45 protein-coding genes (2 of these 45 only partly in view) are annotated in these 57,671 nt (G+C 72.3%); 11 read left to right on the forward strand and 34 right to left on the reverse strand.

Annotated features, from left to right (window positions below; genetic code table 11):
• On the reverse strand, positions 1-838 hold the 5' portion of the coding sequence (locus tag BGP73_RS04950) for a transketolase (RefSeq protein ID WP_069812244.1). 998 nt of this gene lie to the left of the window's left edge; only the first 838 of its 1,836 coding nucleotides appear in the window; its start codon is at positions 836-838; the stop codon falls past the left edge of the window.
• A 369-nt stretch (positions 839-1,207) separates the two neighbouring features.
• On the opposite strand from BGP73_RS04950, the gene BGP73_RS04955 reads away from it, so the two are divergent.
• Complete coding sequence (locus BGP73_RS04955) at positions 1,208-2,431, forward strand: sensor histidine kinase (protein WP_069812245.1); 1,224 nt, start codon at positions 1,208-1,210, stop codon at positions 2,429-2,431.
• Between the two features lie 262 nt (positions 2,432-2,693).
• Here the strand turns inward: BGP73_RS04955 and secD are convergent, their stop codons facing one another.
• The 4 genes from secD to BGP73_RS04975 form a co-directional block, all read right to left on the reverse strand.
• Entirely contained in the window at positions 2,694-5,192 is a 2,499-nt protein-coding gene (gene secD, locus BGP73_RS04960; protein WP_079127209.1) for a protein translocase subunit SecD, read from the reverse strand.
• A gap of 63 nt (positions 5,193-5,255) precedes the next feature.
• The gene (locus tag BGP73_RS04965; protein WP_069812246.1) at positions 5,256-5,657 is read right to left on the reverse strand and encodes a hypothetical protein; all 402 of its coding nucleotides are present in this window, start codon (positions 5,655-5,657) and stop codon (positions 5,256-5,258) included.
• Between the two features lie 61 nt (positions 5,658-5,718).
• A complete protein-coding gene (locus BGP73_RS04970) occupies positions 5,719-6,369 on the reverse strand; it encodes a response regulator (RefSeq protein ID WP_069812247.1) in 651 nt (216 codons plus the stop codon).
• A gap of 40 nt (positions 6,370-6,409) precedes the next feature.
• Complete coding sequence (locus BGP73_RS04975; protein ID WP_069812248.1) at positions 6,410-7,441, reverse strand: HAMP domain-containing sensor histidine kinase; 1,032 nt, start codon at positions 7,439-7,441, stop codon at positions 6,410-6,412.
• Positions 7,442-7,644: 203 nt separating this feature from the next.
• Between BGP73_RS04975 and BGP73_RS04980 the strand changes: the two genes are divergently transcribed.
• Positions 7,645-7,935 carry a TraR/DksA family transcriptional regulator gene (locus BGP73_RS04980; protein ID WP_244501091.1) on the forward strand — a complete coding sequence of 97 codons (291 nt, stop codon included), beginning with the start codon at positions 7,645-7,647 and terminating at the stop codon, positions 7,933-7,935.
• Complete coding sequence (locus tag BGP73_RS04985) at positions 7,935-8,690, forward strand: rod shape-determining protein (RefSeq protein WP_069812249.1); 756 nt, start codon at positions 7,935-7,937, stop codon at positions 8,688-8,690. The genes BGP73_RS04980 and BGP73_RS04985 overlap by 1 nt, the downstream gene beginning before the upstream one ends.
• Before the next feature lie 32 nt (positions 8,691-8,722).
• Here the strand turns inward: BGP73_RS04985 and BGP73_RS04990 are convergent, their stop codons facing one another.
• The 6 genes from BGP73_RS04990 to BGP73_RS05010 form a co-directional block, all read right to left on the reverse strand.
• Positions 8,723-9,907, reverse strand: a complete 1,185-nt coding sequence (locus tag BGP73_RS04990; protein ID WP_069812250.1) for a zinc-dependent alcohol dehydrogenase — start codon at positions 9,905-9,907, stop codon at positions 8,723-8,725.
• Complete coding sequence (gene nrfD / locus BGP73_RS04995) at positions 9,882-10,916, reverse strand: NrfD/PsrC family molybdoenzyme membrane anchor subunit (RefSeq protein WP_107473955.1); 1,035 nt, start codon at positions 10,914-10,916, stop codon at positions 9,882-9,884. The genes BGP73_RS04990 and nrfD overlap by 26 nt, the downstream gene beginning before the upstream one ends.
• Positions 10,913-11,875, reverse strand: coding sequence for a 4Fe-4S dicluster domain-containing protein (locus BGP73_RS05000; protein ID WP_069812251.1), 963 nt, complete (start codon positions 11,873-11,875; stop codon positions 10,913-10,915). Before BGP73_RS05000 ends, nrfD begins: the two co-directional genes overlap by 4 nt.
• Complete coding sequence (fdh, locus tag BGP73_RS05005) at positions 11,872-15,150, reverse strand: formate dehydrogenase (RefSeq protein ID WP_069812252.1); 3,279 nt, start codon at positions 15,148-15,150, stop codon at positions 11,872-11,874. The genes BGP73_RS05000 and fdh overlap by 4 nt, the downstream gene beginning before the upstream one ends.
• Before the next feature lie 225 nt (positions 15,151-15,375).
• Entirely contained in the window at positions 15,376-15,549 is a 174-nt protein-coding gene (locus BGP73_RS22975) for a hypothetical protein (RefSeq protein ID WP_170837752.1), read from the reverse strand.
• A 301-nt stretch (positions 15,550-15,850) separates the two neighbouring features.
• Entirely contained in the window at positions 15,851-17,311 is a 1,461-nt protein-coding gene (locus BGP73_RS05010) for an SDR family NAD(P)-dependent oxidoreductase (protein ID WP_069812253.1), read from the reverse strand.
• 297 nt (positions 17,312-17,608) lie between these two features.
• Here BGP73_RS05010 and BGP73_RS05015 point away from each other — a divergent pair, with 297 nt between their 5' ends.
• Both BGP73_RS05015 and BGP73_RS05020 read left to right on the forward strand, forming a co-directional pair.
• Positions 17,609-18,955 carry a cytochrome P450 gene (locus BGP73_RS05015; RefSeq protein ID WP_069812254.1) on the forward strand — a complete coding sequence of 449 codons (1,347 nt, stop codon included), beginning with the start codon at positions 17,609-17,611 and terminating at the stop codon, positions 18,953-18,955.
• 92 nt (positions 18,956-19,047) lie between these two features.
• Complete coding sequence (locus BGP73_RS05020) at positions 19,048-20,085, forward strand: terpene synthase family protein (RefSeq protein ID WP_139134525.1); 1,038 nt, start codon at positions 19,048-19,050, stop codon at positions 20,083-20,085.
• An 87-nt stretch (positions 20,086-20,172) separates the two neighbouring features.
• Here BGP73_RS05020 and BGP73_RS05025 read toward each other — a convergent pair whose 3' ends face one another.
• Together BGP73_RS05025 and BGP73_RS05030 are read right to left on the reverse strand one after the other, a co-directional pair.
• The gene (locus BGP73_RS05025) at positions 20,173-21,012 is read right to left on the reverse strand and encodes an endonuclease I family protein (protein ID WP_079127211.1); all 840 of its coding nucleotides are present in this window, start codon (positions 21,010-21,012) and stop codon (positions 20,173-20,175) included.
• A 210-nt stretch (positions 21,013-21,222) separates the two neighbouring features.
• On the reverse strand, positions 21,223-21,642 hold the full coding sequence (locus tag BGP73_RS05030) for an HIT family protein (protein ID WP_069812256.1): 420 nt from the start codon (positions 21,640-21,642) through the stop codon (positions 21,223-21,225).
• A gap of 531 nt (positions 21,643-22,173) precedes the next feature.
• Here BGP73_RS05030 and gdhA point away from each other — a divergent pair.
• Entirely contained in the window at positions 22,174-23,553 is a 1,380-nt protein-coding gene (gene gdhA, locus BGP73_RS05035; protein WP_069812257.1) for an NADP-specific glutamate dehydrogenase, read from the forward strand.
• Between the two features lie 286 nt (positions 23,554-23,839).
• Here gdhA and BGP73_RS05040 read toward each other — a convergent pair whose 3' ends face one another.
• Positions 23,840-26,419 (reverse strand): SpoIIE family protein phosphatase, encoded by a 2,580-nt coding sequence (locus tag BGP73_RS05040; RefSeq protein WP_306303447.1) that lies wholly within the window; start codon positions 26,417-26,419, stop codon positions 23,840-23,842.
• A 316-nt stretch (positions 26,420-26,735) separates the two neighbouring features.
• Between BGP73_RS05040 and BGP73_RS05045 the strand changes: the two genes are divergently transcribed.
• From BGP73_RS05045 to BGP73_RS05055, 3 genes are all read left to right on the forward strand, one after another.
• Positions 26,736-27,554, forward strand: coding sequence for an SAM-dependent methyltransferase (locus BGP73_RS05045; protein WP_069812259.1), 819 nt, complete (start codon positions 26,736-26,738; stop codon positions 27,552-27,554).
• Between the two features lie 142 nt (positions 27,555-27,696).
• Positions 27,697-28,731 carry a LacI family DNA-binding transcriptional regulator gene (locus tag BGP73_RS05050; protein WP_069812260.1) on the forward strand — a complete coding sequence of 345 codons (1,035 nt, stop codon included), beginning with the start codon at positions 27,697-27,699 and terminating at the stop codon, positions 28,729-28,731.
• An 82-nt stretch (positions 28,732-28,813) separates the two neighbouring features.
• Positions 28,814-29,110, forward strand: coding sequence for a YrhK family protein (locus tag BGP73_RS05055; protein WP_069812261.1), 297 nt, complete (start codon positions 28,814-28,816; stop codon positions 29,108-29,110).
• Here the strand turns inward: BGP73_RS05055 and BGP73_RS05060 are convergent.
• Positions 29,104-30,459, reverse strand: coding sequence for an amidohydrolase (locus BGP73_RS05060; RefSeq protein WP_374701119.1), 1,356 nt, complete (start codon positions 30,457-30,459; stop codon positions 29,104-29,106). The two genes, BGP73_RS05055 and BGP73_RS05060, sit on opposite strands and share 7 nt — an antisense overlap.
• A 184-nt stretch (positions 30,460-30,643) precedes the next feature.
• Here BGP73_RS05060 and BGP73_RS05065 point away from each other — a divergent pair, with 184 nt between their 5' ends.
• Positions 30,644-30,820, forward strand: coding sequence for a thiazolylpeptide-type bacteriocin (locus BGP73_RS05065; RefSeq protein WP_069812262.1), 177 nt, complete (start codon positions 30,644-30,646; stop codon positions 30,818-30,820).
• 109 nt (positions 30,821-30,929) lie between these two features.
• Here the strand turns inward: BGP73_RS05065 and BGP73_RS05070 are convergent, their stop codons facing one another.
• The 10 genes from BGP73_RS05070 to BGP73_RS05115 form a co-directional block, all read right to left on the reverse strand.
• Positions 30,930-32,900: a TOMM precursor leader peptide-binding protein gene (locus tag BGP73_RS05070; RefSeq protein ID WP_069812263.1), complete on the reverse strand. Its 1,971-nt coding sequence runs from the start codon at positions 32,898-32,900 to the stop codon at positions 30,930-30,932.
• Positions 32,897-33,646 (reverse strand): ABC transporter permease, encoded by a 750-nt coding sequence (locus tag BGP73_RS05075; RefSeq protein WP_069812264.1) that lies wholly within the window; start codon positions 33,644-33,646, stop codon positions 32,897-32,899. Before BGP73_RS05075 ends, BGP73_RS05070 begins: the two co-directional genes overlap by 4 nt.
• Entirely contained in the window at positions 33,643-34,662 is a 1,020-nt protein-coding gene (locus BGP73_RS05080) for an ABC transporter ATP-binding protein (protein WP_079127212.1), read from the reverse strand. Before BGP73_RS05080 ends, BGP73_RS05075 begins: the two co-directional genes overlap by 4 nt.
• Positions 34,663-34,772: 110 nt before the next feature.
• Complete coding sequence (locus tag BGP73_RS05085; protein ID WP_069812265.1) at positions 34,773-35,891, reverse strand: M50 family metallopeptidase; 1,119 nt, start codon at positions 35,889-35,891, stop codon at positions 34,773-34,775.
• Positions 35,888-37,075: a lantibiotic dehydratase C-terminal domain-containing protein gene (locus tag BGP73_RS05090; protein WP_079127213.1), complete on the reverse strand. Its 1,188-nt coding sequence runs from the start codon at positions 37,073-37,075 to the stop codon at positions 35,888-35,890. Before BGP73_RS05090 ends, BGP73_RS05085 begins: the two co-directional genes overlap by 4 nt.
• A gap of 1 nt (position 37,076) precedes the next feature.
• Positions 37,077-39,782, reverse strand: coding sequence for a lantibiotic dehydratase (locus BGP73_RS05095; protein ID WP_079127214.1), 2,706 nt, complete (start codon positions 39,780-39,782; stop codon positions 37,077-37,079).
• 24 nt (positions 39,783-39,806) lie between these two features.
• Positions 39,807-41,417: a nitroreductase family protein gene (locus tag BGP73_RS05100; protein ID WP_069812267.1), complete on the reverse strand. Its 1,611-nt coding sequence runs from the start codon at positions 41,415-41,417 to the stop codon at positions 39,807-39,809.
• A gap of 52 nt (positions 41,418-41,469) precedes the next feature.
• Entirely contained in the window at positions 41,470-43,440 is a 1,971-nt protein-coding gene (locus BGP73_RS05105) for a TOMM precursor leader peptide-binding protein (RefSeq protein ID WP_374701120.1), read from the reverse strand.
• The gene (locus tag BGP73_RS05110; RefSeq protein WP_069812268.1) at positions 43,430-45,661 is read right to left on the reverse strand and encodes a TOMM precursor leader peptide-binding protein; all 2,232 of its coding nucleotides are present in this window, start codon (positions 45,659-45,661) and stop codon (positions 43,430-43,432) included. Before BGP73_RS05110 ends, BGP73_RS05105 begins: the two co-directional genes overlap by 11 nt.
• Before the next feature lie 141 nt (positions 45,662-45,802).
• Entirely contained in the window at positions 45,803-47,629 is a 1,827-nt protein-coding gene (locus tag BGP73_RS05115; RefSeq protein ID WP_069812269.1) for an AfsR/SARP family transcriptional regulator, read from the reverse strand.
• Between the two features lie 552 nt (positions 47,630-48,181).
• Between BGP73_RS05115 and BGP73_RS05120 the strand changes: the two genes are divergently transcribed.
• Positions 48,182-48,994 carry an Fpg/Nei family DNA glycosylase gene (locus BGP73_RS05120; protein WP_069812892.1) on the forward strand — a complete coding sequence of 271 codons (813 nt, stop codon included), beginning with the start codon at positions 48,182-48,184 and terminating at the stop codon, positions 48,992-48,994.
• Between the two features lie 43 nt (positions 48,995-49,037).
• Here BGP73_RS05120 and BGP73_RS05125 read toward each other — a convergent pair whose 3' ends face one another.
• From BGP73_RS05125 to scpA, 9 genes are all read right to left on the reverse strand, one after another.
• On the reverse strand, positions 49,038-50,258 hold the full coding sequence (locus tag BGP73_RS05125; RefSeq protein WP_244501093.1) for a CehA/McbA family metallohydrolase: 1,221 nt from the start codon (positions 50,256-50,258) through the stop codon (positions 49,038-49,040).
• Complete coding sequence (locus BGP73_RS05130; protein ID WP_069812270.1) at positions 50,255-51,355, reverse strand: ABC transporter ATP-binding protein; 1,101 nt, start codon at positions 51,353-51,355, stop codon at positions 50,255-50,257. Before BGP73_RS05130 ends, BGP73_RS05125 begins: the two co-directional genes overlap by 4 nt.
• Positions 51,355-52,200, reverse strand: coding sequence for a carbohydrate ABC transporter permease (locus BGP73_RS05135; protein WP_069812271.1), 846 nt, complete (start codon positions 52,198-52,200; stop codon positions 51,355-51,357). The genes BGP73_RS05130 and BGP73_RS05135 overlap by 1 nt, the downstream gene beginning before the upstream one ends.
• Positions 52,197-53,162 (reverse strand): carbohydrate ABC transporter permease, encoded by a 966-nt coding sequence (locus BGP73_RS05140; RefSeq protein WP_069812272.1) that lies wholly within the window; start codon positions 53,160-53,162, stop codon positions 52,197-52,199. Before BGP73_RS05140 ends, BGP73_RS05135 begins: the two co-directional genes overlap by 4 nt.
• Positions 53,137-54,531, reverse strand: coding sequence for an extracellular solute-binding protein (locus BGP73_RS05145; RefSeq protein WP_069812273.1), 1,395 nt, complete (start codon positions 54,529-54,531; stop codon positions 53,137-53,139). Before BGP73_RS05145 ends, BGP73_RS05140 begins: the two co-directional genes overlap by 26 nt.
• 164 nt (positions 54,532-54,695) lie before the next feature.
• Positions 54,696-54,908 (reverse strand): ferredoxin, encoded by a 213-nt coding sequence (locus tag BGP73_RS05150; RefSeq protein ID WP_069812274.1) that lies wholly within the window; start codon positions 54,906-54,908, stop codon positions 54,696-54,698.
• Between the two features lie 320 nt (positions 54,909-55,228).
• Positions 55,229-55,897 carry a class I SAM-dependent methyltransferase gene (locus tag BGP73_RS05155; RefSeq protein ID WP_069812275.1) on the reverse strand — a complete coding sequence of 223 codons (669 nt, stop codon included), beginning with the start codon at positions 55,895-55,897 and terminating at the stop codon, positions 55,229-55,231.
• Between the two features lie 107 nt (positions 55,898-56,004).
• Entirely contained in the window at positions 56,005-57,033 is a 1,029-nt protein-coding gene (gene meaB / locus BGP73_RS05160) for a methylmalonyl Co-A mutase-associated GTPase MeaB (protein WP_069812276.1), read from the reverse strand.
• Between the two features lie 4 nt (positions 57,034-57,037).
• Positions 57,038-57,671 carry the end of a methylmalonyl-CoA mutase gene (gene scpA / locus BGP73_RS05165; RefSeq protein WP_069812277.1) on the reverse strand. 1,598 nt of this gene lie beyond the right edge of the window, so the window shows 634 of its 2,232 coding nt (coding positions 1,599-2,232); its start codon lies beyond the right edge, outside the window; the stop codon is at positions 57,038-57,040.

Consider the following 57,671-nt stretch of genomic DNA (forward strand, 5'->3'; position numbering starts at 1 on the left):
GCGGCGACTGGGGCCGCACCAGCGCGTCGCGCACGCCTCCGAGTTCGGCGACCGCCTCGTCGGCGTCCGGGACCGGCTTGCCGTGCGCCCCCTCCCTGTCCTCCACGGAGGCGACCCCCCGGCCCTTCAGGGTGCGGGCGATGATCGCGGTCGGCCGCAGCGCGGTGATCCGGGCCTCGGCGTAGGCCTCGTCCACGGCCGCCACGTCGTGGCCGTCGACCTCGACGGTGTGCCAGCCGAACGCGCGGATGCGCCGGGCGTAGGCGTCCAGGTCCCACTCGTGTCGGGTCGGGCCCCGCTGCCCCAGTCGGTTGACGTCGATCACGGCGGTGAGGTTGTCCAGGCGTTCGTGTCCGGCGTGCTCGAACGCCTCCCACATCGAGCCCTCCGCCATCTCGCTGTCCCCGCACAGCACCCAGACGTGGTACGGCAGCCGGTCCAGGCGCTTGCCGGTGAGGGCCAGCCCGACACCGACAGGCAGCCCCTGCCCCAACGACCCGGTGGCCGTGTCGACCCAGGGCAGACGGGGTGTGGGATGCCCTTCCAGCCGGCCGCCCCGCTTGCGGAAGGTGAGGAGTTCCTCGTCACTGATCGCACCGGCCGCCTTGTATACCGAGTAGAGCAGCGGGGACGCGTGGCCCTTGGAGAAGACCAGGTGGTCGTTGCCCGGGGCGTCCGGCTGTTCGAAGTCGTAGAACAGGTGGTTGGCCAGCAGAACGGCCATCAGGTCGGCAGCCGACATCGAGGACGTCGGATGGCCGGACCCGGCCGCGGCCGCCGCCCGTACGGAATCCACTCGGAGCTGCTGTCCCAGCTCACTCAGGCTGTCGTGGTCCATTGGCGCTTCCCTCATCCGGGGCTGTGTGCGGTCACGCCCGCCGCTCCGCGACCGGGGAGCACGGTACGGGCCGCCTCAGGGGCGGCTCCGGGGCCCGAGGCCCCCTTGCGGCGCCCCGGTGGCAGCCCGGTGGCAGGCTTCCCGCCCGGGGTACCCAGGAAGCGGCCGGCCAAGCGGCCGGACCGCGTTCGTCAGCGGCGCCTCCGGCCCGAACAGCCGTCCCACCGTGGCTCGTGGACCTTTGCGATCTCTCCACGAGCCGGTGATCGCCTTGGCGTAAGGTGACGAGACCGAACAGTCGTCCGGTATCGGCAGTGCCGGGGACGGCTGGAACACGGTGTCCGCGTACGGCTGATCGAGAGGACTCCGATGCCCAGACTCCAGCCCTCGGCCGCGCATGCGGAGCCCGCACCCGCCCCGGAACGCACCGTCAAGCGCGAGGCCGCCCTGCCCGTCCGGGAGGCCGCCGCGGAGGCCGTCAGCCGGAGCGGTGCGACCCGTCTGGCCGCCCTGCCTCCGCTGGTGGTGACGGCGCTGGCGGCCGGCGCCCTCGGCTATCTCCTCGGTTACCGGGAGGGCGGCGCGGACAGGGTCTCCTGGTCGGTGGCCGCCGCAGTGGTGGTGTCGGGCTGCCTGACCGCCCTCGCCGCCGCCCTCGCCGGCCGTGCCCAGGCCCGGCGGACCTCCCGGCGCTACGCGGAGCTCCGGGCGGCGGCCGCCCGGGGGCAGGCCGATCTCCAGGAGCTGGTGCGGCGCATCAGCCAGGGCGAGCGGATCCCGCCCCGCCCGTCCGTTCCGGCCGCAGACCCCGGCGGCGACGCGCTCGATCTGCTCGCCCACGAACTCGGCCTGCTGCAGTGGACGGCCGAGTCCGCGATCGCGCGGGCGGCGGAGCTGGCCCAGGAGAAGTCACCGGGCAGCGACGACCGGGTCGAGGTCTTCGTCAACCTCTCACTCCGCCTGCAGTCCCTGGTCCACCGGGAGATCGAGGTACTGAGCGGTATGCAGAGCGCGGTCACCGACCCCGAGTTGCTGAACGGCCTGTTCCACCTGGACCACCTGGCGACCCGGATCCGGAGGCACGCCGAGAACCTGGCGGTCCTCGGCGGAGGTGTCTCACACCGGCAGTGGAACCGGCCCATGCCGCTGATGGAGGTGCTCCAGTCCGCGATCGCGGAGGTCGAGCAGTTCCCCCGGGTGAAGCTGATGCCGCCGGTGGACGGCGCGCTGCGCGGCCACGCGGTCGCCGACGTCACCCACCTCCTTGCCGAACTGCTCGAGAACGCCACGGACTTCTCCGCGCCGGAGAGTGAGGTGCTGTTGCACGCGCAGCGGCTGACCACGGGGATCACCCTGGAGGTGGAGGACCGCGGTGTCGGCGTTCCGCAGGACGACCTGGTCCGGCTGAACGCACTGCTGGCCGACCCGGACGGCGCCGACACCGGGGAACTGCTGCGGGAGGGCCGGATCGGTCTCTTCGTGGTCTCGGTCCTGGCCCGTCGGCACGGCATCGCGGTGCAGCTCCGGAGCAGCGAACAGGGTGGTGTCCAGGCGATGCTGTCGATCCCTCAGATGTTGCTCGGTGAAGGCTGAGGCAACCGCTCCCGTGGGCGCCGTCCGGCGCCCGTCGTAACACCGGCCCCGTGATCGCAAGGGGTGCCCCGAGGCGATCGGCGGCTCTTCTCCAGATCCGGGCACCGGCCCGCCCGGATCCAGGCACCGGCCCCGGACCCAGGCACAGCTCCGCCGTAGACGGCGAGGAGCCGCGGCCCCTGAGGTCCGCGGCTCCCGGCCGCTGTCCGGTCAGGCGACGGTCACCGTCGCCTGACCTCCTGTGTCCCGCAGACTGGCCGGCTCAGACCCGCCCGGCCTCCGGCACCTTGGACCGCTTCCCGGACGGCTGGCGCTCCTGGGCCGAGGAACCCGACCGGCGGGCGTCGGTGCCCCGCCGGTGTTCCAGCTCCACCGCGATCGGGGACGCGGTGAAGACCGAGGAGTAGGTACCCACGGTCAGACCGATGAGCAGCGCGATGGCGAAGTCGGTGAGCGAGTCCCCGCCCAGCACGGCCAGCGCCGCCAGGATGAAGGTCGCACCCATACCCGTGTTCACGGTGCGCGGCATGGTCTGGAGCAGTGCGTCGTTGATCACTTGCTCGAACGGAGTTCCCCGGTGCTTGGCCCACAACTCCCGTACCCGGTCGAACACCACTACCGAGTCGTTGATGGAGTAACCCACCACCGTCAGCAGCGCGGCGAGGAAGACACCGTCGATCGGTTTGCCCAGCCAGGCGAAGACACCTACGAGAATCACCACATCGTGGGCCATGGCGAGCACGGAGGCGGTACCGAAGGTCCAGCGGAACCGGACCGCCAGGTAGATGAGCTGGGCCAGCAGCGCCACTCCGAGCGCGATCAGGGCGTTCTGGCGCAGTTCGTTTCCAAGGCTGGGACCGATCAGCTCGTCGCGCACCTTCTCCGTCTCGCCGCCCACCTTGGAGAGCGCCTCGCCGACCTTGACCTCTTCGGCGTTGCTCAGCTTCTCGGTCCGGACGCTGATCTCCTTGTCACCGGTGGCCTGGACGACCGCTCGGGGGAAACCGGCGTCGGCGACGGCCTCACGCGCCACGTCCGCGTCGACGGTGGTGGAGGTCGAGTACTCCACCACCCGGCCACCGGTGAATTCGACGCCGTAGTCGAGGCCGCGCACGAAAATTCCACTGCCGACGAGGAGCATCGAGGCGAGCGAGAACGCGATCCACTTCTGCCGACGGCTGGCGTTGCGCACCAGGTTGAAGTTCCGACGCGTCACCCAGGTGCGGATACGGCCTTCCGAGGCGATGCCGGTGATCTTGGGCCTACGTCGCACCGAGCGGCGGTTGGAGGCGATTTCCGTAAGCACCCGGGTGATGAGCAGGGCGCTGATCATCGAAGCGATCACGCCGATGGAGAGAGTGACACCGAAACCGCGGACCGGCCCCGACGCCAAGAAGAAGAGCAGGACGGCGGCGAGCAGGGTGGTGATGTTGGAGTCCACAATCGCGCTGAGGGCGTTCCGGTAGCCCGCGTCCAGGGGCGACCGCAGGGTCTTCTTGCGTCGGGACGCGTACTCCTCCCGTGCGCGTTCGAACACCAGGACGTTGGCATCCACCGCCATCCCGATGGCTAGCACGAAGCCGGCCAGACCCGGCAAGGTCAGCGTCGCGTCGAGGGCGAGCAGGGCCGCGTAGGAGATCAGCCCGTAGCAGGCGAGGGCGATCGCGGCCAGTCCGCCGAAGAGCCGGTAGACGAAGATGATGAACAGGGAGGTGAGGATCACACCGATGATGGCGGCCTCGGCGCTGGCCTCGATGGCGGCGGCACCGAGCGTCGGGCCGACGGTCCGCTGCTCGACGGCGTCCACCGGCACGGGGAGCGCGCCACCGCTGATCAGCAGGGCGAGGTCGTCGGCCTCCTGCTGGCTGAAGCTACCGGTGATCTGGGTGGATCCGCCGGCGATGCCGGCGCCGCAGCCGACCGAGGGGTCCACCTGGGGCGAGGAGATCACCTTGCCGTCGAGGACGATCGCCACCCGGCGCTGCGGGTCACCGGCCGGGGAGCAGGCGGCCTCGCCGGTCAGCTTCTGCCAGTCCTTCTTCCCCTGTCCGCGCAGGTCGAGGCTGACGAACCAGCCGCCACCGCTCTCCGTGTCGAGCTGTGCCTCGGCCTTCTCGACCCCACCACCGGTCAGCTTGGCCGGGCCGAGGCGGAGGTACTGGCCGCTCTCGTCGGGAAGGACCTGGACATCCTTCGCCTCACCCTTCTTGTCGTCCTCGGCGGCCTTGTCGTTCCGGGCCGACTTCTCACCCGCCTTGTCCTGGCCCCCCTTGGCGGCGTCGTCCTGCTTCGCGCTCTCGCCGTCCTTGCTCTGGCCGTCCGTGTCCTGGCCGTCCTTGCTCTGGCCGTTCTTCCCGTCGGCCTTGGACTTCTCGGCCTTGCGGGCCTCCTCGGCCTCTTCGGGGGTGGCGTTCCCCTCGACCTGGTGGAAGCTCAGCTGGGCGGTGCGCCCGAGCACCTTCATGGCCTCTCGGGGGTCCTGCACGCCGGGCAGCTCGACGATGATGCGGCGGTCACCGGAGCGGGCGAGTTCCGGCTCGGAGACGCCGAGGGCGTCGACGCGCTTGCGGAGGACCTCCAGCGTCCGGTCGGTGGCGTTCTGGTCGGCTTTGATGCCGGGAGCGTCCTGGGTCTCCAGGACGATCTGGGTGCCGCCGCGCAGATCGAGTCCGAGCTTGGCGGGTTTGGTCAGTGTGAGCGCGAGCGAGGCGGCGAGGACGGCCAGTGCGATGACCGCCCGCACCCAGGTGGCGCGGGTCAAGGGATGCCTCCATCAGGCACGCCGCGGCCCGGGCCGGGACACGGCGGATAAGGACAGGTGTCGTCAGGTGCCTGACACCGGCGGCGGTGCCCGCCCGGGTCGGGAGGCGAGATGGGGCAGCGAGGGGGTCTGCTCCGGCTCCGACGTGATCGCGCGGCCCGGATGCTGGTGCCGCGACAACCACGCGGGGGTCGGCAGCGAGGAGGCGCCGCCGTGCGAGGTGTGCTGCTCGCCCCCGGCGGCCACCCAGCCGTGGTGGACGAGCACCCCGGCGGTGACCGGGTGCTCACCGGCGCCGGAGAGGCCGTGCGCGGCGTTCGCCGACCACCCCGCGGAGCCGTCGGCCGGACCGCTCCCCAGAAGGACGACCGCGCCACCGAGCAGTACCGCGAGCACCGCGAGGAGTACGGCGGGGCCGGAACGGCGGCAGCCGGAGGTCATGGCGGCGTGCGTGCCCCGCACCATGCCTTTCCCTCCTCTGCTTCTCGCCCCACGGCCATCTCAGCGGCTCGCGGGGCGTCCACGGCTACGGTTCGACCAGACCTGCCCGGATGGCGTACCGGGTGAGTTCCAGCCGATCCCGCAGGCCCAGCTTCTGAAGGATATTGGCCCGATGCCGTTCCACGGTCTTGACGCTGATGAACAGCGTACTGGCGATCTCCTTGGAGGAGTGCCCTTCGGCGACGAGTTTGAGGATCTCCTCCTCACGGGCGGTGAGCAGTCGCTCCGGCACAGCGTCCCCATGCCGCACCCGGTCGAGGTAGCCGCGGATGAGCGCGGTCACCGCGCCCGGGTAGAGGAAGGGCTCCCCGCGCCGCGCCGCCCGACAGGCCTCCAGCAGGTCCCGGTCGGCCACGGACTTGAGGACGTATCCGGACGCACCAGCCTTGAGCGCCTCGAAGAGGTACTGCTCGTTGTCGTACATGGACAGCATGACGATCCGGAGCTCCGGCTGCTGGCGGGAGAGTTCGCGGGCCGCCTGGAGCCCGGTCATCCGGGGCATCGCCACATCCAGGACCGCCAGGTCGGGGCGGTGCCGCCGGGCCTGTTCGACCGCCTCGGCACCGTCCCCCGCCTCGGCCACCACCTCGAGGTCCGGTTCGCCGTCGAGGATGAGGCGCAGTCCGCGGCGGACCAGTGCGTGGTCGTCGGCGAGCAGGATCCGGGTCTTGGTCACCCGTGTCTCACCCGCCCGCCCCGCGTTCCGGGCGCAGCCGTCATCCTTCTCCCTCTTCCTTCCGCTCGTCACCGACCGTGTCGACCGGCACCGCCAAGCGCACCGTCGTGCCGGCCGAGGACTGCCCGGCGGCGCCCGCCTCCGACCAGATCCGGAGATCTCCGCCGACCAGCAGGGCGCGCTCCCGAATGCCCCGGATTCCGGCCCCCTCGTGCGAGCGCCCGAGGCCGCTGCCGTCGTCCCGGACGGTCAGCACCACGTGCTCTCGGCCGCGGCCCGCCCGGTCGGCGGAGGTCCCGGTGGTTCCGTGCTCCAGCGTCAACCACACCTGAGAGGCTCCCGAGTGCCGGGCCACATTGGTCAGGCTCTCCTGCGCCACGCGATAGAGCACCAGTTCGGTGTCCTGCCCCAGCGGGGGGAGGTCCGAGGCGAGGGAGCGCCGCACGGTGAGGCCGGTGTGCGTAGCGTAGTCGGTGGTCAGCGCGGTGAGCGCACTGACCAGCCCGAGGTCCTCCAGTACCCCGGGGCGGAGCCGGCGGGCGATGCGCCGCACCTCGTCCAGGCTCTCCCGAGTCGCCTCCTGCACGTGCCGGAGCTCCGAGCGAAGGTGCTCCGGCGCCCGGTCCGCGACGCGTTTCAGCTCCAGCAGCACCGCCGTCATGCTCTGCCCGACCTCGTCGTGGAGCTCCTGGGCGATCCGGCGGCGCTCCGCCTCTTGCGCGGAGAGGGCCCGGGCGTTGCTGTCCCCGCGCTCGGCCTCCAGCCGGTCGAGCATCTCGTTGAACGTGCGGATCAGCTCCGGCACGTCCCCCTGGCCGGTGACCGGCAGCCGCTGCCCGGGCCGCAGCAGGTCGACCGTGGCCATCAGCCCGGTCAGCCGGCCGAGCGGGGCGAGCCCGACGTGGAGCAGGGCGGCGTCGGCGACGAGCATCACCAGCAGCCCCCCGACGAGCACCGAGGCCTCGGTGAGCAGCACCGGGACCGAGACGGTCACCGGCGCCAGCAGCAGCGAGGCCAGGGCGGCGCCGAAGACCAGCGCGTTGAGCAGGAAGATCCGCCAGAACAGGGACACGGGGGGTGGGGCCTCCTCGGTCGTCGGTAGTACCGTGAGCCCAGCCTGCCCCCCCGGAGCGCCGCGGGTCGACCGCCCGGTGTATCCGCCGGGGATTCATGGCCCGCGGAGCCGTCGGCCCCGGAAAGATGGGGGTCGGCACCGACTGGAAATGGGTGCCCGCCCCCATGGCCGCGCGCACGCCGGCTTCCCATGGTGGGGGCATGAGGCTCAAACCACACGACGCGCGGCAGCGGCTGGAGCACGAACGGGAGACCCGGACGGCGCAGCTCGCGGCCATCGAGGGGCAGCCGGATCTGGTCGGGGACGGACCGACCGCCGTGCAGGTGAACACCATGCGGGGGGTGCTGGCGGAGATCGATCGGGCCATGCGCCGCCTTGAGGAGGGAACCTACGGGGACTGCGAGGACTGCTCCCGGGCGATTCCGCGGGAGCGCCTGGAGATCCTGCCCTACGCCAGCCGGTGCGTGGGCTGCCAGAGTCGGGCGGTCTGATGTCCGCTCTCGCGCGACGGTTCCGGCCCGGCGTGGCGATCGACATGGGCAGTGCCCGCACCCGGGCCTGGCTGGCCGGCCGGGGAATGGTCCTCAACGTTCCCACCGTGTCGTTCTCCGGCTCGGGGCCCCGCTACCCGGTCCGCCGGGGGGCCATCAACGACGCGGACGAGTGCGCCCGGCTGCTGGAGCGGCTGCTCGCCGGGCGGCTGCCCCGCTGGGGTCGCGGCCCCCTGGTGGTCTGCACCCTGCCGGTGCTCTGCGGCCCGCGGCACCGGCAGGACGCACTCACCGCCCTTGAGGTGCTCGGGCCTCGGACGGTGCTGACCGTGGACGGGGTCCGGGCGGCGGCGCTGGGCGCCGGGGCGGACGTCTCCCAGGGGCTTCTCGTGGTGGACGCCGGGGCGGAGGTCACGGAGGTGGCGCTGGTCACCGAAGGCTCGGTGGTCGGGGCCCGGCGGGCGGAGGTGGGCATCGCCGACGGGAAGGGCACGCAGGCCGGGGTCGCGCTGGTGCCGTCGGTGGCCCGCATGGTGGAGGAACTGCTGGGGGCCGACGACAGCGGCGCGACCTCCGAGGCGCTGAGCCGCGGAATCCTGCTGGTGGGTGGCGGTGCGCTCTGGCCTGAGCTGGCCGACGGCATATCGCGGACCCTGTCCGCGCCGGTGCGCCGGGCACCCGTTCCGCACGTGACCGCGCTACGCGGCGCCGCTCTGCTCGCCGCGGCCCCGCCCGACCGGGGCCGGGCGGGCTGACCGAGACGTGTCCCGCGGCCGAGGCCGCCCGTTCAGGGCTTGAAGAGCGTCTTCACCATGCCGTCGTCCTTCGACTGGAACATCTGGTAGGCACGGGGCGCCTCCCGCAGGGGCATGCTGTGCGTGGCGAAACCGTCCACGCCGAGCGGATCCTCGTCGGTGAGCAGGGGCAGCAGGTCGTCCACCCAGTGCCGGACGTTGGCCTGCCCCATGCGCAACTGGATCTGCTTGTCGAACATGGTGAGCAGCGGCAGCGGGTCGACCGCCCCGCCGTAGACCCCGCTGATCGAGACGGTGCCCCCGCGCCGCACGATGTCCACCGCGGTGAGCAGCGCGGCCATCCGGTCCACACCGGCCCGGCCCATGACCTTCTCGGCGATGTTGTCCGGCAGCAGACCGGCGATCTGCTGGGCCAGTTTGGCACCCGGCGCGCCGTGGGCCTCCATGCCGACCGCGTCGAGCACGGAGTCGGCGCCGCGGCCTCCGGTGAGTTCCCGGACGGCGTCCCCGAGGTTCTTGCCGTGCTCGCGGAGGTCCAGCACCTCGACCCCGCGGGCCCGGGCCCGCTCCAGCCGTTCCGGTACCAGGTCGATGCCGATGACCTTGCCGGCCCCCCGGTGCAGGGCTATTCGGGCCGCCATGTCACCGATCGGGCCGAGGCCGAGGACGGCCAGTGTGCCGTCGGGTGGCACGGCGGCGTACTCGACGCCCTGCCAGGCGGTGGGCAGTACGTCGGAGAGGTAGACGTAGCGCTCGTCCGGGGGGCCGTGCGCCACCTTGACCGGCAGGTCGTTGCCGAACGGCACCCGGAGGAACTCGGCCTGCGCGCCGGGGACCTGGCCGTACAGCTTGGTGTAGCCGAACAGCGCGGCGCCCATTCCGCGCTCCCGAACCTGCGAGGTCTCGCACTGCGAGTGGAGCCCGCGGGAGCACATCCAGCAGGTGCCGCAGGAGACGTTGAAGGGGACGACCACACGGTCCCCCGGCCGGAGCGCGGTGACTTGGGAGCCGGTCTCCTCCACCACGCCCATGGGTTCGTGGCCGAGGATATCGCCCGGCTCGAGGAACGGTCCGAGGACCTCGTAGAGGTGCAGGTCGGAGCCGCACAGACCGGCGGAGGTGATCCGCACGATCACGTCGGTGGGCTCCTGGATCTTGGGGTCGGGGACGTCCTCCACCCGGACGTCGCGCTTACCTTGCCAGGTCAGGGCTTTCACGGCGGCTCCTCTCGGTGCTCCGCTGCCGCTGGGGCAGGACGGTGTACTTGGGGTCTTCGGCGGAGGCGATGCCCGCGTGGAACACCCCGAGGCGGAGGCAGGCCGACCCGGCCAGGAGGGACAGCCCGCTGATCGCGGCCGCGGAACGGTGGCGGTGGCCCAGGAGCGCCGCTCCCAGCGCCCCGCCCGCGCTGAGCAGTTCGGCGACGCGGGAGAACCGGCCGCCCAAGCCCCGTTCGTAGGTCTCGGCGACGATGCCCATCCGGCGCTTGCCGATCCGCAGTGCCAGCGCCTCACCGGCGGCACCCAGCAGGGCCGCCCGGCGGGCCGGGGCGTTCTCCGAGAGCGGTGCCACGACCAGCGCCATGCCCGCCGCCGCGGCGGTGGCGGAGGAGACGAAGGCGTACGGCAGCTCCCGGTGGGCCTCGTGCCAGGCGGGCACCGCGGTGTTCGCGGCGAGCACCGCGGTGTACGCCGCTACGGCCGGGCCGAGCACCGCCGCGGTGGCGGTGGCGGCCGCGTCCGCCCGGGGCAGCCGTCCGGTGGCGGCGCAGAGCGCCGCGGCGCCCGCGGCCGGCCCGTAGCCGGCGAGCAGCCAGGAGCCCACGCTCATCGGTGAGGTGGGTTTGCAGACCCGCAGCATGTTCGCGAACCTGCTCGGCATCCCGAGGTCGTGGACGAGCGCCGCCGTGGAGAGCGAGATCGCCCCCAGCGAAGAGACCTTCATCGCCTTGGCGGTTCGCCGGCGCCCGGTCAGGTGTGCGCCGGCCGCCAGTACGGAGCCGGCTCCCGCCAGGCCGCCGAGGAAGAAGTAGCCGGCGATGTCCCGGGCGGACCAGGAGGGGGCCTTGATGATCGGCCTGCCGTAGTAGGAGTCGAAGTCCGCCTTGGGCACCATGGGTTCCTCGGCGCGGCGGCGCTTGCTGGGCGCCCGGAGCGAGTCGGGCGTGGCCTCGCTGCCCGGTCGCTGCCCGCGGACGCCTGCCTTGGTCACGTCGGAGCCGGTCATCGGCGCCCCTTTCGCCGTACGGTCGTTGGGATGCGGGTGGATCGGTCGGTGGGCGCCGCCCGCGTGGTCGCGAACGCCAGCGCGAAACCGCTCAGCAGGGAGAGCGCCGCCACACCTGCGTGTTTCCACATGGCCGGCAGGTCTCGGGTGGTGACGATCGGGTCGGGCGGCAGGCCGTAGACCTCGGGTTCGTCGAGCAGCAGGAAGAACGCCCCGTCGCCGCCGACCCCGTCGTCCGGGTCCGCGCCGTAGAGGCGGGCTTCGGTCAGGCCGGCCTGGTGGAGTTGGTCGACGCGTTCGGCGGCCCGGTCCCGGAGCTCCGCCAGGGGCCCGAACTGGATGGATTCGGTGGGGCACGCCTTGGCGCAGGCCGGTTCCTGACCGGCGCCGAGGCGGTCGTAGCAGAGCGTGCACTTGAAGGCGCGGCCGTCTCCGGGGCGCTGCTCGATGACCCCGTAGGGGCAGGCCGGCACGCAGTACCCGCAGCCGTTGCAGATGTCCTCCTGGACGACGACCGTGCCGAACTCGGTGCGGAACAGCGAACCGGTGGGGCACACGTCCAGGCATCCGGCGTGAGTGCAGTGCTTGCAGACGTCGGAGGACATCAGCCACCGCAGTTCGGTACGGCCGTCGGGCTCGGGCACGGCGGGGGCCGCCCCCGCGGAGGAGGGCTCCGGTGAGGGGGCGCGGACCGGGGCGCTCTGCTCGATGAAGGCGACATGGCGCCAGGTGGAGGCGCCCAGCCCTTCGCTGTTGTCGTACGACATCCCGGTCAGGGTCAGCCCGTCCTCGGGGATGGCGTTCCACTCCTTGCAGGCGACCTCGCAGGCCTTGCAGCCGATGCAGACCGAGGTGTCGGTGAAGAAACCGACCCGCTCGGGGTGGTCCTGGTATCCGGAGTCGCCCGTCGGGTCCGCTTCGGGGCCGGACAGCAGGGTGCGGATGTCGAAGTCGGTCATGCCCGGACCTCCGTGCCGGTGCGTTCGGTGATGCCGGCCCTCCTCCGGTACTCGGCCACCAGCAGGGGCAGTTCCGGGCCGCGGGGGCGCCGGCCGGGCCGGATGTCGGCGGTGAGCGCCTTGTCCTCCTGGATGTGCGCGTTCGGGTCCTGGACGATGGCGACCAGTTCGTTGGCCGCGTCCCCGGTCGAGTAGCCGTTCGGTCCCCAGTGGAACGGGAGGCCGATCTGGTGGACCGTGCGACCGTGCACCGTCAGCGGTCTGATCCGCTCGGTGACCAGCACGCGCGCCTCAATGGCGTTGCGGGCGGTGATGATGGTGGCCCAGCCCATGTGCTCCAGTCCCCGCTCGGCGGCGAGCGCCGGGGAGAGTTCGCAGAAGAACTCCGGCTGGAGTTCCGACAGGTAGGGCGACCAGCGGCTCATCCCGCCCGCGGTGAAGTGCTCGGTGAGCCGGTGGGTGGTGATGACGTACGGGTACACCTCGGCGCCGGGCTCCGTGCCACTGGGGTGGTACCGGTTGCCGCTGCGCGAGTGCAGGAGCCGGATGGGCGAGCGGTTCTGCCGGTACAGGGCGTTGGGGAACGGCGAGTCCGGCGGTTCGTAGTGCGTCGGCATCGGACCGTCCACCAGCCCTGCCGGGGTGAACAGCCACCCCTTGCCGTCGGCCTGCATGATGAAGGGGTCGTCCCCGCGGAGCGCGTCGGGCCCGGTGGCGCCGTCCGGGGGCACGTAGTCGGGTGCCCGGTCGGGGATGAAGTCCGGCACGTCGTGGCCGGTCCAGCGTCCGGCGTCGGGCTCCCACCAGACGTAGGCCTTGCGCTCGCTCCACGGGCTGCCGTCGGGGGCGGCCGAGGCGCGGTTGTAGAGCACCCGCCGGTTCGCCGGCCAGGCCCAGGCCCACTCGGCGGCCACCCAGTCCTGTTCGGACTGCGGTTTGCGGCGGGCCGCCTGGTTGACGCCGTCCGCGTACACCCCACAGTAGATCCAGCAGCCGCAGCGGGTGGAGCCGTCGTCCTTGAGCTGGGTGTAGGCGTCGAGCGGCCGGCCGTCCGGGCCCGCCCCGTTGATCTCGGCGAGCACCGCCTCGGCCCGCGGCTCCTGGAGCGGTCCCTCGACCGGGTAGTCCCAGGCGAGGTCGAGCACCGGGCGGTCCATGGGATCGGTCGATCCGGCGAGCTTCTCCTTGATCCGTCGGCCGAGGTGGTACATGAACCACAGGTCGCTGCGGGCGTCTCCGGCCGGTTCCACGGCGGCGTCGTGCCACTGCAGCCAGCGGTTGGTGTTGGTGAACGAACCCGACTTCTCGGTGTGCGAGGCCGCGGGGAAGAAGAACACCTCGGTGCCGATGTCCTCGGTGCGCAGCTCACCGTTCTCGATCTCGGGGCCGTCCTTCCACCAGGTGGCGGACTCGATCAGGGAGAAGTCACGGACCACCAGCCAGTCGAGGTTGGCCATGCCCAGCCGCTGGAGGCGGGTGTTGGCCGAACCGACGGCGGGGTTCTCCCCCATCAGGAAGTACCCCTTGCAGACCCCGTCGAGCTGGGCCAGGACCGTGTCGTAGGTACTGTGCGAGCCGGTCAACCGCGGCAGGTGGTCGAAGCAGTAGTCGTTGCCGGCTTGTGCCGCGTCCCCGTAGTACGCCTTGAGCAGGCTCACCGTGTAGGACCGCATGTTCCCCCAGAACCCCTTGTCGGCCTGGCTGGAGCGGACGAAGGTGTCGAGGTTCTCGTGTACGTGCGCGTGCGGCATCGGGATGTAGCCGGGCAGCAGGTTGAACAGGGTGGGGATGTCGCTCGAGCCCTGGATGCTGGCGTGACCGCGGAGCGCCTGGATACCGCCGCCGGGCCGGCCGATGTTGCCCAGGAGGAGTTGGAGGATGCTCGCCGCCCGGATGTACTGCGCGCCGACGGAGTGCTGCGTCCAGCCGACCGCGTAGACGAAGGCGCTCGTCCGGTCCCGGCCGGAGTTCTCCGTCAGCGCCTCGCACACCCGCAGGAAGTCCTCGCGTGGCACCCCGCAGATCCGCTCCACCATTTCGGGTGTGTAGCGGGCGTAGTGCCGTTTGAGCACCTGGTAAACGCACCGCGGGTGCTGAAGGGTTTCGTCCCGCTCCGGCTCCGCGGCGGCGCGGGCCCCTCCGGAGCCGTGCGACTCCGATCCTCCGGCGGCCTGGACGCTGGTCCGCTCGGCGATGCCGTCCTCGGCACCGGACCGGTCCTCGTACTGCTCGGCGCGTTTTCCCGAGGCGGCCTGCACCTCCCCGGTCCGGTACTGCCAACTGCGCAGATCGTAGCTCCCGTGCTCTTCGTCGAGACCGGAGAAGACGCCGTCCAGGTCCTCGGTGTCCTGGAAGTCCTCCCGGAGCAGGGTGGCCGCGTTGGTGTACGCCAGCACGTACTCCCGGAAGTCCTTGCCGGTGCTGAGGACGTGGTTGATGATCCCGCCGAGGAAGGCGATGTCGCTGCCTGCCCGGATCGGCACGTGCTGGTCGGCCAGGGCGCTGGTGCGGGTGAAGCGGGGGTCCACATGGATGATCCTGGCGCCGCGGGCCTTGGCCTCCATGACCCACTGGAAGCCGACGGGGTGCGCCTCGGCGAAGTTCGAGCCCTGGATGACGATGCAGTCGGAGTGCTGGAGGTCCTGCATGAAGGTGGTCGCGCCGCCACGCCCGAACGACGTGCCGAGCCCGGAAACGGTGGAGCTGTGGCAGACCCGGGCCTGGTTCTCCACCTGCACCACGCCGAGGCCGGTGAGGAGCTTCTTGATGAGGTAGTTCTCCTCGTTGTCCAACGTGGCCCCGCCGAGGCTGGCGATTCCCATGGTGCGGGCGGTACGTCGGCCCCGCTGCTCCCACTCCCAGGTCTCCCGCCGGGTCCGCACCACCCGGTCGGCGACCATCTCCATGGCGGTGTCCAGGTCCAGCCGCTGCCACTCCCGGCCGTGTGGCGGCCGGTAGAGCACCTGGTGGAGCCGGGCCGGCCCGGTGGTGAGCTGGAGGGTGGCGGATCCCTTCGGACAGAGCCGGCCGCGGCTGACCGGGGAGTCCGGGTCCCCCTCGATCTGCACCACCCGCTCGTCCTTGACGTAGACGTTCTGTCCACAGCCGACCGCGCAGTACGGGCAGACCGAGCGGACCACTCGGTCGGCGGTCGCGGTACGCGCCTCTATCGTCTCGCTGCCCTCCGACTTCGCGGCCGCTCCCCGGCCGAGCGGGTCACCGCCCGTCAACTGGCGGTAGACCGGCCACTGAAGCATCCGGCTGCGCACGCCCATGCTCTCCTCCGCTGCGTTCGTCCGTCACCCGACCGAGACCGCGTCGTCGAGTGCCCCGCCAGCGGGTTCTTACTCATTATTTTGTCTCCGGGACGGTGGGGTCACGGAGGAGGCGGTTCGAACGCGGGGGTTCCAACGGGACGGGCCGGCCCTTGGCGGTCGTCCCGCCAAGGGCCGGCCCGTTGTGCCGCAGGAGGAGCCGGGGCCGTCCGCCGGGGACGGACCTCAGTCGATTCCGCGCAGGATGTGCGGCTCGGCGGGGTCGTCCTCGTATCCGGCGAGCTGGATCGGAGCCAGCCCGCCCCAGTTGTCCGGACCGCGGAGCTCGGTCCGCTGAGGATGCCCGTCCTCGCCCTCCGCCGGGCAGGCGCTCTGCGCCGTCTTCTCGAATGTCGTCACCGCGCACTCCTTCGTGTCGCGAGTCCGTGCGCCACGGGGCGTCCCGAACCAGACGCCGGGCGCCCGGTGGGGCTGCAAAAGGGACAGTTCAGACGCGGTGGCGCCGGGTGTGGTTCCGGGAGACGACCAAGGTCTCTGGCGACTCCCGAGACGGGTCCGGGCCTCCCTGAACCGTGCGTGTCTTTCCGCGAACGCGTCAGCGAGGCTGTCCGTCGATTCCCAGCGTACATATCCGAATCGCTCGCCGCTCGTCACATACCCCGGTTCACCCCTCCGGCCGGCCGGAGGGGTGGATGCGCCGCTACCAGTCGGCGGGCGCGTAGTCCTTGAGGAAGCAGCCGTAGAGGTCCTCGCCGCGCTCACCCCGGACGATCGGGTCGTAGACCCGCGCCGCGCCGTCGACCAGGTCCAGTGGGGCGTGGAAGCCCTCCGCGGCCAGTCGCATCTTGTCCGGGTGCGGGCGTTCGTCGGTGATCCAGCCGGTGTCCACGCTGGTCACCAGGATGCCGTCGGTCTCCAGGAGTTCCTGGGCGCTGGTGCGGGTGAGCATGTTCAGGGCCGCCTTGGCCATGTTCGTGTGGGGATGGCCGGGGCCCTTGTAGCCGCGGCTGAAGACGCCCTCCATGGCCGAGACGTTCACCACGTACTTTCGGCGCGCCGGGGAGGCGGCCATAGCCGGGCGCAACCTGCTGAGCAGGATGAAGGGCGCGGTGACGTTGCACAGCTGGACTTCGAGCAGTTCCACCGGGAGGACCTCCTCGACCTTCTGCACCCAGCTGTTGCTGGGTGCCAGGTCGGGGACGAGGCCGCCCGCGTCGATGGCGGTGCCGGACTCGATCCGGGCTGGTGAGGCGGAACCGGTGGTGAGCGCCAGCGCGGCGACCGACTCGGCGGTCAGCGCTCCGGGGGCGGCGGCCGTACCGGTGAGCGTCGGCTGGGCGCCGCTGCCGAACCGGCCCAGCACCACCGACTCGGGCAGCTCTCCGGCGGGGAGGGGCGCGGACTCCCCGGCTATCAGCTCGGCGTAGGCCTCGGGGGAACGGCGGACGGTCTGCGCCGCGTTGTTGATCAGGATGTCCAGCGGGCCGTCGGCGGCCACCGAGTCGGCGAGCGCCAGTGTCTGGCCCGGGTCCCGGAGGTCGATACCGACGACCTTGAGGCGGTGGAGCCAGTCGGCGCTGTCATGCATCGCGGTGAAGCGTCGGATCGCGTCGCTCGGGAAGCGGGTGGTGATCGTGGTGTGGGCGCCGTCACGGAGCAGCCGGAGCGCTATGTACATCCCGATCTTGGCCCTGCCCCCGGTGAGCAGCGCCCGCCGCCCGATCAGGTCGGTGCGGGCCTCCCGCCGACTGCGGTTCTCCGCGGCACACGGCTGGCAGAGCTGGTGGTAGAAGGCGTCCACCTCGCGGTAGCGGGCCTTGCAGATGTAGCAGGAGCGCGGACGCTCCAGGATCCCGGCGATCTCCGAGGTGGCGGAGGCGGTGAGCGGGATGCCGAGGGTCTCGTCGTCGATCCGGTCGGCCGCGCCGGTCGCGGTCGCCTCGGTCACCGCCTTGTCGTGGGCGGTCTTGGCCGCCCGCCGCTCCTGCCGGCGGCGCTGCTTGACCGTCCGGTAGATGCCGGCGGTGGCGCGCCGGACCGCTATCGCGTCGGGGTGGTCCAGCGGGAGCTCGTCGAGTTCCCGGAGCACGCTCAGGCAGGTGGCCAACCGCTGGGGGTCGATGCCGGGCCCGTCGACCGGGCCCTCTTCAGTCACCGTCATCGACGCCGCCGCTCTCCTGGATCGCCTGTTCCATGACTCGGCCCCTCGTTCAGGGTCCGGCGGAACTGTACGTACTCAGCTCGGACTCCACCAAACCGGAAAGCCGCTGCCAGCCGCCCCGCCCGTCCGGCCCCGCTACAGCCGACCCTCCAGGTGCCGGGAACATCTACATATTTTCGCTTTAGCTGTCTTACAGGTGGCTGTGAATGCCTCTCACGGCTGATGGGCAGATATGGGGCGCCCGCCGCCCAGCGGACGCGGGCACGCGACTGTGCGTCATCGGCGAGGGGACTGCGGATGCCACCACCCACGACCATCCCGTACGCCTCCGGGGCGCTTCCCGGTATCGGACACATCGGCAGCCTGGCGAAGGACCCGGTCGGCTTCTTCGAGGCCCAGCGGGCCCGCGGCCCCATCGTGCGGGCCCGTCTGGGGCCGCGCCCCGCCTACATCGTCAACGACCCGGAGCTGGTCCGTCACATGCTCGTCGCCGGCCACCGGGACTTCGACAAGGGCGGCGCCTTCTACGAACCGTTCATCGGGCTGGTGGGAGAGAGCCTGGGCACCTGCCGGGCCGAGCGCCACCGGGTGCGCCGGCCGCTGCTCCAGCCGGCCTTCCACCACTCAAGGATGCCGGGCTACGCCGACCGGATGCGCGAGTGCGTCCACCACCACATCGCCGCCTGGTCCGAACGGGAGGTGATCGATCCTGACGAGGAGATGGCCCGGCTGGCCACCGGGGCGCTGTCCGCCACCATGCTGCGCGGTACCGAGGGCCGGCGGATCGCGGAGACCTTCCAGCGGAACTTCCCGGTGATCCTCTCCGGACTCCTCAGCCATGTGCTCCTGCCGCCGCTGTCCCGGGTGCCGCTCCCGGCCAACCGGCGCTGGCAGGAGGCCGTGGCGAGCACCTACCAGGCGATATCCGAGCTGGTCGAGTACCGCCGCTCCACCGCGGAGGACGAGTCCGACCTGATGACGATGCTCCTGGCGAACTCACCACCGCCCGGTGATCCGGCTGAGGACCGGGCCCTCCACGAGGAGGTCTTCGGCTTCCTGATCGGCGGAATCGAGACCACCGGCTCCATGATGGCCTGGGCCCTGCACGTGTTGGCCACCCATCCGGAGGAGTACCGCCGGATCCAGGAAGAGCTCGAGGAGTGCCTGGCCGGCCGGGATCCGCGCCACGAGGACATTCCGCGGCTGCGGCGGATGCAGCGGCTGCTCACCGAGGTGCTGCGCCTCTATCCACCGATCTGGCTGCTCAGCCGGACCACCGTCGCCCCCACCGTCCTCGGCGGGCATCGGCTCCCCGCCGGTGTCGACGTCTTCTACAGCCCCGAGGCCCTCCACCGCGACCCCGCCGTCTTCGACGCTCCCGAGCGCTTCGACCCCGACCGCTGGACCGGCGAACGGGCGGGACGCCGACAGCGGGAGGCTCTCATCCCGTTCGGAGCCGGTGCCCGCAAGTGCATCGGGGACAACTTCGCGATGACGGAGGGCAGCATCGCCCTGGCGATGGTGCTCCAGCGCTGGCGAGTCCGCACCGTGCCCGGCACGAAGGTGCGGCCCCGCATCCGGCTGACCCAACGCCCCGCGGGCCTGCGCCTCCGCCTGGAGGCCCGGAGCCCCGACGGGCGCTGAACAACCCCGCGCCCGCCCGGGCGCAAGCCGCTCCGGCCGCTTCACACGGAAGCGGCCGGAGCGGCCACCCCGCCGCCGAGACGGTATGGCTCGTGGAGGAAACTTTGCCGCAGGGAACCCCCCTCTACATCCCGTTCACCGCCGCCAGCAGTCCGGACCGGGCCCGCGCGGAGACCCACAACCTGGCCTGGGCCCGGCGGTACGGCCTGCTCGGCACCGAGGAGGCCGAGAGCCGGTACCGCTCCTGGCGGCTCGCCGACCTGGCCGCGCGGACCAACCCGCACGCCCTGGGCGCCGACCTCGACGTGGTCTTCGACGTCCTCGGCTTCATGTTCCTCTTCGACGACCAGTTCGACGGGAGGCTCGGCCGAGAACACGGCCGTACCCAGGCGCTCTGCGAACGGCTCGCCGCGTTGACCTGGCCGGCCGGCCGCCCCCGGCCCCGGAGCGGGGTGCCGGTCGTCGACGCCTGGATGAACCTGTGGCCCCGCTGCGCCGAGGGCATGTCGGCGGTCTGGCAGCAGCGGACGGCGCTGCACTTCCGGGAGTACTTCCAGGCCCACGTCCGGGAGGCGTCCAACCGCGCGCGGCGGCGGCCGCCGGGGGTGGAGGAGTACCTGAGCCTGCGCCGGAACACCGTCGCCATGCGCCCGCTCCAGGACCTCATCGAACGGGTCGGGCACTTCGAGGTCCCCCAGCACGCCTACGAGAGCCGCCAGCTGCGCGAGATGCGGGAGATCACGACCCTGGTCATCGCGCTGAACAACGACATCTCCTCCCTGGAGAAGGAGGCCTCGCGCGGCGACAGCCACAATCTGGTGCTCGTCCTGCAACGGGAGCAGGGCAGCACCGAGTCGGAGGCGATCGACCTCATCAGCACCATGGTGCGGACCCACATGGAGCGCTTCCTGGCGCTGGAGCAGGAGGTCCCCGAGGTGAGCACCGCCCTGGGGCTCGACTCGGGGCAACAGGCCGCGGTCCAGCGTCTGGTGCAGGGAATGCGGGCCTGGATGCGCGGCTGCTACGACTGGGAGGCACGCACCGCGCGCTATGCCACCGACTCCCTGCTGCCCGCCGACGGCCCCGGCCACCTGGAGGATCTCGTCTCCCCCCGGACCGAGCCGCGTTGAGGCGGCGCCGGTCGACAGGAGCCTCCCGGCGCCCGGTGGTCGCGCCGGCTGCTCGGGCCGGCCCCGGTCGGGGGCCGGCCCTCTAGCTCAGCCCCAGATCTCGTCCACCCACTCGGGGTGGTCGATGAACGGGTTGCGGTTGTGCTGGAACTCGTCGTAGATCACCTGGTTACGCTGCTTCTCGAAGGAGTCCGGCGGGTCCTCGTCGTTCCAGGCCTTCAGTACCGAGAGACGTCCCAGCAGCGGCTTGCTGCCGTTGTTGACGCTGTCGTTGACCTCCAGATCGGGTCCGTCGCCCCCTTCGTACCGCACGGCCATGTAGAGGATCATGCGGGCCACGTCGCCCTTGACCTCGTCGCGGGGCTCGAAGGAGTCGCTGTCGGTGAAGTTGCCCGGCGCCCCGTCGACCTCCGTGCCGCCCTCGTCGAAGTCCTTGTTGCCCCGGACGCTGTTCACCTGCACGTCCGCCGGACGCAGGTGGTGCACGTCGGTGCCCGGGCCGACGGAGGTACCGAACCCGCCGTGCGACTTGGCCCAGACGTGCTCCCGGTTCCACTGGCCGACTCCGCCGCCGTTGGAGTCGGCGCTCTGCGAGCGCCCGGTGTAGAGCAGGATGACGTTGCCGGAGTTGTCCGGGTCTCGGTCGGTGACCTTCAGCGCGTCCCAGACCTGGCTGTACGACAGCTTGGTGACGTCGCTGCTGATGATCTCGTTGAGGGCGCTCTTCAGTTCGTCGCCGGTCTTGCCGATCGCACCCTCGTAGTAGGTGTCGTCGTAGCTGCTGACGGGGGCCGCGGCCGAGGCGGTGGGGGCCTTGACCGGGGCGTCGGCCGCGGTCGCCACGGGCTGGGCGGCCACCGCGGCCATCCCGACGCCGATCAGCAGGACGAGTGGCTTCTTCCAACGGCCGTTATGAGGGACGGTCATGTGGGGGGTTGTCCTCTCCGTTGACGCCGCGCCGGCCGACCGGAGACGGTTCATTACCGGCGCAGCAACTTGTGTTCGATCGGGAGGCAGCTTGACACAGAACCGATCAACACACAGGAGATGTGCACAACTGTCCGAACATTGCGGCAGGTGGGGTTTCCGGTCCGACTGCCGGTGGAACACCGGGCCGAGGACCCTGCCGCGGCGGCCTCAGTCCAGCGCGGCGCGGATCCGGTCCGCGACCGCGTCCGCGTGCGCTTCGTCCTCGTAGCGCGAACGGGGCCAGAAGAATCCGCGCAGCCCGTCCTTCCGGTTGCGCGGGACGACATGGACGTGCAGATGGGGCACGGACTGGCTGACCCGGTTGTTCAGGGCGACGAACGAGCCCACCGCCCCCGTCCCCCGCTCCACCGCACCGGTGACCCGCCGCACCCCGGCGAAGAACGGGCCGACCTGCTCGGCCGGGAGGTCGGTGAGCGTCTCCACGTGGTCCCGGACCACCACCAGGGCATGCCCGGGGAAGAGCGGGCGGGTGTCGAGGAAGGCCACCGCGGTCTCGTCCTCGAAGACCCTCCGGCTCGGCTCTGCGCCGCTGATGATGTCGCAGAAAAGGCACCCCACGGCGCCCATTCAACAACGCCTTGCGGTGGTCCACGAACGCGGCGTACCGGAGGCGGGGCCGGAGCCCTCTCACGGACCGCCCGCCGACCGGGGCAAACGGGTTCGCGAGCGTTCCCGAGCGTCGTCCCGGCGCGACTCAGAGTCAGTGTTCCGCCCGCACCGTCCCACGGGACGAGTGGCCGCCCCTCCGCCCGGTGGCCGATACGGGAGTCAACCCTGAGCATGGATTCACGGTGCGCAGCAGGCCGGCCGAACGCCGACGGGGCCCGCGACGGGCCGGATCCACGGGGCCAAACATCCGGAAGGGGTGGTTCTGAGACGCAGGTGTCCGGAGGGTGAGAACGGCGGATCGAGGACCGCCGTTTCAGTCAGGGGGACGTCACCTGAGACACTCGGTGTGCGGCGCCGTCCCGCCGCGCCCGTCCCGGCACGTCTTCACACGGCCGAAGGGTGGGTATCAGGGGCAGGGTGGGCACAGCGTGGTGCCCCGGACAATCACGGGCACCGCACTCCCTCCATGCACGGAAAGGGCTTGATCAGATGACGGCCGAACCCCACACGCAAGTGCACCACGACTCTCGGAGCCGCGTCATCGAGCCGCTGTACGCCGAGATCCTGCGGCGGAACCGTGGCGAGACCGAGTTCCACCAGGCGGTCCGGGAGGTCCTGGAGACACTGGGTCCGGTGCTCGCCAAGCGTCCGGAGTTCGTGGACGCCCGCATCATCGAGCGGATCTGCGAGCCCGAGCGGCAGCTCATCTTCCGCGTGCCCTGGTCCGACGACTCCGGCGACATACATGTGAACCGCGGCTTCCGGGTGGAGTTCAACAGTTCCCTCGGCCCCTATAAGGGCGGCCTCCGCTTCCACCCCTCGGTGAACCTGGGGATCGTGAAGTTCCTCGGCTTCGAGCAGATCTTCAAGAACGCGCTCACCGGGATGCCGATCGGCGGCGGCAAGGGTGGCAGCGACTTCGACCCGAAGAACCGTTCCGACGCCGAGATCATGCGGTTCTGCCAGTCCTTCATGACCGAGCTCCACCGCCACCTGGGCGAGTACACCGATGTCCCGGCCGGGGACATCGGCGTCGGCGGCCGGGAGATCGGTTACCTGTTCGGCCAGTACAAGAGGATCACCAACCGCTACGAGTCGGGTGTCCTCACCGGCAAGGGGCTGGGCTGGGGAGGTTCCCAGGCGCGCACCGAGGCGACGGGGTACGGCTGTGTGCTCTTCACCGCCGAGATGCTCCGCACCCGCGGCGAGGACCTCGACGGACAGCGCGTCGCCGTCTCCGGGTCCGGGAACGTCGCGATCTACGCCACCGAGAAGGCGCAGCAGCTCGGTGCGACCGTGGTCACCTGCTCCGACTCCGACGGTTACGTCGTCGACGACAAGGGCATCGACCTGGACCTGCTCAAGGAGGTCAAGGAGAGTGGCCGGGGCCGGGTCTCGGAGTACGCGCAGCGGCGCGGCGGTGCCTCCCGCTTCGTCCCGGGCCGAGGCGTCTGGGAGGTCCCCTGTGACGTGGCCCTGCCCTGTGCGACGCAGAACGAGATCACCGGGGACGACGCCATCACGCTGGTGCGCAACGGGGTGAAGGCGGTTGCCGAGGGCGCGAACATGCCCACCATGCCGGAGGCGGTGCGGGTGCTTCAGGAGGCGGGCGTGGCCTTCGCTCCGGGCAAGGCGGCCAACGCCGGCGGGGTGGCGACCAGCGCGCTGGAGATGCAGCAGAACGCCTCCCGGGACTCCTGGTCCTTCGGGTACACCGAGGAGCGGCTGGCGGACATCATGCGGTACATCCACCACTCCTGCCACACCACGGCCGAGCGGTACGGAAGCCCGGGCAACTACGTGGTCGGCGCCAACATCGCCGGATTCGAAGTGGTGGCGGACGCGATGCTCGCACAGGGCCTGATCTGAGGGCTGCCCGGAAGGATCCGGCACCGAAGCCGCATCCGGCATGGTCGCGTCGCGACATCCCATCCGGCGCCACCCCGGCCACCGCCGGGAGGCGTCACTCGGCGTCGGCCGAAAGCCCTGCAGACCCGGTACAGGTGCTTCCGGCCGCCCTGCGACCGCCCATGTCCGGCACACCGCTCTCTTGCCCAGCGGGTGGACACGCCGGCCGGGCCGGCTGTCTCACTGCCTGCCGGTCCCGTTGTCCTCCACTTCCGCCGCCTCCCGGTTCGGACCGCCCCGGCCCGCTTCAGAGGCTCTGCTCGGTCCAGATGGTCTTGCCGGTCCGCGTGTAGCGGGTGCCCCACCGCTGGACCATCTGGGCCACGATGAACAGGCCCCGCCCGCCCTCCTCGTCGGTCGCCGCCCGCCGGAGGTTGGGCGAGGTGTGCCCGGTGTCCGATACCTCGCAGAGCAGGACCCGGTCCCGGATGAGCCGGAGCTGGAGCGGACCGGAGACGTACCGGATGGCGTTGGTGACGAGTTCGCTCACCACGAGTTCCGTGCTGAAGGAGAGCTCCTCCAGTCCCCACTGCTGGAGCTGGCCGATGGTAAGCGTCCGGGCGTCGGAGACGGCGGTGGGGGACGGCGGCAGGTCCCAGACGGCGACGTGGCGCGCGTCCAGCGCACGGGTCCTGGCCAGGAGCAGGGCGGCGTCGTCGTCGACCACCGAGCCGCGCGGCAGGACCGACTGGACGAGCCGGTCGGAGAGGTTCTCCAGCGGCTCCCGATGGCGGCGGAGCGCGTTGCTGAGCCGGTCGAGCCCGGTGCCCAGGTCCCGCCCGCGGCCCTCCACCAGGCCGTCGGTGAACAGGGCCAGCAGGCTCCCCGGAGGCAGTTCGATCTCCCGGCTCTCGTAGGGGAGGCCACCGAGCCCCAACGGCAGCCCGGTCGGTAGCTCGGGGAAGCTGACCTGGCCGTCCGGGGTCACGACCGCCGGCGGCAGATGGCCGGCGCGGGCGATGGAGCACTGCCGGGAGACCGGGTCGTACACCGCGTACAGGCAGGTGACGCCGAGGGCCTCGTCGCCTTCCGGCCCGGCGTCGCTCCCGGCGGCACCGGCCAGGCCGGTGCCCTCGTCCTCCGGCTGCCCGACCAGGTCGTCCAGCCGGGAGAGCAACTCGTCCGGGGTGAAATCCAGCCGGGCCAACGCCCGCACGGTGGTCCGGAGCCGGCCCATGGTGGCCGCCGCACGGACCCCGTGCCCCACGACGTCCCCGACGACCAGGCCGACCCGGGCCCCGGAGAGCGGGATGACGTCGAACCAGTCACCGCCGACGCCGGCCAGGTCCCCGGCCGGCAGGTAGCGGTAGGCCACCTCGACGGCGGTCGGCCGCGGGAGTCGGCGCGGGAGGAGCCTGGTCTGGAGTTCGAGCGCGGCGGCCCGTTCCCGGGTGTAGCGACGGGCGTTGTCCAGGGACACCGCCGCCCGCTGCACCAGTTGCCGGGCCAGCGCCAGTTCGCCGGTGTCGAAGGGGCTGGTGTCCCCGGTCCGGAGGAAGGTGACCAGTCCCATGGTCCGTCCCCGGGCGACCAGGGGCACCACCAGGCGGGAGCGGACGCCTGCCGCCTGGTCGCCCGCGTCCCCCTCCCGGCCCGCTTCCAGGACCAGGTCGCCCGAGGTCAGGCTGCGGATCTGCGCGGTCCCCTCGGCGTAGCAGATGAGCGGTCCGGGCACCGGTCTGGTCCGGCGGCGCTCGGCCCTCCGCTGGCCGCTCTCGGCCCCGTCCGAGTCATGCGCCGGCTCGGGGTCGTTCACCGAACGCCGCACCACCCGTACCAGCGACACCGCCGGCCGGCTCATGATCGGGGGCTCCTCCCCCGCGAGCACGGCTTCCAGCACGTCGACGGTGGCCTCGTCCGCGAAGTCCGGCACCGTCACCGCGGCCACCTCCTCGGCCGTGCGGACGACGTCCAGGCTGGTGCCGATCCGCTCACCGGCCCGCACCATCAGGGAGAGCCGCTGCTGGGCCCGGTAGCGGTCGGAGATGTCGAACGACTCCTCGCAGACGCCGATCGGCTCCCCGCGGGCGCCCCGCAGTTGGAAGAAGGAGCAGGACCAGACGTGCGGACGCTGCGGGTTCGTCGGGGGCCGGCCCCGCAGGCGCAGATCGATGACGGGGTCCCCGGTGCGCAGCACCCCCTCCATCAGGTGCTGCAGATCCTGCGAGGCGTACTCCCCGAGAATCTCCGCGTCCGGGTGGATCTCGGCCGGGCGTGCACCGATCCGGTCCTCAAGCGGCACCGCCATCTTCCGGCGGGAAGCCTCGTTGGCCCAGGTGAGGCGGAGGTCCGCGTCGAAGACCGCCAGACCGATCGGCGACTGGGTGGCCAGGCCCCGGAGCGTGGCCCGCTGGGTCTGCGCCAGCGAGCTCTCGCCCGGATCGGTCGCCAGCACCATCCAGGCGGCCGTCGAACCGCTGCCGCCGGAGGTGTTCGGGATGTCCTCCGCCCCTCCCCCGGAGCCGTCGCCGTCGCTGGTCGCGCAACCGGAGAGCGGCAGCGCGATCAGCGCGAGGCGGACCGTCCGCCCGTCGCGGTGCCGGACCTCGGTCACCGACTCCCGGGCCGCCCGGGAGGAGACGGCCGGCAGGGCGTTCTCCTCACTCGTCAGGCAGGGCGGGTTGACCGGTTCCGCCAGGAGGCAGGTCACCGCGCGGCCGACGACCTCCCCCGCCGGGTAGCCCAGCAGCCGTTCCGCAGCCGGGCTCCAGACGAGGACAGTGCCGCGGGCGTCGATGACCGCCACGGCCGCCTGCGCCACCTCGCGGCCAAAGGGGCCACCGGAACCGACGTCCGCCCCCGCGCTCCACACACTCATCGCAGCCATCCAGCCTGGGCTCGTTCCCGACAGGGCCAAGGGCTGTCCCGCGATCCCCGGTGGACCAGCGCACGCGTCGGGCACGGTGCACCACTGGGCGGAGGGACACCGCACGGAGTGGTGTCCGGACGTTCCCTCGGCACGGCGAGGCGCCGTGGCTGTCGTGGTGCGCCCGCCAGGGATCACGGCACAGCCCTTAGGGGAGCACACCGGAGCTCGGGACCGCGTGCGCCGCACCGGCCCCACCCGACTGCGCCGCCCGCTACGCTCAGCCGCGGGGAGCGGTCGCATCGGCCGCCCGAAGTACAAGGCGAAGTTGGGCGCTATGACTAACAATCAGGACGAGGCGGCACCGGCGGGGATCGACACCAGCCTGCCGCACTCCGCCCGGATATACGACTACTGGCTGGGCGGCAGCAGCAATTTCGCCGTGGACCGGTCGCTCGGCCAGACGTTCGAGGAGGCGATTCCGAGCATCCGCACCATGGCCCGGGAGAACCGCAGGTTCCTCGGGCGTGCCGTCCGGTACATGGCCGGAGAGGCCGGCCTCAGGCAGTTCCTGGACGTCGGTACCGGGGTTCCCGCGGACGGTGACACGCCCTCGGTGACCGGGATCGTGGCCCCCGACAGCCGGGTCGTCTGCGTCGACAACGACCCCATCGTGCAGGCCCACGCCCGGACCCTGACGGCGAACTCGTCCGACGGCCGGACGGTGTACCTGCAAGGCGACCTGCGGGAGCCGGAACGTCTGCTGGAGGACCCGGTGCTGACACGGCACCTGGACCTGGACCAGCCGGTGGGGCTCCTGCTGGTGGCGGTGCTCATGCTGGTCGGCGACGAGCACGAGCCGGTCGACAACGTGCGGACACTGCTGGACGCGCTGCCACCCGGCAGCCACGTCGCGGTGACCCACCCGAGCCAGGACTTCGACGAACAGGCGATGGCGGAGATCGTGGCCACGGCAGGACGCGGCCGGATGACGCTGGTGCCCCGGCGGCGCGACGAGGTCAAGGCGTTCTTCGGTGACTGGGAACTCGTCCGCCCGGGCCTGGTACCGGTCATGGGCTGGCGGCCGGAGGAAGCGGCGCCCCAGGACCCGAACGCCGCCTACTACTGGGGCGGGGTCGCCCGCAAGCCGGCGTAGCGGTTCGGCTCGGCCGGACCGCGGCCGGACGGGCCCCGGAGGGCGCACCCGGGTCGGCCGCCGGTTCCGGGAAGCCGTGCTGGCTGCGCCGAGCAGCCGGTGACCGCCCGCCCGTGCACCGAGGAGACGAAGGAAGACGGCCGTGACACGACCGACCGAGGACCCCCGGGGTCCCGGCGCGAGCGGTGCGCGGCTGGCCGAGGTGGCCGCCGCCGCCGGCGTCCACCAGTCGACCGCCTCCCGCGCGCTGCGCGGGGCCCCCGGTGTGGGGGCGGACACCTGCGAGCGAGTGCGCGAGGCCGCCCGGCTCCTGGGCTACATGGCCCATCCCGCCGCCGCCAGCCTCCGTACCGGCCGCAGCCGGCTGCTGGGGGTCCTGGTGCCGCGGCTGACCGACATCGTGTTGGCCACGGTCTACGAGGGGATCGAGAGCGGCGCCACCGCCGCCGGCTACCAGGCCGTGGTCGCCAACACCGGCGACGATCCGGCGGTCCAGCGGCGGAAGGTCGAGCGGCTGCTGGCGCTACGGGTCGACGGACTGCTGCTGGGCGACGCCCGTCTCGACGCGCCGATCGCCGCGGATCTGCTCGCCCAGGGCGTGCCGACCGTCCTGGTCTCCCGGCGGCTCCCCCGGGTCCCGTCCTACACCTGCGACGATCTCGCCGGCGGGCGGATGGTGGCCGAGCACCTCCTGGCACTGGGGCATCGCCGGGTCGGTGTGGTCGCCGGTGAGCCCCACGCGTCGACCGGCGTCGAGCGGACCCGCGGTTTCCTGCGAGCGTTCGCGGCGGCGGGTGCGCCCGTGGACCCGGCACTGATCGTCAACTCCGCCTTCGACGCGCGCGGCGGCGAGTTGGCCGGGCATCACCTGCTGACGGTCCGGCCCCGTCCCACGGCCATATTCGCCGTCAACGACTTCGCCGCGATCGGGGTGATGGGAGCGCTCCGGGTCTCCGGGCTCGTTCCGGGCGAGGACCTGGCGGTGGCCGGCTTCAACGACGTGCCGCTCTCCGCCCAGCTGCCGATCCCGCTGACCTCGGTGCGCTCGCCGATGCGGGAGATGGGCGAACGGGCCGCGACCGCCCTGGTGCGGGTGGTGGAGGGCGGAACCGCCCGGTCGCGGCGGCTGACCCCGCGGCTGGTGGTGCGCGCCTCCACCGCCGGGACGGGCCGCTGACCGCCGGGTGGGGACCACCGGAGCCGGACACGCCCGCGCGGGCTTCGCGGGAATCCGTCGGCGAGGTCGCCATCATGGCGCCATGACGCGAGCGGGAACCCCTGGGCAGCCGGGGCACCGTACGGGGCGGCGGGAGATCGTCCTCCGGCAGCGGTACGAGGTCGTCAGCATCGTCAACGACCTCTTCGTGGCGCTCTGGTTCATCGTGGGCAGCGTGTTCTTCTTCTATCCCTCGACTACCGAGACGGGGGTCTGGTGCTTCCTGTTCGGCAGTGTCGAGTTGTTCATCCGGCCCGCCATCCGCCTCGCCCGGCATCTGCACATCCAGCGGGTGAATCCCGAGACGCCGGCGTTGACCACCGCCTCGCAGGACTACTGAGCCGACTCGGAGGACTCCCCCGGCCCGCCCCCCGTCGAGCGGGGAGTCGCTCGGGACGGTTCACCGGGGCGGCCGTCGAGGAAGCGCAGTGCGGCGGTGGTCATCGCCGTGACCCCGGTGGGCAGGCCGGTGCGCAGGTCGCAGGCGAACTCCGGCGCGTGGTTGGACGGCAGCGCGGCGAGCTTCTGGGCGGCTGTGGCGCCGGGGCCGCCGGCCCGCGCCCACTGGCCCGGCCCCACCGATCCCAGCATCCAGTAGACGAGCCGGATCCCGGAGTGTCCGTGCAGCGCTCGGCCCGCGTCGCCGAAGAAGGCGAAGTCCTCGGTCGCCATCGCAGGAGGCCAGTCGGAGACCCGTCGGGGTCCGTAGAGTTCGGTGTGGGCCTTCCGGACGGCGGCGGTGGCGACGGGATCGGGAACGGTTGCCGGGGAGTCGGAGACCACGGTGATGTCGGGGTCGCGCGGGCAGCCGGAGGCCGCGCACTCGGCCCGCACCACCCTCTCGACGGCCGCGGCCACCCGCTCCAGGGTCTCCGCGGCGTGCGCCCGGACGGTGAGCCCCAGGGTCGCCCGGTCGGGCACCACGTTGCGGGCCTCACCCGCGTGCAGTGAGCCGACGGTGAGCACCACCTGCTCGGCCGGGGAACTCTCCCGGGAGACCACGCCCTGAAGGCGCATCACCATGGCGGCGGCGGTCAGGACCGGGTCGACGCCCAGCTGCGGGGTACCGGCGTGGCCTCCGGCACCGTGGACGGTTATCTCGTAGTCGACGCTGCCGGCCATCACGGGACCGTAGCCGTGCGCGACCATGCCCGCCGGCAGAGGCGCGGTGTGCTGGGCGAGAACGGTGTCCGGCCGCCCGAACCGCTCGTAGAGACCGTCGGCCAGCATCGCCCGGGCCCCTTCCAGGGTCTCCTCCGCCGGCTGGCCGACGACCATCACCCTCCCGCTCCACCCCGCTGTGGAGCGGGCCAGCAGCGAGGCGGCGCCGGCGACCGCTGCCAGGTGCAGGTCGTGGCCGCAGGCGTGGCTGGCCGCTCCCTCGCTCGCATAGGGGAGGCCGGTTCGTTCCCGGACCGGCAGCGCGTCCAACTCGGCGCGGAGCATGACGGTGGGGCCGGCGCCGTTCCGCAGCAGACCGACCACTCCGTGGCCGCCGACCGATCCGGTCACCTCGTATCCCTCGTCCGCCAGCCAGGCGGCCAGTCGGCCGGCGGTGCGCCGCTCCTGACCGGAGGTCTCGGGGTGGCGGTGGATGTCGAGGCAGAAGGCGGTGACCGGTCGGAGGATCTCCTTCAACCGGTCCAGGACGGGGGCGTCGTCCCCGGTGTACGCGACGGATGGGCTCACCGCTCCATGCTCCGTCAACCGGCGGCGGACCCCGCTGCACTTCGCTGACAGCGGATGTCAGCGACATGACAGCAGAACGCCCGCAGAGCTGCCAGAGGGTTCCGGTCGAATGGAGCCACGGCACGGCCGGAGGCCCCGGGAGACCATCCCGGTGGCTGCCGCCGTATCACCCTAAGGAGCCCCCATGGCTGACAAGTCGCCGCTCGCCTCGCTCGCCGACGAGATCCTGGAGCTGGAGTCGGAGACCTTCGAGATCTCGGACTACTCGGACGCCAGCGAGGTCGTGCTCGCGGGTTCGACGAGCTGCTCGTCGACCTCCACCTGCTCCTCCACCACCAGCACCACCTCCTGCAGCGCCTGATTCGACCGGCGCTCGGCCATGGCGAACGGCCCCTTCCGATCGGAAGGGGCCGTTCGTCGTCGTGTCTCCGGTGCTGCTGGCCCGCCCCGAGGGGCGGGCCCTCGCACTCTCAGGGGAAGGGGTGCGGAACCATGCGGATATCCTGGTCCGTCAGGTCGGTGCCGCGCAGGCCGGCGCGCCGTGCGGCGGTGCGCAACCGCGGCATCAGCGGGGCCCGCTGCCGCGACCAGCCGAAGTCGATCGGGAGCAGCCCGGGGGCGAGGGTGCACACCGTCCGCAGCCCCATGCGCTCCTGCTCGGGGGTGGTCTGGTCCACGACGATGACGTCGTGTCCGGCAGCGATCAACTCGTCGCGGCAGTGCGCCACGTCGTCGAGCAGGTCCCGGGTGCGCGGTCGGCGGTCCCGCTGCCAGTCGGCGTAGACCTCGGCCAGCGGGCGGACCGCGGCCGGCTCCAGGTAGCCGCGGGCGTGCTCCGCCATCCTCGGCAGCCCGTACAGCTGGGCGTGGTCCTTCAGGTGCAGCACCTTGGAGTAGTCCTCGGCCATGGCCTCGAGTTCGTCCCGGCGCTCCTCGACCTGCCGGGGCAGGTGGGGGATGTAGGTGAGCACCTCGGACAGCGCGTCCGCGACGGCCGCCACCGGGTCGAGGTTCGCCCCGGCCCCGAAGGAGAGCCGGCCGGGGCCGCCGTCCCGGCGTACCGCGAGGGCGGTGACGACCGGCACCGCCAGGTCGACCCGGCTGTCGAAGGCGTGCACGTCGTAGCCCTGCATCGCGGCTCGGTCGACCATGTTGCGGATGGCTGGGTCGTCGGTCGAACCGAGGTCGATCTCGGTGAGCGGGTGGTCTCCGTACCAGCCCAGCAGGAAGGCGTCCCGCTCGATGAGTTCCAGCAGTCCGCCGAGGACGGCCTCCTCCAGGCAGCCGCCGATGGCGCATCCGTTGGAGCACTCGAAGACGAAGTTGTCGGCGGCGAGCCCCGCGCTGTAGTGCACCAGCCGGGCCGGCACCAGCACCGGCCGGTCGTCGCGGAGCGAACGGCCCCAGACCCAGGGGATCCTCCGGTCCGGATCGAAGGGGCTGACCATCGGGTCGTCGCGGTAGGTGGCCTCGGAGTAGAAGCCGCACTCCGCCGGATCGAGCGCGGCGTCGCCGAGGTTGGCGTAGGAGTCGGTGAGCAGCGCGGTACCACGCCGCCGGTGGGTGCCGGCGTAGCGCTCCAGGCCCTCCAGGAAGGCGAGGTCGCGGCTGGCGTCGAAGCCGTTGGCCTGACCGCTCCAGGTGACGTCGGTGAGCCCGGCGTAACCGCGCATGAAGACGCTTCCGGCGACCGGCGCGGTGGTCGGCGAGGTGACGTTGATCCAGGTGCCGGCGCCCAGCGCTCCGGTCACCGGGTTGGCGAGGGCGGTGCGCGGCATCGGATAGTCGGCCGCCGGACGCAGCCGGTAGTCGTCCGCGGCCCGCTTGGTGCGGCTGACCAGCCTCATCGGCGCGCCGTCCGGGCCGAGCGGGCTGTCGGTGCCGCCGGGCCCGCAGTGCGGGCAGAGCGGGTCGGCCAGCAGCGGGAAGGTGCGTATCCGCAAGGTCTCCAGATCGACCTCGGTGACCTGCGGCAGCGCGCGGTCGGCGGCGTGGGCGGACGGCGGCCGCACCTCGGGCGCGGCGGGCCGCAGCACCGTCTCGACCAGCGCCCGCACGGTGTCGATCACGTACTGCGGCAGCTGCGGCCAGTCCCCGGCCATCCGGGTGTTGGCGCCGGTCTCCAGCGCGTCCCGCTCGCTGCGGCTGCGCAGCCGCTGCCAGCGCATGCCGAGACAGCGACCGCAGGCCGGGGAGGTGTCGTCCCCGCCCCAGGGGCCCACGAGCACGGCCCGGGAGGTCAGGTGGACACGGGCGTCGGGACGGACCGCGGCGTACGGGTCGCCGTCGGCCGTGCCGAGTACGTCACCGGCGCCCAGCGGCACCACGGTCGGTGTGCCCTCGGACAGCCCGGCGCCGAGGGCGCCCTGGAGTCGTCTTCGGGCCTGTTCCAGCGGCGCGTTCTCGGGCGCCGTGCGGTGTGGTGCCGCGGTGGTGGTCATTTCTGGTTGCTCCATCGGAAGGTCTTGAGGGCGAGAGCGCCGCAGACGACGGTGAAGACGAGGAGGCCGCCGCACCCGAGGAGGATGTCGCCGCCGCTCCCCTCGCCGGTGAGCGACGCGGAGACCGCGTCGTTCATGTAGCGCAGGGGCAGCGCGCGGGAGATCGCCTGGAGCCAGGACGGCATCAGGTCCAGCGGCAGGAAGGATCCGGAGAGGAACGCCATCGGCACCATGAGGAAGTTGGCGATGGCGGCCACCGCCTCGGGGGTGTCGGCGAAGGAGCCGATGAGTACGCCGATGGTGAGGAAGGCGGTGATGCCGAGTACCAGGACGGGTACCGTCAGCGCCCAGCGACCGCCGACGTCCAGCCCGAACATGAGCGCCACGGCCACGAACACCACGGCCTGCACGGCGCCGACGGCGAGGGCGATCACATAGCGGGAGGCCAGCACGGTGGGCAGTCCGGTGGGGGTCAGTCTGATCAGCCGCAGCAGGTCGTCGCGCCGCCACTGCATCAGGGTGAACGCCACCCCGAACACCGCGGCGTTGGCCACGCCCCAGGACATGACGCCCGGGGCGATGTAGGAGATGTAGGGCCGTCCGCTCTGCTCCACGTCCTGTCCGCTGAAGATCAGCCCGAACACGACCAGGAAGAGCAGCGGGAAGGCGAAGGTGAAGAACAAGGTGGCCTTGTCCCGGATCTGGGCTCGGTATCCGGCCCCGGTCAGTGCTGCGTAGGCGCTCATGCGGGCTGCTCCGTGTCGTTGTCGTGGTTCTCGGGGCCGTCGTTCCCGTGCCGGCCGCCGTCAGACCCGTGTTCGCCGCTGGAGGAGGTGAGTTCGAGGTAGACGTCCTCAAGGGTCGCGGTGTGGGTCCGGATGTCGTCCAGGCCGGTGATGGCGTCGAGCGCGCTGAGCACCTTGCCCGAGACCCTGGTCTCCAGCACCAGGGATCCGCCCTCGACGGTGGCCCGGTCGACCCCGGGCAGCTCCAGGGCCTTCTCGACGCTGATCCGTCCGGACGGCAGCAGCAGCCGGGTCGCCGCCCCGGTGGCGCTGACGAGGTGGTGCGGGGAGTCGAGGGCGGCGACGGAACCGTCCACCAGGATGGCCACCCGGTCGCAGAGGGCCTCGGCCTCGTCGAGGTGGTGGGTGGTGTAGACGATGGTGCGGCCCTGGCTCCTGAGGTCTCGGAGCACCTGCCACAGGTCGCGCCGGGCCTGCGGGTCCAGGGCGGCGGTCGGCTCGTCCAGGAAGATCAACTCTGGTTCGTGGACGAGGGCGGAGGCGATGGCGAGCCGCTGGCGCCGCCCACCGGAGAGGTTCTCCACCATGACGTCGGGCTGGTCGGACAGGCCGACGCTCTCCAGTGCCCGGTCCGCCGCGTCGGCGCCCGCGCCGTACAGTGCGGCGACGGTACGCAGGTGTTCTCGGGCGGTCTGCCGTACGAAGAAGGCGGAGGACTGCGTCTGGACGCCCATTCGGGGCAGCAGCGCGACGTTCCGCGGCCAGGGCGACTGGCCGAGCACGGTGACGGTGCCTGAGTCGGCCTCGCGGAGGCCTTCCATGATCTCCAGCAGGGTGGTCTTGCCCGCGCCGTTGGGACCGAGGAGGCCGAAGAACTCGCCCCGGCGCACCTCCAGGGATACCCCCCGCAGCGCCTCGTGGTCGCCGTAGCGCTTGCGCACCTCGCCGACGGCTATCGCCGTGTCCTCCGCCGCTGTCGGGTGGCGCCCGTCTTGGAGGGCCCTTGCGTCGGTCATGTGTTCCGTGCTCCTCTGTCGCCTGTCTCTGGCGCTCGTTCAGCCGCATGTGGACGGTGGTCGGATGCGGTTCGGCGGTCGTCGGGTGGTGCTGGTTGTCGGGCCTCCGGTCAAGAGGCCAACAGCAGATAGAGGACTGTTACCAGACTTGCCAGCATGATGCCGACCAGGACGGTGGAACCGATGCCGTAGGCGGTGTAGAGAGTCCGCGCCCGGGCCGGGTAGGCCGCCGCGGCCGTTCGGTCCCGCAACCGCAGGCGGAGGTAACGACCGCTCTCCGGTGCGTAGTTCGACACCCGCAGAGCATGTCCGAGCATGGTGTAGCCGTCCAGCGGGGGCAGCGGCACCAGGTTCACCAGGGCCTGGGCGCTGCCCAGCAGCAGCAGTCCGGAGAGCACCCTGCGGGTCGGGTCGCCCGGTGACAGGGCGGCCCACCAGCCGAGGAACGGCAGCAGGAACAGCAGGTTCATGAAGGCGCCGGCGCCGGCGATGACGAGTTGCCGTCGGCGGTGGCTGAGGTAGACGTAGTTGTCGACCCGGCAGTACATGATGGCCATCGGAAGCTGCCAGCGCAGCCCGATCTCGCCGACGCCCGCACCGTAGTGGCGCGCCGCCACGCCGTGGGCGAGTTCGTGGAGGGCGGTGCTCAGCCACAGCAGGGTGCAGACGGCCAGCAGTGCGACCGGCTGCCGGAAGAGCCAGTGGGTGTCCGCGCCCAGCTCGTCGAGGTGGGTGGCGAGCAGCGCCTCCATGCCGACGGTGAGCACCAGCAGGGGCAGCAGGACGCTCCGGCGGAGCAGCGGCCGGAGGGCGGCGTGGAGTCGGTCGGTGCTCGCCGCGGCGTCGGCGACCAGCCGCACCCGGCCCTTCAGCAGGTTGCCCTCGACCGTGCGGCTCGCCTTCGCCGGCTCGGCGGGGGCGGCCGGCTCGGGCCCGCCGGCCAGCAGCCCCCGGGTGCCGAGCAGTCCGAGCAGCTGCTGCCAGTTCGCCGCGCCGAGACGCCTGCCGAAGGTCTCCGCGTACTCCGCGCCGATCTCCTCCAGGCTCCGTGCACCGTCCAGCCGGGAGATCAGGAAGTGCTCCTTGGGACCGACCTCGAAGGCCGTGCCGGAGAGCGGGTCCCGGATCAGGTGGACGGTGGCGGCGCCCCTCAGCAGCGCGGGGCTCACCAACACCTCGGAGCGCAGGGCCGGCCGGTACGCGAAGAGCCCGGCGGTATCGGCGGTCATCGCCGCACCGCCGCCGTGGCGCCGCCCGCCCCCTCCGCCGGGGTCCGGCTTCCGGTGGCCGCGCCGTCGCCGGCGGTCCCGGTCCCGGCGGACTCGCCAGCCTCGGTGTCCGCGCGCAGTGTCCGGCCCAGCACGTGGGAAAGGTAGGCCTCGTCGCGGATCGTCACATGGAGCCGGTTGTTGGTCATGTGCATGTATGGCGAGAGCAGCAGCGGCAGCGCCACCGCGGGATCGGTGACCTGCTCGTCCCGGGTGCCGTCCCAGGAACGGAAGACCAGGTCCCCGCGGTCCGCCAGGGTGACGGCCCGTTCCCGCAGTTCCAGGCAGTGCTCCGCCCAGCCGCGCAGGAACGCCGGCAGGGCGGGGCCGCTCTCCCCCGCCGGGGCGGTGCCGGCGGAGCGGGCGGCCTCCACGGCGCGCCGGATCTCCCGGAAGCGGCGCTGCAGACCCGGCGCGGTCTCCGCGTAGTTGCGGTCGTACTCCTCGCTGCCGATGAAGCCGGTGCCGGGGAACGCCTTGTGCCAGAACTCGTAGTAGCGGTCGAGGTAGTCCGCCAGCTCCCCGGTGTCCGGCAGGAAGCAACTGGACATCACCATCATCAGCTGCGCCGAGGTGCCCAGCAGGACCGTGCGCAGATGGAGGTTCATGGTGCGGAAGGCGTCCATGACGAGATCGCTGGAGTGGGCGAAGTGCCATTCGGCGAGCTCGATGCCGGCGGGGCCGCCGTACTTCCCGTACTCGGGCTCGTAGGGCTCGTAGGAGCGGGAGTTGTTCGGCCGGAGGTTCATCTTGCCGTCCGGACCGAGGAAGCTCCCGCGGTCGCCCTCGGGGAACTCGATCTCGAAGAGCGTGTTGTAGAACTCGTTGAGGAACCCGGCGTCGACCTCGTACAGCGCCGGTCGGGTCCGCAGGAAGTGGTCGATGGCCTCCTCGGCCCGGCGGCGCACCTCGGGGGTGTCGGCCGCGGTGGCCGGTTTCAGCCGGAGCCTGACGTGCGGTCCTTCGAGCCAGTAGTTGATGAAGAAGTGGCCGTCGATCAGCCCGTCCGCTCGCAGGCCCCTGATCAGCGGCTGGACGCAGTTGACCAGCATCGGCTGCGGGTTGGCCGCGTAGAAGACGTGCAGCGCCTGCCACTCGCCGGCCGCGTCGGCCGGCTGCGGAGCGCTGGTGGTGGGCTCGGACATCTCAGTCGTCCTTCGTCCGTCGGGGTGAGGTGAAGGTCTCCACGGCGAGCTCCGCCACGTGGCCGCCCCGCTCGGAGCGCACGTGCAGCCCGTCGTGCCCGGGGAGCATCTCCCGCAGCACGACCCGGTCGTCGGGCTCCTTGAGCAGCGCCTCGAAGGCGCTCAGCGAGAGCGGGCTGTCGAAGTCGACGTACTGGGGCTTGGCCCCCGCGCCGCCCATCGGCCCGCCGGAGACGGTCGCGAAGACCTGGTCCGGCAGCCGGTGGAGGCGCCGCCAGCGCTGCCAGTCGAGGAACCGTTCCTCGTCCGTGCCGCCGGACCGGCCGCCGGGCAGCTCCCCAGCGGTCGTGCTCCAACTGCGGCGACTGAGCACGAGCGAGCCGTGCCGCACCCGCGGCCGGCGGGTCACCCCGGCCGTGGCCTCGCCCTCCGGCACCCCGGCCCACACGTCGATCGGGGCCATCGAGGTGGGTGAGAGCAGCAGCAGGGTGCGGGGGATCTCCGGGAGCGCCAGCGGCACCAGGTAGCCGAGGTAGGCGGGGATGACCTCGCGGTCCAGGCGGCGGGAGCGGAGCACCAGCCGGTCGGCCTCCGCGTCGTGCTCGAGGTACAGGTCGTCGAGGTGGATGCGGTACTCCTCCGGCACGGTGCTGACCTCGCCGGGGCAGACGATCTCGTAGTCGGTGAGCCGGCCGTGCAGGTTGAGGTTGCTGGTGACGACCCCGCCGGTGATCTCCGCGAGCACCGCGCCTTCCGGGGCGACGGCCGCGGACTCGGCGCGCAGTTCCTCGGACAGTCCGCCGCCCCGCGGCGGGTCGTAGACGTGGGTGAAGCGGCTGAAGGGGAAGGAGAGTCCGCCGTAGGACCGGTTGAGCACCGTCAGCGCCTCACCGCCCTCCCTGGCCAGCTGGATGTGGTGCGACTGGGGCGCGAAGCCGGATGCCACATCGCGCAGTTCCTCCGCCACCTCGCCGAGGAGCCGTTCGCCGACGCGGATCTCCTCGGCCTCCCCGCGGTTCTCCCACAGCTCCCGCATCCGGGTGACGAAGGTGCGCCGTGCGGAGTCGAGCGCCCGGATCCGGGGGAGGTTGAGCCAGTTCTCCTCGGGGACGTACTCGCCCCGGTCGTCGAACGGCCGCCGTTTGGAGGTGAAGGAGAGGTACTGGTCGAAGAAGTCCTCGTGGAAGTCGTGCACCAGCCCCAGGAGGTCCTCGCAGCGCCCTCCCCGGCCGTACCGGGCGACGAAGAAGCCCTGGAACGTCACGCGCTGCGGCAGCGTCAGGTCGAAGGCGGGCAGGACGCGTTCGACCCTGCGGAGGTCTCCGCCGTCCTGGCCGGTCCACGACTCGAGGCCGCAGCTCAGCCTGGAGCCCGCGCTGACGTCCTCGTAGAGCAGGGTCTGCGGGAGGGTCGCCTGTTCCGCTCCCAGCTCCCGCTGGAGTCCGTGGAGCCCCGCGCGGAGCCGGTCCAGCACGGCCACCCGCTCGGCGGGCCCGGCCGCGGGGAAGCGCTCCACCTCCTGGATCGGCCCGTCGAGCAGTTCGGCGGCGCGGTCCGCCCAGGGCCGCCCGACGGCGCGCAGCGCGTCGCGGAAGGAGCGCAGCGGGTCGGGGCTGTGCACGTCGGTGTCCAGGCAGGGCACCCGCACCATGCCCAGTTGCAGCAGCGCGGCCACGTAGGTCTCGCACTGCTCTCGGTCGGCGTCGTGCTCGGCGCCCAGCCAGTCGACCAGTTCGTGGTACCTGAGTTCCGGGCGGTCGTCGAACAGGCCCAGCAGCCGGTCCAGGGTGCCGCTGCGGCGCAGGAAGAACAGCCGGTCCTTCACGGAGTCGAAGGTGACGGCGGTGGCGTCGTCGCCGGCGGTCACCCAGCGGCGCACATAGCGGATGCGGTCGTCCTCCCGGCCCCATCCGGAGGCGAGGCGGACCGGCAGGTCGGCGCGCCGCTCCCGGTCCTGCATGATCAGTTCCGCGAGTCGGGCCAGCACCACGACGTTGAGCCGTACATGGCTCGACCAGTCCCCGGCCACGCTGACGGCGGCGTCGGGACCCTCGCCGAAGGTGCCGGTGGCCACCGCGGTGAAGGTGCTGAAGGGGCTGGTCTTGCAGGCGGTGCGGTACACGTAGGAGAGGACCGAGCGTTCGATCTTCCGCATCCGCTTGTCCGGACGCCCGCCGGCGGCGCTCTTGCGGACGTAGGCGTCGAGTTGGCGGTCGAGGGTGGGCGAGGCCAGCAGCAGCCCGAGGCGCAACCGGTCCTCGGCCAGCAGGTCGCGGAGCGCGTCGCGGCTGCGGTGCAGGTCGGCCTCGATCAGCCCGGCCCCTTCGGAGCGGAGCTTCTCCAGGTGCCTGCGGTCCCGCAGCCAGTCGGCGAGGCGCTCGGCGACTGGCTGGTCGAGCTCTTCGACCAGCCGCAGGGCCGATTCCGGGTCCCCGGGCAGGCGGTTGTTGAAGACCTGCCTACGGAGGTTCAGCAGCGCCCGCCGCCCGGCCTCCTCGGTCCCCTGCGCGTCGGCGGCGGGGACCAGGTCGTGCAGGAGGTCGCTGAGTTCGGCGCCTCGGGCGCGCAGGCTGTCCTCGGCCGTCAGCACCTCGTCGGCCCAGCGGCGGCTGTCCGGGCAGCGCAGCCCGTGGATGGACTCGGCCGGCAGGCCGGCGACGCGCAACATGAACCGGCGGCCGGGCTTCCAGGTCGTCTGGGGGGTCATGGTGGATTCCCTCATCGCGGCGGTTCAGGCGATCTCGTAACGGAAGTCGGCCGGTTGCGGCCGCTCGTTGCCGAGCAACATGATCAGCAGCGGCGCCTCGCCGCTGTCCTCCAGCCCCAGCCTCTCGATGAAGGAGATGTTGTCGAAGCCGAGCGCGACCCCCGCGCCCAGTCCCAGCGCGGCCGAGGTGGTGTAGAAGACCTGTGCTATCGCCCCCACCACGCCGTTGACCAGCCGGTATCCACGGTCACCGACGGCGTCGAGTACGGCGGTGGTGCGGACGGTGGGCACGATCACCGCACCGGTCTGCTCCAGGTTGTAGTTGGAGAGGAAGTAGTTGCGCTGGAGGAACTCACCGGGCGGCCCGGGCACCACGCAGCGCAGGGTGTGCGTCGTGGGGTCGTACTCGTAGCTGCCGGGCTCGATGCCCCGGACGTGGTTGACGAAGGCGTAGAGCTTGGCCAGCTGCGGAGTGCCTTCGGGCTGGCCGTCGCCGCCGAGCGAGGTGGCGGCGGAGGCGGCCAGGGTGCTGGCCAGTTGGGCCGCGGTCATCGGCTCGGTGGCGTCGAAGCGGCCGAAGCTGCTCCGGCGGCTGCGGAGCGCCTGGCGCACGGTGACCGGAGGCAGTCCGGCGGGCGGCAGCTCGATCGGGTCGCCGGTACCGGGGAGCGGCTCGGTCGCGGCCTCGGCCAGCGCTCCGGCGGCGGGGCGCTCGGTGGCGGCCTCGGCGGTCGCGGCGTGGATCCGCTCCAGCGTCTCGAAGGTGAGCAGGGTGCGGGACTGCTCGCTGTCGGTGTGCCGGACGGCGGCACCGCTGCGGCGCGGCTGGGCGGGCCGGGTCGGCACGTTGGCCGCGGCCCCCTCCCAGGACAGCGGGATGACGGCGAAGACGCCCTCCGCGTCCCCCTCCACGCCCAGCAGCTCGGCCAACCGCTGCTCGTCGAACCAGAGCGCCGGCTCGATCCGCAGTCCCCGGGCCCGGGCCCACATCCGCCAGGTCTGGAGCACCGCGCCGATGTCCATGCTGACGGCGTGGAAGCAGAAGCTGTTGTACTTGAAGGAGTTCTGCCAGTACTTGATGGTCAGGATGAGGAACTGGTCGGTGTCCGCGGCTCCGGGAGCTTCTCCCAGCGCCTGGCGGACTTCGCCGCTGACGTCCCCGGCGAGCAGCCGCTGCATGGCGTGCTGGGTGGTGGAGTAGAAGTGGACCCCGGGGGTGAGCGGGCCGCTGGGGCCGGAGACCCAGTGAATGCCGGCCGGGTAGAGCCCCCCGCCGGAGGCGGTACCGCGCGACCAGTTGGCGTTGGTGTAGTGCGGGAGTGCCGCCAGGTCGGTGTTGGCCTGGACGCCGAGGCGGCGTCCGGTCAGGCCGTAGGAGTCGAGCAGCATCTCGGAGAGCAGTTCCAGGGTGAACCGCCGGTCGGCCGGCGGTGCCTGGCCCGGCAGGCAGCCCGCCGCCGTGGTCGCGGCGGGCTCGACGCCCGGGCCGGCCGCGGGCAGCGGGAAGGATTCGACACCCGGGTAGTACTTGCCCTTTCGGGGCCGGTCGGACCAGTCGGGAACGAAGTCGGCGGGCTCCATCGGGACCCGGCCGCGGTGCATGATGGCGTCCGCGTACTCGTGGGCGTATCCCACGGGCCCTCCTCTCTAACGGTCGGTCAGCGGTGGTGGCCGGTGGCGGGTGGGTTCACGGGAACGGGTGGGGTGCTGGGTTGAGCTGGTCGGGCATGAGGTCCTGGTCGCGCAGTCCGGCCTCACGCAGCGCGGTCCGCATCCGCGGCATGGTCCGGGCGCGCTGCCGGGACCAGCCGAAGTCGATCGGGAGCAGTCCGGGCACCAGCACGCTGACGGTGTTCAGGCCGAGCCTCCGCTGCTCCGGAAGGGTCTGGTCGACCACCACGACGTCGAATCCGGCTTCGGCGACGGCGGCGACGCAGCGCTCCAGGTCGTCCCGGAGGTCGGACCCGGCCGTCTCACCGGAGCCGTCGGGCCAACCGAGGTCGCTGACCGCCCGGAGCGGACCGGGCTCGCCGGCCAGCAGGAAGTCGGCGTAGCCGCCCATCTCCGGTATCCCGTACACCAGCGGATGGTCGTGCAGGGCCGTCACCTTGTCGAAGTCCTCGGCCATGGCGCGCAGCCGGGCCTCGTCGCGCTCGGTGCGACCCGGCAGGTTGACCGCGTCGGTGGCGATCTCGCAGAGGGCGGAGTCGAGAGCGGACTCCGGGTCGAGCCCGGCTCCGGCGCCGAAGCACATCCGCCCGGGGCCGCCGTCGAAGCGTTCGGCGACGGCGGTCACGATCGGGATCGGGAAGGTGATGCGGGTGTCGAAGAACCGGGCCCGGTAGCCGTACATGGCCAGCCGGTCCACCATGTGCCGGGTGCTGCGCCGGCGGCTGGTGGACGGGTCGATCTCCGGCAGCGGCTGGCGTCCGTACCAGCCGAGCAGGAAGGCGTCGCGTTCGACGACCTCCATCAGGCCGAAGTAGACGGCCTCCTCCAGGCAGCCGCCGGAGGCGCACCCGTTGGAGCTCTCCTGCACGAACCGGTTCTCCAGACCGGGTGCGTGGTAGTAGGTCAGCACCTCGGGCACCGGGCGGGGGCGTCGGTCGCGGAGCGAGTAGCCCCACACCCAGGGGATCTCCCGATCGGTGGCGAACGGGGTCACCCGGGGGTTCTCCCGGTAGAACGCCTCGTCGTACAGGCCCACCTCACGTGGGTCGACCGGCTGTGCGCCGGCCTCTCGGAGACCGTCGAGCGAAGCGGTCAGTTTGGTGGTCTTGCCCCGGGCCCGCATCCCGGCGAAGCGCTCCAGCCCCTCCAGTACCCCGATGCGGTCGCTGTGGTCGAAGCTGTCCGCGTGCCCGCCCCAGAACGTCTCGCGGAGGTACTCGCCGGAGCGCATGGAGAAGCAGCCGATGGTCGCCGACGTCGAGGTGGAGGAGACGTCATGCACGATGGACGGGCCGAGCGCGCCGCACAGCGGATTGGCGAACGCGGCCACGTCGATGTCGTAGTCCTCGATGGGCCGGAGCCGGAACGCTCCGGGCCGGTGCTTGGGAGCGGGGCGCAGCTCCAGCCGCGCGCCTTCCGCGGTGTCCGCCTCGGGGGAGGCGCAGTCCGGGCACTCCGGGTCGGGGACCAGGGGGTAGCGGCGGACGGAGAGGGTCTCCAGGTCGAGGACGTGCACCTCGGGGAAGGGGTCCGCGCTCCGGTGGGCCCCGGCCCGGTCGCGGGCCTCGGTGACGAGGGCGGCGACGGCGCCGGCGGCGAAGGCCGTCGCGTAGGGCCAGGCCCCGGACGTCCGGGTGCCGCCGCCGAGTTCCAGGGCGTCCCGGAGCGCCACCGAGCGCACCGCCTGCCAGCGCCGGGTCAGGCAGCGCGGGCAGCCAGCCGCCGGTCCGGCCTCGCCGGACGGAGGGGGGACCGGCCCGACGATCGCCTGTTGGCCGTAGAGGTGGACGGGAATCGCGGCGGCACCGTCCTGCGTGGTGGGCGGGCCGGCGTCGGCGGCGAACTCGTCCCGGAAGCCCAGCGCCACGACCGTCACCTGCGGGCCGTCGATCTCGGCAAGCGCCTGCCGGAACGGCCCGGTCGGGAGCGACGCCCGTTCACCGCCCGGGTCGGCGGCCGAGCGGCCGCGGGGGACGTTACTCGCCACGGCCCGGCTCCACGGTGAGCAGGACGCGGGCGGTGTGGACGTCCACCGTCGCCAGGTCGGCCGTGCCGGTCGGCACCAGGTAGGCCCGCCGGCCGGCGGCCTCCAGCCGCTTCAGCACCTCGCTCCAGCCCACCGCCTCGTCGGCGCCCCACGCCCGGTCGGGCGCGGTCGTCCCGAGTGTCGCCGGAGCGATGTCCCGGAGCAGCGGATCACCGGTGTCGGCCGCGGCCTCGTCCCGCTCCAGCTGGATGAGGCCCAGGAGGTCGCGGAGGGCGGCGGAGCCGGCCGCGCGCCTGCCGAGTTCGCTGCCGACGGCCCAGGTGTCGCCCGCCCGGGCGAGCAGCACGTGGACCCCGGAGCGGTCGCCCTCCCCCAGGTCCAGCAGTTCGACGTCGATCTCCAGGTTGGCGGCGGAGCGGACCAGGAAGGTGAGCTCCGGGTCGTCGGCCACGCCGGGCGCGGAGGCGTCCAGGGGCAGCCGGGTCACCTCGGCTCCGCGCAGGGCACGGCGCAGGGCGTCGTGGGCGAGCGCGCTGAGCAGTCCGCCGGCGGCGGCGTCGGCCGTGGACTGTCCCGCTCCGCTGCCGGCCCGGGTGGCCTCGAAGAGCCGCTCGGCGTTGTGCGGGCCGAAGGTGCGGACCGCTCCGGCGGGGACCAGTGCCCGCTCACCGCTGTGCAGTGAGACGGCGGTGGTCCACTGCGCCACGCTCTCCGCACCGGTGGAGGTGCCGCTCGCGATGGTCAGCAGCTCCGGCGCGAGGGCCGGCAGCGCCTTCCGGGCCTCGTCCAGCGCGGCGTCCTCCAGGACGGCCTGCGGGGCGACGTGTTCGGTGTAGACCTGGGCCGCGGTGTTCAGGGCCCGGATTCGGGCGCCGGCCACGTGGTGCACGTCGAAGGCGGAGATCCGCCGCCGCCCGCCGTGCCCGAGGCCGAGGAGGACCGTCCCCACCTTCAACGGGATCTGGGTGAGCGACTCGTCCGCGTACCCGGTGAACACCCCGGCCCGCGGGGCGACCAGCGTCGACCGGCGGTTCAACTCCTCCACCAGGGCGTCGGCGTCGCGGGCGGTGGCCAGGGTGGGCAGTTGCGGACCGCTCTGCCCCGCCGTCGCCAGGTCGACGGGGGCGGGCTCCGCGGGCCGCTCCCCGCACTCCGCGCAGAAGGGGCAGCGCGGGTGCGGGAGGAGGGGTTCGGAGGTGACGTCCAGGGAGTCCACGTCCTGGATCACCAGCCGCCCCGCGGTCTCGGCCCGGAGCGCCCCGGTGGTGAGCCGGAAGATCTCGTAACCCAGCAGGTTCCCGATCATCGCGGAGAGCGGACGGCCAGGCCGTGCCCCGCTCTCGGCGCTCTGCTGAAGGGCGATGCCGCTCCACAGGTCGGCGGCGGCCGAGGCGTCCCCGCTGGCGCCGAGCCGCAGCGCGGCACAGGCCCAGCAGCCGGCGGTGTCCTGCTCCATCAGCGGGCCGACCACCGCGTTGCCGCCGTGGGACCAGGCGGGCAGCAGTGCGCGGCCCTCCGGGACCCCGGCCCGCAACAGCGGGAAGAGCCGCCCCGGCGTCTGCGGACCGCCGGTCACCACGACGACGTCGTACCCTTCGAGATCCGTCCAGCCGACCGGGCGGCCCGCCTCCCCGGCGGGGAGGGGCCGCAGCTCCACCGGGCAGCCGTCCGCGGCCGCCTCGGCCGCCTCCGCGTCGATCCCGGAGTCCCGGACCTCGGCTCGCAGGCCGATGTTCTCGCAACCGTTGCGGATCAGGCTCAGCACACACCAGCGAGCCACCAGGTCGTCGCCGAGGACGGCGACCCGGGCTTGCCGGAAGCGCTGGAAGCGCTGGTCCGCGTCATCGGCGTAGTGGTCGATGTAGGCGATCTGGGGGGCGAACCGTCGGGCCGCCTCCGGGGACGGAGCCGCCGCGTCGTCCTCCGCCGGCTCGCGTGCCGGGACGTCCCGGGCGAACTCCCGCTCGTAGAGGGTCTTGACCAACTCCCCGACCATGGCGCGCTGCCCGTCGCCGAAGCCCTGGCAGATCTCGGCGACGGAGTGCTCCCCGTTGAAGTGCGGCACCAGCAGGGTGGCGAACCGGTAGGCCGACTTGGCGTTCAGCCGGAACCCGCCGTCCGCGTTGTGGAAGAGCACTCCTTCCGGCGTCTCGGTGAAGAGCACGTCCCGGCGGATGCGCGGCCGGGTGGCGGCGACTGCTTCGTAGCTGGCTGTGGCCATGTGGGTGACACCCCTGGTTGGTCGGTCCGACGGCCTGCCGGCCGTCGGAGCTCGGTGGAGCGGGCGCGGTCGATGGTGAGCGCGGGCGTGCCGGCGCTCGGTCGGTCAGGTCTGTGCTCGCCGGGTTGACGGATCGGGCCGTCAACCCGGCGGAGCTGGCGAGCGCTTGCGGCTCTCCTCGCGGTGTTCGCGGTGTTGGCGGTCTTCGCGGTGCCGGAGCATTCGACGCGCGTAGCTACGCAGCAGTCCGTGCATCCGGTACGGCCCGGGCGGGCCGTCTTCCAGCAGTCCGGCGTCCACCAGCCGCTCGAGCACCCGCTCGGCCGTCTCCGGGCCGCCGAGCCGGTCGGCCTGCTCCCGGGCGGTGAGCGTGCTGCTGTCGTGGCCGCCGACCCGGACGAAGGCCTCGGTGAGCTCCGGCTCCAGCCGGTCCAGCGCGCCGTCGAGGACGTAGGGCACGGACATCCGCGGGTCGTCAGCGAGGCTGAGGCGTGCCGGCAGGTCCTCGGCCAGCCAGTCGGCGCAGTCGGCGATCCGCAGCGCGGGGCGCATCAGCAGCCGGGCCGCCGCGATCCGGAGGCCGAGCGGGAAGTGCCCGCACACCTCGGCCAGCGAACGCGCCGCCCCGGGCTCCGCCTCGATGCGCTCCGGTCCGCAGATGTTCGCCAGGAGTTCCAGCGACTCCCCGGGCGCCAGCGTGCCCAGCCGATGCACCAGGCCGCCGTGGGTGGCCACCAGCGCGGCCAGCCCCCGTCTGCTGGTGATGACGACGGCGCTGCCGCTGGCGGTCGGGAGGAGGGGACGCACCTGGTCGGCGCTGGCCACGTCGTCGAGAACGAGCAGGGCGCGCCGGTCGCCGCCGGCGGGCGGGCCGAGCTCGGCGAGCGCCTCCTCGGAGCTCAGCGGTGTGCCGTCCGGCCGGGTCATGGGGAGGACGGAGCAGCCGTCGGGGAACTCCTCCTGGACCCGGTGGGCGGTCTGCAGGGCGAGCGCCGTCTTGCCGATGCCTGGCGCGCCGGAGATCACCACCAGCGCCGGTCCCGGCCGGGGCCGGCGCAGCAGCCGGCCGGTGATGACGCCGCTGTCGGCCGCCCGGCCGGTGAAGCAGGGGACGGGCGGCAGCGGCTGGGGGGCGGCGGTCAGCTGCAACGCTTCGGACGGGGCCGGAGCGGGCGTCCCGGCCCCCGGCGGCAGCGCCAGCTCGGCGCCCTCCCGGGCGGCCGGGCCGAGGTCGTCACCTCGGATGATGGCGAGCTCCAGACGTTGCAGCGACGGGCCGGGGTCGACCCCGAGGTCCTCCTGGAGGCGCTTCTTGACCCGGCGGTACTCCTCGAACGCCTCGGCCTGGCGGCCGGTGCGGTAGAGCGCCTCGATGAGCTGTTCGGAGAACCGCTCATGGCCCGGGTGGGCCCGGGCCGCCTCCCAGAGGCCGACCATCGCCTGGCGGCAGCGGCCGAGCGCGAGTTCGATGTCGTAGGCGCGCTCCAGCGCCCGGATGCGCTCCTCGGTGAGCCGCGGCACCTCGTCCCGGTGCAGCATCCGGGAGTTCACATTGGCCAGCAGCGGTCCCTGCCAGAGGGTGAGTGCCTCCCGGAGCCGGTACAGCTCGGCCTCGGGGTCCTTGCGGACCTGGTCGGCCGACCGGACCAGCTCCCGGAACCGGAGCAGGTCGAGGGTGTCGGGGTCGGCCGGCATCCGGTAGCCGCCGGGCACGGCCTCGATCGCGTTGTTGGCTATGCCGTACTTGGCGAAGATCTTGCGGAGCCGCAGCACGCAGGTTTGGAGCGCAGCCCGGGCGGTGGCGGGCTGCTCCTCGTCCCAGATGGCGCGGAGCAGGTAGCCGGTGGAGACGACGTTGCCCGGATGGAGGAGCATGGCCGCCAGGAGGCTGGTCGGTTTCGACGGCTGGAGGACGGCGGTGTCCGGACCGTCCGTGATGCTCAGCGGGCCCAGTAGCTGAAAGCGCATACCCACCCCTCCCTACGTGGAACGTCCCGGCCGGAGATGACTTCGGAAATCACCTCTGACCGGTGCTAGGTCTGCCTTTCATGACATCCTCCGCAAACCCGACAACAGGAGGGCTCGAACAGGGACTCTAGAGAGGGAACACAGCCCAAGTCCATCCCTCTTACTGGAGGTTGCCAACCATTGGCCGTTACCGCCGGTTAACCGTTTTCTGACTGTCTCCCTTGGGTAGAAGCTCTCCTCTCTCGCGGTTCAACTCGCCTTTACCGCAAGCCATTTCGCATTTTCGTCCGTATGTCTCGCCCCGCCGGGCAGATCCCCGCGTAGCGTGCTTCGAAGGGCTGAAAACGGCGCATCACCGCGCTCCGGGACGGGTGCTCAGGACCTGCCCCCTCGGGCCCGTCGGCCGTGCGCCACCGCTCGCCCCGAGGGGCGATCACCGGCTCCCCGTCGTACCGTTTCCTTTCCGGGGGACCGGTGATTTCCCGCCGGTTCCGCCCGGCCCGTCCGGCCGCCCGAATAGCCCGCCAGCCAATCGAGAAGGCGGTGCCGACCGTGCCCGAACTGCCTGATGTCGAAGGGTTCCGCGAGGTGCTCGCCTCGTGCACCCGCGACCGTGCGATCACCGGGGTCACCGTGTACGACCCGGGTGTGCTGCACGGGGTCTCACCCGGGCGGCTCGGTCGGGCGTTGTCCGGGCACCGGCTCGGCGAGCCCCGCCGGCACGGCAAGTGGCTGCTGGCCCCGGTCGACGCGGGGGGCGGTGCTCCGAGCGCCGGGCCGACCCTGCTGATGCACTTCGGCATGACCGGGCGGCTGCTCTGCCGCAGCGGCTCCGACCCTCTCCATCCGCACGACCGGATCGTCCTCGCTCTCGGCGACGACCAGTTGCGCTACCGCGACCAGCGGAAACTCAAGGGCTGGTGGCTGACCAGCGATGTCGGCGCGGTGCTGGGCGGGCAGGGGCCGGACGCCTGGGAGATCGACCGGGCCGAGTTCGAGGAGGCGCTGGGCAACCGCCGGGGCGGTGTGAAGTCGACGCTCATCGACCAGTCGGTGCTCGCCGGGCTGGGCAACCTGCTCGCCGACGAGATCCTGTGGCGGGCGCGGCTCCACCCCGCCCGGCGGGCTTCCGAGCTGAGCCCGCAGGAGCGCCGGCGGCTCCACACCGACATGCGCCGGGTGCTGCGCACCGCCGTTCCCACCGGCGCGGTGCCGCCGCGCGCCTCCTGGCTGACCGGCCACCGGGACGATCCGGAGGCCGAATGCCCGCGCTGCGGTACGAGCTTGGAGCGTGACCGCGTCGCCGGCCGGAGCACGGTGTGGTGCCCGCACTGCCAGCCGCCCGGCGGCACCGGGAGTGGCTGAGCGCCGCTACGGCGCGGTGCGCCGACCAGGGCGTCTCAGCAGGTCAGGCGCACAGGGCGATGACCTCGCAGCTGTCGGTCTCCAACCGGTGGAGCCCTTCGGCGGCGGGTAGCACCGCACGGTCGGCCCGGATCACGCGGCGGTTGCCGTCCGGGCGCACCAGCACGGTGTCGGCGGCGTCCAGTGCCAGGAGTTCCGCTCCGCAACGGAGCAGCAGCGGCGCCCGGGGACCGGCGGAGACGGCGGTGCGCCCCGCGGCCAGCGCGCGGAGGAGGTCGGCGCGGTCGGAGCTCTCGGCGAGCACCCAGGTGGTCGGAGCTCCCGGTGGACGGCCCTGCGCCGGCCGGTGGAAGTCGCTGCCGCCGAGCGGGATCACATCCGGCCGCCACGCCCGTGACCAGGCCAGCGGGGCGCCGTGCCGGCGATCGGTCCAGCTGTGGTGCCACAGCTCGACGTGGCGGGGGCGGGGCCCGGCGAACTCCCGCTGCCAGGCGCAGTCGCCGGCGAGCGGATGGTTGACGGAGAGGAACCCGCCGCCGCCTTCGGCTTGTTCCAGCCAGTCGTCGGCATCGGTTCGGAAGTCGATCCAACCGGTGTCGCCGTAGACGTTGGCGTGTCCGAGGTCGGTGGTGACCTCCTGCCCCGGCAGCAGGGTGATGCCCTGCCTGGCCCCCGCCGCCGCCAGCAGCGGGTGGTGGCTGGTGGTGTTGTGGTCGGTGACGGCGAGGAAGTCCAGGCCCTCCCCGGCCGCCAGCCGGGCTAGCTCCTCCACCGTCAGCTCGCCGTCGCTGTGCTCGGTGTGGGCGTGCAGGTCCCCGGCGAACCAGCGGGCGCCGTCCACCTCAGGCAGCGCCCGCCGGTCGCCCCGAGGCAGCGGTTCCGGTCGGGGCGCGGCGGGCGGCCCCGGGGCGCTGCCCGAGGCGGTGGACGTGAGTTCGTAGCGCAGCCCCGCGGGCGGGACCCGGTGCAGCCGGAGCAGGACGTGCCAGGTGCCGGCGGTGAGCGGTCCGGGGAGGTAGCCCGGCGTCGCCCAGTCCCGGGTCAGGGTGAAGCGGTCCCGGGCCCCTCCGGACCAGCCGCGGAACTCCCCCTCCGGGCCGAGCACGCCGAGGTCGAGGACGCCGGCGGCCCGGGGGTACTCCAGGGTGACGCTGAGCGCCGCCGTCCCCTCGGGCACCTCGACCGGCATCGGCCGCAGGGCGTCTTCCGCCCGCTGCTCCATGGTCCAGGTGCCGCGGTGCCTGGTGCGGCCGTCCGCTGTCACGCGGGCGTCCGATCGCCGGCCGGTTCGACCGGGGAGACCAGTGCACCGTCGCGGTAGAGGAGCGCCCGGTCCCCGCGCGGCACCAGTCGAGCGGGGCCGCCCAGGGCGATCTCCTGTTCCTCGGGTACCACGACCCGCACGGTGGAGGTGGCGCAGTCGAGGGTGACCAGTTGGGCGCTGCCGAGGTTCTCCACGACCGCCACCGTACCGCGCAGCGCGGCCGGCTCGTCCTGATCCGTCCACCGCAGGTACTCGGGGCGGATGCCGTAGCGGAGGGTCTCGCCGTCGTGGACCGCCGCCCCGGTGCCGGCCGGGAGGGGCAGATCCGTGCCGGCCACCCGTATCCAGTCGGACCGGACCTCCGCTTCCAGCAGGTTCATCGGCGTGGAGCCGATGAAGGAGGCGACGAAGGTGCTGGTGGGCCGCCGGTAGACCTCGGCCGGGGTGCCGATCTGCCGGAGTCCGCCCTGGTCCATGACGGCGATCCGGTCGGCCATCGCCAGTGCCTCGGCCTGGTCGTGGGTGACGAAGACGGTGGTGACGGCCAGTTCGCGCTGGAGCTTCTTGAGGAAGGTGCGGGCCTCCAACCGCATGCGGGCGTCCAGGTTGGACAGCGGCTCGTCGAGCAGGAAGACCCCGGGGTGGCAGGCCATGGCCCGGGCGAGCGCCGCACGCTGCTGCTGGCCGCCGGATAGCTGCCCGGGCCGGCGTTCGCCGAGGTGGCCCAGGCCGAGGGCGTCAGCCGTCCGTCCCGCCCTGGCGGTCCGCTCCGCCCGGCTGACCTTCTTGATCTTCAGCGGGTAGGCGATGTTCTCGGTGACGGTCATGTGTGGGAAGAGCGCGTAGTCCTGGAAGACCATGGCGATGTCCCGTTGGCCCGGGGGAAGCGCGGTGACCTCCCGGCCGCCGATCCGGACGGCGCCGCCGCTGGCCGTCTCCAGACCGGCGATGGTCCGCAGCAGGGTGGACTTCCCGCAGCCGGAGGGTCCGAGCAGAGCGAAGAACTCGCCGTCGTGGACGGTGAGGTCGATGCCGTTCAGTGCCTGGACACCGCCGGGGAAGACCTTCGTCAGACGGCTCAGGTCGATGTCAGCCATCAGCCCTTGATCCCTCCGTGGAACCGGAAGCCGAACCGGCGGCTGACGAAGAGGAACATCAGTACCACCGGCAGCGAGTAGAGCAGCGAGAAGGTGGAGATGAGGGCGAGATCGGGCTGGCCGCCCTCGGTGTAGAAGGTGTACATCACGACGGCTGCCGGCGACTTGTCCGGCGAGCGCAGCAGGAGGAACGGGATCAGGAAGTTGCCCCACACCTGCGCCACGGTCCACACCCCGACCGTCGCCAGACCGGGCCGTACGACCGGTGCGACGATGTCGAGCAGGATCCGCGTCGAGGAGGCGCCGAAGACCCGGGCCGACTCCTCGTAGGACCGGGGGACGGTGTCCGTGAAGTCCTTGAGGATGAAGATGGCGGCCGGGAGCAGACCGCCGGAGAGCACCAGGATGACGCCGAGGTAGGAGTCGACCAGGCGCAGTTCGGCGGCGAGCAGGAAGACCGGCACCATCGCCGCGGTGCCGGTCACGATGGAGGAGAGCAGCAGCAGGGCGTACAGCAGTCCGTCCCGGCCGGGGATCCGCACCCGGCTGAGGGCGTACGCGGCGAACGCGGAGAGCGCCACCACCAGCAGCGCGCTGCCGGCCGCGAGGACAACCGAGCTCGCCAGTGACTCGACCGCACCGGGGTTGCGCCAGAGCCGGACGAAGTTGTCGAGGGTGAACCGCGGCAGCGAGGCGGTGACGCCCGGGTGCCGGTCGAAGGGCGCGGTCGCGAGCCAGAGGAGCGGGAGGGCGAAGAAGGCGAGGGCGAGCGCGACCAGGGTGTAGGCCGCCACGCCTCGGAGGAGTCGGACGACGGCGCGCAGGGGCTCCGGTCGCTCCGTCATGACGCCGTCTCCCGGGCCGTCGTGGTTGCTCTCCCCGTTCTCCTCCCCCGCCCCAGCAGCCGCAGGTAGAACACCGCGACGACGAGGTTGACGAGCAGCATCAGCAGCGAGATCGCCGCCCCGTAGCCCAGCTGACCGCTGGCCAGCGCGGTCTGGTAGATGAAGACGGGCAGGGTCTCACTGCGCCCGTCGGGCCCGCCGGCGGTGATCAGGAACGGCGTGAAGTCGTTGAACGTCCAGAGGCTGATCAGCAGGAGGTTGGTCAGCACGTGCCCGCGGATCCGGGGCAGCACGACATCGCGCAGTTGCCGCCAACCGCTCGCGCCCGCCAGCCTGGCGGTCTCCAGGTGGGATTTCGGCACGGTGCCCAGCGCCGCGCTGTACAGCATCATGGAGAACGCCGTCCCCCGCCACACGTTGTAGACGATGATCGACGGCATCGGGTGGTCGAGCAGCCAGGCCGCACCCGGGGTGTGCAGCAGGGCGTTGAGCGTGCCACCGTCCCGGTCGAGCAGGGCGATCCAGAGGAAGGCCACCACGGAGGCCGGCAGGATCCAGGCGAGCATCACCAGCGCTTCCAGTGCTCCTCGGAGCCAGCCCTTGCGGTCCCTCATCCACCAGGCGAGCGCCAGGCCGAGCAGCGCCTGGCCGAACACCGCCGAGCCCAGTACGAAGGCGAGGGTCAGCAGCAGGGCGTGGGCGAAGTCGCCGTCCCCGAGCGCCCGGGTGAGGTTGTCCAGCCCGACGAAGCCGGGATCGACGGCCGGTACACCGGTCAGCCGGTAGTCGGTGGCTCCAAGGTAGAGCGTCCAGAGAGCGGGGAGCACCAGGAAGAGGGCGATCAGTACGAGCGCCGGCGCGACGAACAGCGCGGCGCGGTGGCGGCCGAGCCCCGCGGCGTCCCCGGCCTCGGCGGCGGTCGGGGCCGGGGCTGCCTCAGTCGACGATCCGGTCGTTGCCACCGAGGACCTCCTCCAGCTGCTTGCGGTAGGCGGCGGCCGAGCGGTCGGGGTGCTGACCGGCCACCACCCTGGCGGTCGCCTCCTGGAGGGCGAGCGACACCTCCGGGTAGGCGGCGAGCGGCGGGCGGAAGGTGGTCACGGGCAGGGCTTCGGCAGCGGCGAACCGGAGCATCGGGTCCCTGCCGAGCACGGTGGCGTTGACGTCGTCCCGCTCGGTGATCCTTGCGGTTCCACCGAGTCGGGCGAGCAGGGCCGGCGCCGAGTGCAAGGCGGTGAGCAGTTCGAATGCCTGTCGTGGATGGCGGGTGTTGGGGTTGAGCACGTGCACCCCGCCACCGGAGAGGCTCACGTGGTCACGGCCTTCGATCCCCTCCCCCGGGGCGCGGGCCGGGAAGAGGGCGTAGCCGACGTCCCGGTCCCGCCGCGCCATGGGGCTGACGCCGGTCCCGGGGGCGATGACATCCCGCCAGAAGTAGTCGCCCTCGGCGAGGATGCCGATCCGGCCCTCGGCGAACCGTTGGAACGACTTGTCGCGGCCTCTGGCCTCCTGCTGGAGCCGGGGGTCGCCGAGCCCGCCGCGGTAGACCGCTCGGTAGAAGCCGAGCACGGCGCGGAGTTCGGGGGTGTCCCCGTACCAGCGCCGGCCGTCGCTGACCCGGCCGCCCGCGCCGGCGAGCAGCGGTAACACGCCCTGCATGGTGGTGGCCTCGCCCATCGCGGTACCGGCGTTGATCTGGAGTGGTGTGATCCCCTCCAAGCGGCGTAACCGGCGGGCGGCGTCCAGGATCTCCCGCCAGCTCCGGGGCTGCCAGTCGGTGGTGAGTCCGGCTCGGCGGAAGAGCGGCTTGTGGTAGTAGAGCACCCGTGCGTCGGTTCCGGCGGGGATGCCGTAGAGCTGGCCGTCGAAGCGGGCGAGGGAACGCACCTGTTCGTTGATCCGCCGCCAGCCGTCCCAGCTGCCGGCTTCCGGGCCGGCCACCTCCCGCAGCGGTCTTATGTAGCGGGCCTGGGCGAACTCGCCGATCCAGATGCCGTCCAGGGCCATGATGTCCGGCCCGGCCCGGGCTTTGAGGTCGAGGGCCAGTTTGATCTTGTACTGCTCGTCGTCCACCCCACTGGGGAGGAATCTCACCCGGGCCGGTATCCCCTTGGCCCGCTGCCGGCGGAGGTAGCGGGGGATCACCCAGTCGGCGATCCAGTCCGCTTCGTCTCCGTTCTTGCCGCCGGAGACGGCGTTGGTGGCCACGGTGAGCGCCACCCCGCCCCGCTCCCGGGGGCGGGGATCGAGTGCGGTCCCACATCCCCCGAGTGCGGCCGAACCCACCCCGAGGGCGGCCGCGGTCAGCGCGCCGCGGCGCGTGACGCCCATACGGCCTCCTCTCCTCACCGGAAAGTCGGTGCGGGAAGCGTGGCACGGCTGCGGGCCGCCGTAAAGATTCGATTCCGCGGAATCTTGCCGCGGACCGGCCGGGACGGGTCAGGACGCCGGCCGGCCGCGCGGTCCACACGGCCGGCCGGCGTCCTGACGGCAGCTCACGGCTCCGGGGCGACCACCTCGGCTCCCGACCAGATGGTGATGGCCATGGCCGGGCATGACTCGGCCGCCTCGGCCGCGTCCTCGTTCGGCTCGATCTCGGTCCGGAGCGGATACGACCGGCCACCTTCCAGGGCGAACAGCTCTGGGGCGGTGCCCACGCACACCCCGGCACCGAGGCACTGCTTCCGGTCCAACTCTATTTTCCACATGGGGACTTCACCATTCGATCGGCCTGCTGCGCGGACCGCGCAAGGTCATCGTCGGAGTCTTCCACACCCCGGCCCCGTCTCCGGAGGGAGCCGGGGACCACCCTGCGGGCAGACAGCGCCGCTTGCCGAGCCGCCCCGGAGCTGCGCGCGCGACCGTCGGGCCGCCGTGACCGGGTTGACCGACGAGCAGCACGCTGCCGACCCACCACGGCTCCTCGGTCCGCAGCGGCCCCCCACTGGCGCTCCGCCAGGACACCCGGAGAGGCCACCCGGGTGTTGCCCGGAAGCCTCGGGCAAGGCGCGCGCCGATGCTCCGGTCCTCAGTCGGGTCGCCTGGCCATGACGACCACCCCCGGCCCGGTCTGTTCGTCCGCGGGGAGCCGGAGTTCGGCGACCGGGCGGAGTCCTGCCTGCTCGATCAGGTCCACCAGGCGTTCCGGCCGCCATTTGTGTGTCGTCCAGCGAACGGGTACGCCCCCGTATGCCTCGGTGCGCAGCACGTCCTCGTCGCCGACGTGCGTCGCGGTGATGAGGTGTCCGCCCGGCTTCAGGGCCCGCGCGAACCGGGCGAGGACCCGGGGAAGGACGTCCCGCGGGAGGTTGAACAGCGACCACCAGCCCAGCACCCCGCCGAGGGATGCTTCGCCGAGGTCGAGGTCGGTGGCGGAGGCCACGCTGAAGCGGCATTCCGGATGGAGGCGGCGGGCGTTCTCGACCATGCGGGGTGAGAGGTCGACCCCGGAAACGTCGAGCCCGCGTTCGGCGAGGTAGGCGGTCACCGTTCCCGGTCCGCACCCTACGTCGAGCACCGGCCCGAGCCCGCCAACTGTGTCGGCGAAGGCGTCGATGGACGCCTTGAGCCACGGGTGCGTGCGGATGTCGCCGACCCCCGTCGTCAACACCATGTGGACGTAGTTGTCGGCCACCCGGTCATAGGACTCACGAACCTCGTCGAGATCGGCTGGGCGGTCCGTATCGTATGCGCGCATCAGCCAACGATAGGAGCCCCGGCTCTCCTGCGGACCGGCACCGCGGTCGAAGCCGGTCCGCTTCCATGGCCGGCGTCGTGTGTACCGGGGAGGTACCGACGCGGTTGTCAGCGGCCGGGGCCGCCGGGCTCGACCTCCCCGGCTTCCGCCCCAGGCGTGTGGAAGGCTTCGAGCAGCTGCTCAGCGGCGAGCGTCGCGGTGAGGGTGCCCTCCCGGACCCGCGCCTCCAGTTCGGGAGCGCGCCCCCGAACCGCCGGGTGCTGGTGCAACTGCGCCAGCAGCTGGTCGCGGACCATGGCCCAGACCCAGTCGACCTGCTGCTCACGGCGTTTGACCGCGAACCGCCCGCTGCGTTCCAGCGCCTCGCGGTGCCGCTCCAGTTGCTGCCACAGCTTCTCCAGACCGGTGCCCTCCCGGGCGCTGCAGGTGAGCACCGGCGGGGTCCAGGAGTCCTCCTGCGCGCGAAGCAGCCGGAGTGCCCCGGAGAGTTCCCGCGCCGCGGCGCGGGCGTCGCGTTCGTGCGGCCCGTCCGCCTTGTTGACCGCCACCGCGTCCGCGAGTTCCAGCACCCCCTTCTTGATGCCCTGGAGCTGGTCGCCGGTGCGGGCCAGGGTCAGCAGCAGGAAGGTGTCGACCATGCCCGCGACGGCGGTCTCGGACTGCCCCACCCCCACGGTCTCCACCAGGACCACGTCGTAGCCGGCGGCCTCCATCACCACCATCGACTCACGGGTGGCGGTGGCCACCCCGCCGAGGGTGCCGGCGCTGGGCGAGGGCCGGACGAACGCGGCGGGGTCGGCGGCCAGCCGTTCCATCCGCGTCTTGTCACCGAGGATGGACCCTCCGGTGCGGGTGGAGGACGGGTCGACGGCGAGCACCGCTACCCGGTGGCCGAGACCGGTGAGCATGCTGCCCAGGGCGTCGATGAAGGTGGACTTGCCGACCCCGGGAACGCCGCTGACGCCCACCCGCCGGGCCTTGCCGGAATGCGGGAGGAGTTCGACCAGCAGGCGCTGGGCGAGCTTGCGGTGGTCGGCGCGGGTGGACTCCACCAGCGTGATGGCGCGGGCTATGTGGGCCCGGGATCCGGCCAGTACACCCTGGACGTAGCCGTCGACGTCGATCGCGGGAGGCATCGCTTCACAGCTCGTGGCCGAGGGCCACCGCCAGCGACCTCACCAGGTCGTGGGCGGCTTCCGGGATGACCGTGCCGGGCGGGAACACGGCGGTCGCACCAGCCTCCCGCAGAGCGGCGACGTCCTGCGGGGGGATGACCCCGCCCACCACGATCATGATGTCCTCCCGGCCCTGTTCGGCCAGTTGCTCCCGCAGCGCGGGGACGAGCGTCAGGTGCCCGGCCGCGAGCGAGGAGACCCCGACGATGTGCACGTCCGCCTCCACCGCCTGGCGTGCCACCTCGGCCGGGGTCTGGAACAGCGGCCCGACGTCGACGTCGAAGCCGAGGTCGGCGAAGGCGGTGGCGATCACCTTCTGGCCGCGGTCGTGGCCGTCCTGGCCCATCTTCGCCACCAGGATGCGGGGCCGGCGGCCCTCCGCACCCTCGAAGGCGTCCACCAGCGCCCTGGTGCGCTCCAGTCCGGAGCTCGCTCCGGCTTCTTCTCGGTACACACCGGTGATGGTACGGATCTGGCCCGAGTGGCGGCCGTAGGCCTTCTCCAGGGCGTCGGAGATCTCCCCGACGGTGGCCTTGGCACGCGCCGCGTCCACGGCGAGGGCCAGCAGGTTCCCCTCCAGGCCGGCGCCGGCCCGGTGA

It is taken from the genome of Streptomyces sp. TP-A0874 (genome assembly GCF_001748085.1).
Taxonomy (GTDB): domain Bacteria; phylum Actinomycetota; class Actinomycetes; order Streptomycetales; family Streptomycetaceae; genus Streptomyces.

Bases quoted from the DNA above. Each gene is read 5' to 3' on its own strand.
- BGP73_RS04955 (WP_069812245.1), top strand. From the start codon at position 1,208: ATGCCCAGACTCCAGCCCTCGGCCGCGCATGCGGAGCCCGCACCCGCC.
- BGP73_RS04965 (WP_069812246.1), bottom strand. From the start codon at position 5,657: ATGGTGCGGGGCACGCACGCCGCCATGACCTCCGGCTGCCGCCGTTCC.
- BGP73_RS04980 (WP_244501091.1), top strand. From the start codon at position 7,645: ATGAGGCTCAAACCACACGACGCGCGGCAGCGGCTGGAGCACGAACGG.
- BGP73_RS04985 (WP_069812249.1), top strand. From the start codon at position 7,935: ATGTCCGCTCTCGCGCGACGGTTCCGGCCCGGCGTGGCGATCGACATG.
- nrfD (WP_107473955.1), bottom strand. From the start codon at position 10,916: ATGACCGGCTCCGACGTGACCAAGGCAGGCGTCCGCGGGCAGCGACCG.
- BGP73_RS05000 (WP_069812251.1), bottom strand. From the start codon at position 11,875: ATGACCGACTTCGACATCCGCACCCTGCTGTCCGGCCCCGAAGCGGAC.
- fdh (WP_069812252.1), bottom strand. From the start codon at position 15,150: ATGGGCGTGCGCAGCCGGATGCTTCAGTGGCCGGTCTACCGCCAGTTG.
- BGP73_RS05010 (WP_069812253.1), bottom strand. From the start codon at position 17,311: ATGACGGTGACTGAAGAGGGCCCGGTCGACGGGCCCGGCATCGACCCC.
- BGP73_RS05015 (WP_069812254.1), top strand. From the start codon at position 17,609: ATGCCACCACCCACGACCATCCCGTACGCCTCCGGGGCGCTTCCCGGT.
- BGP73_RS05025 (WP_079127211.1), bottom strand. From the start codon at position 21,012: ATGACCGTCCCTCATAACGGCCGTTGGAAGAAGCCACTCGTCCTGCTG.
- BGP73_RS05030 (WP_069812256.1), bottom strand. From the start codon at position 21,642: ATGGGCGCCGTGGGGTGCCTTTTCTGCGACATCATCAGCGGCGCAGAG.
- gdhA (WP_069812257.1), top strand. From the start codon at position 22,174: ATGACGGCCGAACCCCACACGCAAGTGCACCACGACTCTCGGAGCCGC.
- BGP73_RS05040 (WP_306303447.1), bottom strand. From the start codon at position 26,419: ATGGCTGCGATGAGTGTGTGGAGCGCGGGGGCGGACGTCGGTTCCGGT.
- BGP73_RS05045 (WP_069812259.1), top strand. From the start codon at position 26,736: ATGACTAACAATCAGGACGAGGCGGCACCGGCGGGGATCGACACCAGC.
- BGP73_RS05055 (WP_069812261.1), top strand. From the start codon at position 28,814: ATGACGCGAGCGGGAACCCCTGGGCAGCCGGGGCACCGTACGGGGCGG.
- BGP73_RS05065 (WP_069812262.1), top strand. From the start codon at position 30,644: ATGGCTGACAAGTCGCCGCTCGCCTCGCTCGCCGACGAGATCCTGGAG.
- BGP73_RS05070 (WP_069812263.1), bottom strand. From the start codon at position 32,900: ATGACCACCACCGCGGCACCACACCGCACGGCGCCCGAGAACGCGCCG.
- BGP73_RS05075 (WP_069812264.1), bottom strand. From the start codon at position 33,646: ATGAGCGCCTACGCAGCACTGACCGGGGCCGGATACCGAGCCCAGATC.
- BGP73_RS05080 (WP_079127212.1), bottom strand. From the start codon at position 34,662: ATGACCGACGCAAGGGCCCTCCAAGACGGGCGCCACCCGACAGCGGCG.
- BGP73_RS05085 (WP_069812265.1), bottom strand. From the start codon at position 35,891: ATGACCGCCGATACCGCCGGGCTCTTCGCGTACCGGCCGGCCCTGCGC.
- BGP73_RS05090 (WP_079127213.1), bottom strand. From the start codon at position 37,075: ATGTCCGAGCCCACCACCAGCGCTCCGCAGCCGGCCGACGCGGCCGGC.
- BGP73_RS05095 (WP_079127214.1), bottom strand. From the start codon at position 39,782: ATGACCCCCCAGACGACCTGGAAGCCCGGCCGCCGGTTCATGTTGCGC.
- BGP73_RS05110 (WP_069812268.1), bottom strand. From the start codon at position 45,661: ATGGCCACAGCCAGCTACGAAGCAGTCGCCGCCACCCGGCCGCGCATC.
- BGP73_RS05115 (WP_069812269.1), bottom strand. From the start codon at position 47,629: ATGCGCTTTCAGCTACTGGGCCCGCTGAGCATCACGGACGGTCCGGAC.
- BGP73_RS05130 (WP_069812270.1), bottom strand. From the start codon at position 51,355: ATGGCTGACATCGACCTGAGCCGTCTGACGAAGGTCTTCCCCGGCGGT.
- BGP73_RS05135 (WP_069812271.1), bottom strand. From the start codon at position 52,200: ATGACGGAGCGACCGGAGCCCCTGCGCGCCGTCGTCCGACTCCTCCGA.
- BGP73_RS05145 (WP_069812273.1), bottom strand. From the start codon at position 54,531: ATGGGCGTCACGCGCCGCGGCGCGCTGACCGCGGCCGCCCTCGGGGTG.
- BGP73_RS05150 (WP_069812274.1), bottom strand. From the start codon at position 54,908: ATGTGGAAAATAGAGTTGGACCGGAAGCAGTGCCTCGGTGCCGGGGTG.
- BGP73_RS05155 (WP_069812275.1), bottom strand. From the start codon at position 55,897: ATGCGCGCATACGATACGGACCGCCCAGCCGATCTCGACGAGGTTCGT.
- meaB (WP_069812276.1), bottom strand. From the start codon at position 57,033: ATGCCTCCCGCGATCGACGTCGACGGCTACGTCCAGGGTGTACTGGCC.